At 41.0% G+C, this 57,671-nt stretch carries 50 protein-coding genes (2 of these 50 cut by a window edge); 40 read left to right on the top strand and 10 right to left on the bottom strand.

The window, feature by feature from the left end:
* The 4 genes from recG to I585_RS08440 all read left to right on the top strand — a co-directional run.
* On the top strand, positions 1-1,190 hold the 3' portion of the coding sequence (gene recG, locus I585_RS08455; RefSeq protein WP_010742793.1) for an ATP-dependent DNA helicase RecG. Its footprint begins 844 nt before the window's first position; only the last 1,190 of its 2,034 coding nucleotides appear in the window; its start codon lies beyond the left edge, outside the window; the stop codon is at positions 1,188-1,190.
* A 41-nt stretch (positions 1,191-1,231) separates the two neighbouring features.
* Positions 1,232-2,233, top strand: a complete 1,002-nt coding sequence (gene plsX, locus I585_RS08450) for a phosphate acyltransferase PlsX (protein WP_010742794.1) — start codon at positions 1,232-1,234, stop codon at positions 2,231-2,233.
* A gap of 116 nt (positions 2,234-2,349) precedes the next feature.
* Entirely contained in the window at positions 2,350-2,595 is a 246-nt protein-coding gene (gene acpP / locus I585_RS08445) for an acyl carrier protein (protein ID WP_034708719.1), read from the top strand.
* A gap of 170 nt (positions 2,596-2,765) precedes the next feature.
* Entirely contained in the window at positions 2,766-4,223 is a 1,458-nt protein-coding gene (locus I585_RS08440) for a GH25 family lysozyme (RefSeq protein WP_010742796.1), read from the top strand.
* Positions 4,224-4,260: 37 nt separating this feature from the next.
* Here I585_RS08440 and I585_RS08435 read toward each other — a convergent pair whose 3' ends face one another.
* Positions 4,261-4,764, bottom strand: coding sequence for a cysteine hydrolase family protein (locus tag I585_RS08435; protein WP_010742797.1), 504 nt, complete (start codon positions 4,762-4,764; stop codon positions 4,261-4,263).
* A gap of 167 nt (positions 4,765-4,931) precedes the next feature.
* Between I585_RS08435 and rnc the strand changes: the two genes are divergently transcribed.
* The 5 genes from rnc (at position 4,932) to gshAB (ending at position 14,128) form a co-directional block, all read left to right on the top strand.
* Positions 4,932-5,627 (top strand): ribonuclease III, encoded by a 696-nt coding sequence (gene rnc / locus I585_RS08430; protein WP_010742798.1) that lies wholly within the window; start codon positions 4,932-4,934, stop codon positions 5,625-5,627.
* A gap of 35 nt (positions 5,628-5,662) precedes the next feature.
* Complete coding sequence (smc, locus tag I585_RS08425; RefSeq protein WP_010742799.1) at positions 5,663-9,256, top strand: chromosome segregation protein SMC; 3,594 nt, start codon at positions 5,663-5,665, stop codon at positions 9,254-9,256.
* Positions 9,253-10,068 carry a Cof-type HAD-IIB family hydrolase gene (locus tag I585_RS08420; RefSeq protein WP_010742800.1) on the top strand — a complete coding sequence of 272 codons (816 nt, stop codon included), beginning with the start codon at positions 9,253-9,255 and terminating at the stop codon, positions 10,066-10,068. The genes smc and I585_RS08420 overlap by 4 nt, the downstream gene beginning before the upstream one ends.
* A 23-nt stretch (positions 10,069-10,091) precedes the next feature.
* Positions 10,092-11,465 carry a signal recognition particle-docking protein FtsY gene (ftsY, locus tag I585_RS08415; protein ID WP_010742801.1) on the top strand — a complete coding sequence of 458 codons (1,374 nt, stop codon included), beginning with the start codon at positions 10,092-10,094 and terminating at the stop codon, positions 11,463-11,465.
* Positions 11,466-11,866: 401 nt separating this feature from the next.
* Entirely contained in the window at positions 11,867-14,128 is a 2,262-nt protein-coding gene (gene gshAB / locus I585_RS08405; RefSeq protein ID WP_010742803.1) for a bifunctional glutamate--cysteine ligase GshA/glutathione synthetase GshB, read from the top strand.
* Positions 14,129-14,160: 32 nt separating this feature from the next.
* Here the strand turns inward: gshAB and I585_RS08400 are convergent, their stop codons facing one another.
* Together I585_RS08400 and I585_RS08395 are read right to left on the bottom strand one after the other, a co-directional pair.
* Positions 14,161-14,706, bottom strand: a complete 546-nt coding sequence (locus tag I585_RS08400) for an LOG family protein (RefSeq protein ID WP_010742804.1) — start codon at positions 14,704-14,706, stop codon at positions 14,161-14,163.
* Between the two features lie 116 nt (positions 14,707-14,822).
* Entirely contained in the window at positions 14,823-15,221 is a 399-nt protein-coding gene (locus I585_RS08395) for a hypothetical protein (protein ID WP_010742805.1), read from the bottom strand.
* A 132-nt stretch (positions 15,222-15,353) separates the two neighbouring features.
* Here I585_RS08395 and I585_RS08390 point away from each other — a divergent pair, with 132 nt between their 5' ends.
* The 11 genes from I585_RS08390 (at position 15,354) to I585_RS08340 (ending at position 25,730) form a co-directional block, all read left to right on the top strand.
* Positions 15,354-16,253: a metallophosphoesterase gene (locus tag I585_RS08390; protein ID WP_010742806.1), complete on the top strand. Its 900-nt coding sequence runs from the start codon at positions 15,354-15,356 to the stop codon at positions 16,251-16,253.
* A gap of 16 nt (positions 16,254-16,269) precedes the next feature.
* On the top strand, positions 16,270-17,616 hold the full coding sequence (locus I585_RS08385) for a hypothetical protein (protein ID WP_010742807.1): 1,347 nt from the start codon (positions 16,270-16,272) through the stop codon (positions 17,614-17,616).
* Positions 17,600-18,049 (top strand): YaiI/YqxD family protein, encoded by a 450-nt coding sequence (locus tag I585_RS08380; RefSeq protein ID WP_010742808.1) that lies wholly within the window; start codon positions 17,600-17,602, stop codon positions 18,047-18,049. Before I585_RS08385 ends, I585_RS08380 begins: the two co-directional genes overlap by 17 nt.
* Positions 18,050-18,149: 100 nt before the next feature.
* Complete coding sequence (locus tag I585_RS08375; protein WP_010742809.1) at positions 18,150-19,214, top strand: D-alanine--D-alanine ligase; 1,065 nt, start codon at positions 18,150-18,152, stop codon at positions 19,212-19,214.
* A 307-nt stretch (positions 19,215-19,521) separates the two neighbouring features.
* On the top strand, positions 19,522-20,877 hold the full coding sequence (locus I585_RS08370) for a UDP-N-acetylmuramoyl-tripeptide--D-alanyl-D-alanine ligase (RefSeq protein WP_010742810.1): 1,356 nt from the start codon (positions 19,522-19,524) through the stop codon (positions 20,875-20,877).
* Positions 20,878-21,208: 331 nt separating this feature from the next.
* Entirely contained in the window at positions 21,209-22,768 is a 1,560-nt protein-coding gene (gene cshA / locus I585_RS08365) for a degradosome RNA helicase CshA (RefSeq protein WP_010742811.1), read from the top strand.
* 146 nt (positions 22,769-22,914) lie between these two features.
* A complete protein-coding gene (acpS, locus tag I585_RS08360) occupies positions 22,915-23,265 on the top strand; it encodes a holo-ACP synthase (protein ID WP_010742812.1) in 351 nt (116 codons plus the stop codon).
* 19 nt (positions 23,266-23,284) lie between these two features.
* Complete coding sequence (gene alr / locus I585_RS08355; RefSeq protein ID WP_010742813.1) at positions 23,285-24,412, top strand: alanine racemase; 1,128 nt, start codon at positions 23,285-23,287, stop codon at positions 24,410-24,412.
* A gap of 282 nt (positions 24,413-24,694) precedes the next feature.
* Complete coding sequence (locus I585_RS08350; protein WP_010742814.1) at positions 24,695-25,066, top strand: type II toxin-antitoxin system PemK/MazF family toxin; 372 nt, start codon at positions 24,695-24,697, stop codon at positions 25,064-25,066.
* Positions 25,067-25,222: 156 nt separating this feature from the next.
* Positions 25,223-25,540 (top strand): helix-turn-helix domain-containing protein, encoded by a 318-nt coding sequence (locus tag I585_RS08345; RefSeq protein WP_010742815.1) that lies wholly within the window; start codon positions 25,223-25,225, stop codon positions 25,538-25,540.
* Entirely contained in the window at positions 25,515-25,730 is a 216-nt protein-coding gene (locus I585_RS08340; protein ID WP_034708529.1) for a hypothetical protein, read from the top strand. The genes I585_RS08345 and I585_RS08340 overlap by 26 nt, the downstream gene beginning before the upstream one ends.
* A 27-nt stretch (positions 25,731-25,757) precedes the next feature.
* On the opposite strand, the gene I585_RS08335 is transcribed toward I585_RS08340, so the two are convergent.
* A complete protein-coding gene (locus I585_RS08335) occupies positions 25,758-26,543 on the bottom strand; it encodes a sortase domain-containing protein (RefSeq protein ID WP_244265978.1) in 786 nt (261 codons plus the stop codon).
* A 483-nt stretch (positions 26,544-27,026) separates the two neighbouring features.
* On the opposite strand from I585_RS08335, the gene I585_RS08330 reads away from it, so the two are divergent.
* From I585_RS08330 to I585_RS08275, 12 genes are all read left to right on the top strand, one after another.
* The gene (locus tag I585_RS08330; protein ID WP_010742818.1) at positions 27,027-28,481 is read left to right on the top strand and encodes an AcpB/EbpR/MafR family transcriptional regulator; all 1,455 of its coding nucleotides are present in this window, start codon (positions 27,027-27,029) and stop codon (positions 28,479-28,481) included.
* 123 nt (positions 28,482-28,604) lie between these two features.
* Positions 28,605-30,260 carry a MutS-related protein gene (locus tag I585_RS08325; protein ID WP_010742819.1) on the top strand — a complete coding sequence of 552 codons (1,656 nt, stop codon included), beginning with the start codon at positions 28,605-28,607 and terminating at the stop codon, positions 30,258-30,260.
* Between the two features lie 158 nt (positions 30,261-30,418).
* Positions 30,419-32,158: an ABC transporter ATP-binding protein gene (locus tag I585_RS08320; RefSeq protein WP_034708716.1), complete on the top strand. Its 1,740-nt coding sequence runs from the start codon at positions 30,419-30,421 to the stop codon at positions 32,156-32,158.
* Positions 32,148-34,028 carry an ABC transporter ATP-binding protein gene (locus I585_RS08315; RefSeq protein WP_010742821.1) on the top strand — a complete coding sequence of 627 codons (1,881 nt, stop codon included), beginning with the start codon at positions 32,148-32,150 and terminating at the stop codon, positions 34,026-34,028. Before I585_RS08320 ends, I585_RS08315 begins: the two co-directional genes overlap by 11 nt.
* A 5-nt stretch (positions 34,029-34,033) precedes the next feature.
* On the top strand, positions 34,034-34,594 hold the full coding sequence (locus tag I585_RS08310; protein WP_010742822.1) for a GNAT family N-acetyltransferase: 561 nt from the start codon (positions 34,034-34,036) through the stop codon (positions 34,592-34,594).
* A gap of 2 nt (positions 34,595-34,596) precedes the next feature.
* A complete protein-coding gene (locus I585_RS08305; RefSeq protein ID WP_010742823.1) occupies positions 34,597-35,529 on the top strand; it encodes an NADP-dependent oxidoreductase in 933 nt (310 codons plus the stop codon).
* 1 nt (position 35,530) lies between these two features.
* Positions 35,531-35,851: a hypothetical protein gene (locus tag I585_RS08300; protein WP_010742824.1), complete on the top strand. Its 321-nt coding sequence runs from the start codon at positions 35,531-35,533 to the stop codon at positions 35,849-35,851.
* Positions 35,852-36,005: 154 nt separating this feature from the next.
* Positions 36,006-38,741 (top strand): YhgE/Pip domain-containing protein, encoded by a 2,736-nt coding sequence (locus I585_RS08295; protein ID WP_010742825.1) that lies wholly within the window; start codon positions 36,006-36,008, stop codon positions 38,739-38,741.
* Positions 38,742-39,046: 305 nt separating this feature from the next.
* A complete protein-coding gene (locus I585_RS08290; protein ID WP_010742826.1) occupies positions 39,047-40,870 on the top strand; it encodes an APC family permease in 1,824 nt (607 codons plus the stop codon).
* A 241-nt stretch (positions 40,871-41,111) separates the two neighbouring features.
* Positions 41,112-41,558, top strand: a complete 447-nt coding sequence (locus I585_RS08285) for a MarR family winged helix-turn-helix transcriptional regulator (RefSeq protein WP_010742827.1) — start codon at positions 41,112-41,114, stop codon at positions 41,556-41,558.
* On the top strand, positions 41,558-43,939 hold the full coding sequence (locus I585_RS08280; protein WP_010742828.1) for an ABC transporter ATP-binding protein: 2,382 nt from the start codon (positions 41,558-41,560) through the stop codon (positions 43,937-43,939). The genes I585_RS08285 and I585_RS08280 overlap by 1 nt, the downstream gene beginning before the upstream one ends.
* Positions 43,940-43,953: 14 nt before the next feature.
* Positions 43,954-45,789: an ABC transporter ATP-binding protein gene (locus I585_RS08275; protein ID WP_010742829.1), complete on the top strand. Its 1,836-nt coding sequence runs from the start codon at positions 43,954-43,956 to the stop codon at positions 45,787-45,789.
* A gap of 97 nt (positions 45,790-45,886) precedes the next feature.
* On the opposite strand, the gene I585_RS08270 is transcribed toward I585_RS08275, so the two are convergent.
* Positions 45,887-46,471: a hypothetical protein gene (locus I585_RS08270; protein ID WP_010742830.1), complete on the bottom strand. Its 585-nt coding sequence runs from the start codon at positions 46,469-46,471 to the stop codon at positions 45,887-45,889.
* The gene (locus I585_RS08265; protein WP_010742831.1) at positions 46,461-47,456 is read right to left on the bottom strand and encodes a DUF4947 domain-containing protein; all 996 of its coding nucleotides are present in this window, start codon (positions 47,454-47,456) and stop codon (positions 46,461-46,463) included. The genes I585_RS08270 and I585_RS08265 overlap by 11 nt, the downstream gene beginning before the upstream one ends.
* Positions 47,457-47,774: 318 nt before the next feature.
* On the opposite strand from I585_RS08265, the gene I585_RS08260 reads away from it, so the two are divergent.
* On the top strand, positions 47,775-48,416 hold the full coding sequence (locus I585_RS08260; protein WP_010742832.1) for an L-fuculose-phosphate aldolase: 642 nt from the start codon (positions 47,775-47,777) through the stop codon (positions 48,414-48,416).
* A 32-nt stretch (positions 48,417-48,448) separates the two neighbouring features.
* Positions 48,449-49,489 carry a 2-hydroxyacid dehydrogenase gene (locus tag I585_RS08255; protein WP_010742833.1) on the top strand — a complete coding sequence of 347 codons (1,041 nt, stop codon included), beginning with the start codon at positions 48,449-48,451 and terminating at the stop codon, positions 49,487-49,489.
* 46 nt (positions 49,490-49,535) lie between these two features.
* On the opposite strand, the gene I585_RS08250 is transcribed toward I585_RS08255, so the two are convergent.
* The 3 genes from I585_RS08250 to I585_RS08240 form a co-directional block, all read right to left on the bottom strand.
* Entirely contained in the window at positions 49,536-50,525 is a 990-nt protein-coding gene (locus I585_RS08250; protein WP_010742834.1) for a transketolase family protein, read from the bottom strand.
* Positions 50,526-50,601: 76 nt separating this feature from the next.
* Positions 50,602-51,507, bottom strand: a complete 906-nt coding sequence (locus I585_RS08245; protein ID WP_010742835.1) for a transketolase — start codon at positions 51,505-51,507, stop codon at positions 50,602-50,604.
* A gap of 26 nt (positions 51,508-51,533) precedes the next feature.
* A complete protein-coding gene (locus I585_RS08240; RefSeq protein ID WP_010742836.1) occupies positions 51,534-52,187 on the bottom strand; it encodes an L-ribulose-5-phosphate 4-epimerase in 654 nt (217 codons plus the stop codon).
* Between the two features lie 217 nt (positions 52,188-52,404).
* Here I585_RS08240 and I585_RS08235 point away from each other — a divergent pair, with 217 nt between their 5' ends.
* The 6 genes from I585_RS08235 (at position 52,405) to I585_RS08210 (ending at position 57,593) form a co-directional block, all read left to right on the top strand.
* Positions 52,405-53,808, top strand: a complete 1,404-nt coding sequence (locus I585_RS08235; RefSeq protein ID WP_010742837.1) for a PTS galactitol transporter subunit IIC — start codon at positions 52,405-52,407, stop codon at positions 53,806-53,808.
* A complete protein-coding gene (locus I585_RS08230) occupies positions 53,805-54,845 on the top strand; it encodes a zinc-dependent alcohol dehydrogenase (protein ID WP_010742838.1) in 1,041 nt (346 codons plus the stop codon). Before I585_RS08235 ends, I585_RS08230 begins: the two co-directional genes overlap by 4 nt.
* Before the next feature lie 14 nt (positions 54,846-54,859).
* Positions 54,860-55,324, top strand: coding sequence for a PTS sugar transporter subunit IIA (locus tag I585_RS08225; protein WP_010742839.1), 465 nt, complete (start codon positions 54,860-54,862; stop codon positions 55,322-55,324).
* A gap of 129 nt (positions 55,325-55,453) precedes the next feature.
* Positions 55,454-55,759, top strand: coding sequence for a PTS sugar transporter subunit IIB (locus I585_RS08220; protein ID WP_010742840.1), 306 nt, complete (start codon positions 55,454-55,456; stop codon positions 55,757-55,759).
* Between the two features lie 51 nt (positions 55,760-55,810).
* Entirely contained in the window at positions 55,811-56,623 is an 813-nt protein-coding gene (locus tag I585_RS08215; RefSeq protein ID WP_010742841.1) for a Cof-type HAD-IIB family hydrolase, read from the top strand.
* A 34-nt stretch (positions 56,624-56,657) separates the two neighbouring features.
* Positions 56,658-57,593: a sugar-binding transcriptional regulator gene (locus tag I585_RS08210; protein WP_010742842.1), complete on the top strand. Its 936-nt coding sequence runs from the start codon at positions 56,658-56,660 to the stop codon at positions 57,591-57,593.
* 57 nt (positions 57,594-57,650) lie between these two features.
* Here I585_RS08210 and I585_RS08205 read toward each other — a convergent pair whose 3' ends face one another.
* A protein-coding gene (locus I585_RS08205) for an ABC transporter permease (RefSeq protein WP_010742843.1) crosses the window boundary here: on the bottom strand, positions 57,651-57,671 show its 3' end. It continues 642 nt past the right edge of the window; 21 of the gene's 663 nt are visible here — the last part of the coding sequence; the start codon falls outside the window, past its right edge; its stop codon occupies positions 57,651-57,653.

Genomic DNA, 57,671 nt, shown 5'->3' with positions numbered 1-57,671 from the left:
TTGGGAGCGGTAAGACAGTCGTAGCAGCAATTGCTTTATATGCAACTATGACAGCGGGCTTCCAAGGGGCGTTGATGGTACCGACAGAAATCTTGGCACAGCAGCATTTAGAAAGTTTAAATCAATTGTTTGATCCGTTGGAAATGACAACTGCGTTACTGACGGGTTCTACTAAAACCAAAGAACGGCGAGCGATTTTAGCGGGTCTTCAAAATGGTGAAATTGATGTGGTGATCGGAACGCATGCGTTGATTCAAGATGACGTACAGTTCATTAACCTTGGCTTAGTCATTACGGATGAACAGCATCGGTTTGGTGTGAACCAGCGAAGAGTTTTGCGTGAAAAAGGGCTGCACCCTGATGTCTTGTTTATGACGGCAACCCCGATTCCACGAACGTTAGCGATTACGGCATATGGCGAGATGGATGTTTCTGTTATTGATGAAATGCCAGCAGGACGTATCCCAGTCAAAACCAGTTGGATCAAACCAAAGCAACTGGAACACACGTTAGATTGGGCAAAGCAAGAATTGCAGGCTGGTCATCAGCTTTATGTGATTTGTCCGCTGATTGAAGAGTCCGAAGCATTGGATGTAAAAAATGCAACAGAAATTTATGAGCATTTAAAGGAATATTACGCACCAGCTTATCAGGTCAGTCTTTTGCATGGAAAAATGAAGAATACCGAAAAAGATGCGATTATGGAAGAATTCAAGAATAATCAAAGTCAGGTTTTGGTTTCCACTACGGTTATTGAAGTCGGCGTCAATGTGCCGAATGCCACAGTCATGTTTATTATGGATGCAGATCGTTTTGGATTGGCTCAGCTCCACCAACTGCGCGGCCGAGTTGGTCGTGGTTCTGATGCTTCTTACTGTATTTTGGTTGCTAGTCCCAAAAATGAAATGGGTAAAGAGCGCATGAAAATCATGACCGAGACAACTAATGGTTTTGTTTTGAGTGAAAAAGATTTAGAATTACGAGGACCTGGTGAAGTTTTTGGTTTTCGGCAATCCGGTTTGCCGCAGTTTTTGATTGCTGATCTGGTGAACGATGCAAATGTATTAGAAGTGGCTCGCGACGAAGCCAATCAGATTTGGCAGATAGATAATTGGCGTGAACAGCAGTCCTTTGAACCGTTGGCAGAGACATTAGAACCGACAGAAACTGGGGAAACATATTTCGATTAGGTATGCTATACTGTAGAAAAATTAAGGGAGAGAAGCTTTTCATGAAAATTGCTGTAGATGCAATGGGTGGCGATTTCGCACCAAAAGCCATCGTTGAAGGCGTGATGTTAGCGCAAAAAAATCATCCAGATATCGAGTTTCAATTATACGGAAAAGAAGACGCCATTCGTCAATATATTACAAATGAAAAAAATATTACGATTATTCACACAGATGAAAAAATCAATAGTGATGACGAACCTGTTAAGGCGATCCGTCGTAAAAAAGATGCTTCAATGGTCCTAGCTGCCCAAGCTGTTAAAGAAGGTAGAGCAGATGCGATTTTTTCTGCTGGGAATACTGGAGCGTTATTGGCGGCAGGCTTGTTTGTGGTGGGACGGATCAAAGGAATTGAACGTCCGGGGTTAATGTCAACGTTGCCCGTTTTAAATAGCGATATGGGTTTTGACATGCTAGATTTAGGTGCTAATGCTGAAAATAAAGCAGAACACATTCATCAGTATGCGATTTTGGGTTCTTTCTATGCGAAACATGTTCGAGGGATCAAGTCTCCTCGTGTTGGACTACTGAACAACGGTACGGAAGAAACAAAAGGCAGTGAGTTGACGAAAGAAGCATTCAAATTGCTACAAGCTGAAGAAAGCATCAACTTTATCGGCAATGTAGAGGCACGGGAGCTGTTGAATGGTGTAGCTGATGTTGTCGTGACGGATGGGTTCACCGGAAATGCTGTGTTGAAAACGATCGAAGGGACAGCTATGGGCTTAATGAGTCTATTGAAAGGCAGTATCAATGATGCAGGACTTAAAGGGAAATTAGGTGCGGCAATGTTGAAGGATACTTTGTATGGCCTAAAAGACAAGCTAGATTATTCGGCTCACGGTGGTGCTGTATTATTTGGTCTAAAAGCACCAGTCATTAAAACGCATGGATCAACCGGTCCGGAAGCTGTAGCGAATACCATTGATCAAATCTACCTGATGCTAGAGACGAATGTAGTAGGTCAATTGGTCCAGTTTTTCGAAACACCTAAAGACAAATAAGCACCAGATAAATTCCCGAAAAAGGTAGACAAAGCAGATAAACATCAGTAAAATGAACTGTGACCTTCTGGTAAAACATAGACGAATATTAGTTGATCAGGCGGAGGTGAATGTTGTTGACTCGTGAAGAAGTATTTAGCAAAGTTGCTGAAATAATTTCAAATCACTTTGAAATTGATAAGGACAAAGTAACTCTTGAATTGAGTATCAAAGACGACTTAAATGCAGACTCAATCAGTATTATGGAATTTGTTTTAGAATTGGAAGATGAATTCGGAACAGAAATCTCTGATGAAGATGCTGAAAAAATTGAAACAGTTGGAGCTGCAGTTGATTACATTATGGAAAACAACCAAGCTTAACAACAAGGTGCGCTGACAATAGTCAGTGCATTTTTTTTATCATCTACGGACGAATTTTTCACAATCCTCACGTTTTCTCACAAAAAAAGCTTAAAAATGAACGAAAGTTGCCAGCTCGAAAACACGGGCGTATAGTAAACGCAACTTGAAATGTTTGGAGTAATCATACGATGATTAAGAATAAATTATATTTAAGCAGTCTTTTATTGATGGGTTTGCTTGTTTCTGGAAATGTATCTGCTGAAGAACGCACACCAGAAGCTGGAAATACCATGCAAAATGAGCAGCAAGTTGAAAAACAAGCCCAATCAGATGGGTTAGAACAAACCGCAGTACAACAAAAAGATAATCAAGCACAAGCTGAGATTCAAGATAAGGTTGAACAAGCTAAAGCGGCCGCCAAAGAAAAAAATGCACAAATTGATTCGGCATTAATGGGTGGTGAGAATGAGTCAGGAAGTTATTATCTGCCTGATGGGACAGAACATTCTGATTTAAATAAAACCGATAGCTCGAACGAAACCAATCTTTTTGATTTAGAACTGTATTCTTTACCCACTGTTTCCGCAGCAAATGCCAATCTACCAACAAAGAGTTTTGTCGATATCGCATCTTACAATGGAAACGTGAGCGTTGCTGATTTTCAAAAGATGAAATCTTACGGAGTAAAAGGTGTGGTTGTGAAATTGACAGAAGGTACGTCTTATCAAAATCCTTACGCACCTACCCAGATTGCAAATGCTAAAGCAGCAGGATTAAAAGTTTCAGCATATCATTATAGCTGGTTCACTTCAGATGAGAGCGCACGCGCGGAAGCAAATTATTTCGCGGCATACGCAAATCGGATTGGATTAGCAAAATCAACGGTAATGGTGAATGATATCGAGGCGCCTGGTATCGTCAATCAAGGAAATCATACAAATGATTCTGCTTCATTTGCAGATCAGCTACATCGGTTAGGGTATGGAAATGTGCGACATTATGCTAGTTATGGCTGGCTCAGCAATGGTTTGCTGAATGGAAACACGTTAGGAAATAAAAATATTTGGGTAGCGGCGTATCCCTATAATTTATCTGCTGATAATTACTATACGGCCTATGGAGCTTGGCAATGGTCTTCACTAGTGACCTTTCCAAGTGTTAACGGCACATTTGATGTTTCCGCTGACTATACTGGGATTTTTCAGGCTGATACGTCAGAAGGCTCAAATCCAGGTACGAGTCCTGTTGGAACAGACGCGATGTATCGATTGTATAATCCTAATAGCGGAGAACATTTTTATACACGTGACAACAACGAAAAAAATAATCTGACCCAAGCTGGCTGGCGTTATGAAGGCGTTGCTTGGAATGCACCGCAAAATGGAAATCCGGTCTATCGTATGTACAATCCGAATGCTGGTGATCATCACTATACCTTAAATACCTCAGAACGAGATAGTTTAAAAAAGGCCGGTTGGCGTTATGAGGGAATTTCTTGGTATTCTGGAGGCGGACAGCTTTTATACCGACTCTACAATCCAAATGCAAGAACAGGCACGCACCATTACACGCTGAATACCAATGAACGAGATAATTTAACCCAAGTTGGTTGGCGTTATGAAGGTGTCGCGTGGTACGGAAAATAAAGAATAAAAAAGCTTCGTCCTCTGAGACGAAGTTTTTTTATTGAATCAAATGCAAAAAGCGCTTGTCCCAAATATTCTCATAAAAGACAATCGTGTCAGCTGCTGAAAGAAACCGATTAGCGTAAGTCGTTGAGGCGTTCTTCAGCATGGTCAACTGATACCCTAAACCATGAGCAAATTTTACGGTCGTATCAATACAGTATTGGGTTTGTGCTCCGCAGATTTCCAGCTTATTTATTTGCTGTTGCTGCAATACCTTTTGCAGGTCAGTGTGATAGAAGGAATTAGCATGAGTCTTTTGAATAACAATATCACTGTCTTTGCGAGCAAGTTCATCTACGATTTCCCAAGCTGCTGAATTCGGAATTAAGTCTTCGTCGCAGTGCTGAATGAAAAGAATCGGCTTATCTTGGTCGCGATAAAGCTTTATACGCTGATTGACGAGTGTGATCAAGTCATTGAAATGATCAATTGTTTGTTCACCGAAACAAACCCCTTTTTGCAAATCAATAATCACTAATGCGTCAGAAATTTTTTCCATCGTAATTCCTCCGGTCGTTTTTTCTACTTTAGCATTTTTTTGACGAGGAGAAGAAAAAATTCGATCATTTTTTGAAAATTTCCTACGATCACGACTTCTGATTTAAAAATTGGGGAAAAAACAGTATAATGAAGCGTGATGGAAATCTCAAAAAAAGGAATGAGCCCATGGATACACAGTTGATCAATGAATTGAAAGAAAACTACGGCATCGTCTTTCACGATGTTAACCTATTAGAACAGGCGTTTACCCACTCATCATATGTGAATGAACACCGTAACATGAATATTTCAGATAATGAACGGTTAGAATTTTTAGGGGATGCTGTCTTAGAAATTCAGGTATCGGACTATTTGTATCACCATTATCCAAATTTGCCGGAAGGACGTTTGACACGTCTACGTTCGGCGATCGTACGTGAAGAAAGTTTATCGAAATTTGCGAAAGAGTGTCATTTCGATCTGTATATTATGTTAGGCAAAGGGGAAGAAAATTCTGGTGGACGGGATCGTGCAGCGCTCCTATGTGACCTGTTTGAGGCTTTTCTGGGTGCTTTGTATTTGGATCAAGGCTATGATGTAGCATTAAACTTCATTCAGACTGTGATTTTTCCAAAAATTGAAGCTGGAGTTTTTACTCGGGAGATGGACCACAAGACACGCTTACAAGAAGTGTTGCAAAAGAGCGGCGATGTCACGATTGATTACCGATTGGTTAATGAAGAAGGTCCTGCACACGAACGAATCTTTACGATTGATGTATATGCTGATGATCAAATGATTGGATCAGGACAAGGCAAATCGAAGAAATTGGCTGAACAAGATGCGGCGGAAAAAGCTTTACGCAAAATTGTCGCAAACTAGTCTACATTTCCTAGTGAAATTTTAGGAGGAACATTTTGTATTTAAAACGAATTGAGATTGCTGGCTTTAAATCATTTGCTGATCGAACAAAGATCGAATTTGAGCAAGGCGTAACAGCGGTAATAGGGCCAAACGGCAGTGGGAAAAGTAATATTACTGAAGCGATTCGCTGGGTCCTAGGAGAGCAGTCCGCGAAAAGTTTGCGGGGAGGCAAAATGCCGGACATTATATTTGCCGGCTCGGAGTCTCGAAAACAATTGAATATCGCAGAAGTGACGGTCGTGTTGGACAATACGGATCATTACTTGCCCTTAGCCTTTAGTGAAGTCAGTGTGACGAGACGATATCGTCGAACCGGTGAAAGTGACTTCTTCATTAATAAACAGGCTTGCCGTTTAAGGGATATCCAAGATTTATTTATGGATTCCGGCTTAGGAAAAGAATCTTTCTCAATCATATCACAGGGGAAAGTTGAGGCAATTTTCGCTAGTAAACCAGAAGATCGCCGCGGGATCTTTGAAGAGGCTGCCGGGGTTTTGAAATATAAGCAGCGGAAACGCAAAGCGGAACAGAAACTTTTTGAGACAGAAGATAATCTAAGCCGAGTTCAAGATATCATTTATGAATTAGAAGATCAGCTGACTCCTTTAGCTGCTCAAAGTGAAGCAGCCAAGGAGTTTTTGGCGCTCAAAAAGGAATTGACTGCGACGGATGTCAGCTTGACGGTAGCCAGAATCAAGCATACTCGCGAATCTTGGCAATCTGCTAAAGTTGATTTTGAAGAGTTATCTCAAACGGTCGATGAAAAGGGCCGATTTATCCAGCAAACGGAGTTGCAGCTGGGAGACCTGCGGCAAAAACGCGGTTCATTGGATGAACAGTTAGAAACAGGTCAACAGCAATTATTGCATTTAGCGGAGGCTTTGAAACAAGCCGAAGGACAGAAAGAATTATTAAGCGAACGGTCAAAAAATACTCAAAGGAGCAGTGCTGAGTATCAAGAATCTTTGACTGAGCAACGTAAGAAATTGGCTGAAGCACAAGAAAGCGTGCGCGAGGTCCAAGCGCAACAAACTGCCAAACAGGCGGAAAAGGTCGATTTGGAAGCCAAAATCCAACATTTAATGAGTGAAGCCGAAAAATATAAGAAATCACCGAAAGAATTGTTGGAAGATCTGCGTGGTACATATGTTGAGTTGATGCAAGAGTCAGCCAATGTCAGTAATGAACTAAAATATTTGGAACGCCAATATACGCAAGAAACGGCAAAAAATCAACAGAGCCTTACGCGGTTTGAAGCTTTACATGAACAGTTAAAGGAACTGACAGATCAACAGACCAACGCTCAATCCAAGACCCAGACACTTGAAAGTCAATTAACGGAAGAGCAAGAAAGCTACCGTCAATTGGTTGAAAATAAGAACGCTGCACAGCGGCAGTTGCAAAAAGAGCAGCAATTGATGTATGACTTAATGAGCCAAGTGCAGCAAGCACGTGCCAGACAAAAAAGTTTGCAAGATATTCAAGAAAACTATAGCGGATTTTATCAAGGTGTCCGCAGTGTTTTGCAACATAAAGAGCAATTAAACGGGATCATCGGTGCGGTAGCAGAATTGATTGACGTTCCACAGGAATATGCTCTAGCAATTGAGACTGCGCTCGGAGCGTCGGCTCAACATATCATTGTAGAAAATGAAAAAGATGCCCGTGAAGGAATCACCTTTTTGAAAAAGCAGCGCAGTGGAAGAGGAACTTTTTTACCATTAACGACGATTAAGCCGCGCAGCTTAGGAGCTCATCAATATCAAGCAATCAAAGATGAAAGCGGCTTTTTAGGGATTGCAAGTGACCTGGTGACTTTCTCAGAGAATGTTGCGCCAGTCATGCAAAACCTACTAGGTGCAATCGTAATCGCGCAGGATCTAAACAGTGCGAATCAGCTTGCTCGGCAATTGCGTTATCAAGTACGAGTTGTTTCTTTAGCTGGAGATGTGATGAATGCCGGCGGTTCTATGACCGGCGGTGCTACGAAACAAGGTAATCGCGGGAATCTATTTAATCAAGGACATGAACTGGCTGAATGGACGAAACGCTACGAAGAAATCAATCAGGCACTGCAAGCAAAAGAAAAGTTTGTCCATGACTTGCAAACGAAAGTTGCCGATCAAACTGAGGCCTTGGAAACATTGAGAACTCAAGGTGAACAAACTCGTTTGGCTTATCAAGAAGCACAGAGTAGTGAGGAACGCGTCAACAGTGAGTTGACTCGCTTACAAAAAGAGCAAACGTTATTTTCTTATGAGGCTAAAGAGCTGGACAGCTTTTTAAAGGAGTATCAAGAGCAAAAGGAAACATTAGAATTCCAGCAGGTTGAGTTGAAGACACAACAGGACAACATTAATCGTGAAATTCAACAACTGAATGAAGAAAGTGACCAGTTGGAAGTCAAACGGGCTAATATTAATGCTGAATTGAGCCGCTTGCAGGCGGATTATGCAGTGATAGACGAACGATTATTGTATTTGGATCGGCAGGTATTGAGTCTAGAAAATCAAATCAATGAATTACACAGTCACATCACAAGTTTAGAAAATCAATTGCTGGCGCTTTCCAGCGATTCATCGGTTCACGAAGAATCCGAGGAAAGTTTGAATCAGCGTTTGACGGAATTATCCATCGCTCGAGAACACCTGCAAGAACAGTTGACCGAATGGAAAGAAACACGTCAAAGTCTGCAGCAAAAAGTGGATCATGCAGATGGCGCTTTGACGGAAGCCAATCGCGAACAAAAGCAATTGTTGGCACGTCAATCACAAGCGGATGTTCAAAAAAATCGTTATGAGCTGAAATTAGACAACGCATTGGCTTACTTGCAAGAGGAGTACAGCCTGACCTTTGAAGGTGCAGAGGCTCAAGCAGATCCAGAGATTGATCAGCAAGCGGCTCAAACAGAAGTCGGCCGGTTGAAGAACGCAATTGAAAAATTAGGTCCAGTTAATTTGAACGCCATTGAACAATATCAACAAGTCGAGGAACGCTATGATTTTCTAACAACACAACGGGATGATTTATTATCGGCTAAAGAACAATTGTTTGAAACAATGGGTGAAATGGACGATGAAGTCAAAACACGTTTTTATACGACTTTCCAAGCGATTCGTGAAAAGTTCAATGTTGTTTTTCCAAATATGTTTGGCGGCGGTCGTGCAGAATTGGTTTTGACGGACCCTGATGATTTGTTAAATACGGGTATCGAGATTGAGGCACAGCCGCCAGGTAAAAAATTACAAAGCTTGTCGCTGCTTTCAGGTGGGGAACGAGCACTGACGGCCATCGCACTGTTATTTTCGATTATTCAAGTACGACCTGTACCGTTCTGTGTTTTAGATGAAGTTGAAGCTGCACTAGATGAAGCCAATGTTGCACGTTTTGGACGTTATTTGAGTGCTTTCCAAAACGACACGCAATTTATTGTGGTCACTCACCGTAAAGGCACGATGGAAGCTGCAGATATCCTTTATGGTGTAACGATGCAAGAATCCGGTGTTTCGAAAATTATTTCAGTCCGCCTGGAAGAAGTGAAAGAGGACGGAAAATTTCAAGTGAGGAAAGGGGAATTCCTGAAATGATAAAACTAATTGCAATTGATTTAGATGGAACATTACTAACAGATGCAAAGACGATTTCTGATACAAATAAAACAATATTAGCAAAAGCCAAAGCTCGAGGCGTGAAGATAGTCATCTGTACGGGACGCCCTCTGATCGCGATCAAAGATTATTTAGCAGAACTGAATTTACTTGATGCAGATGATTACTCAATCACTTTCAACGGCGGGCTGATTCAAACGAATACAGGTGAGATCCTAGGTAAGACAGCGATGGAGCTTGCAGATGTCAAACATATTCATGAGCTGTTAAAAGAAATTGATTTGCCGATGGACGTTTTATCTGATGCGCTATGTTTTCAATTTGAAACAGCAGCGGGTCATCCTTCAATCTATTCCACGTTGAACAAGGCATTGACCTATGTTCCCAAAACGATAGATTCTTTGAAAGAAGATACGCTGTACAATAAAGTGGTCGCGGCAGTGAATGCAGATTATTTAGATCAAAAGATTCCTTTGATCCCATCTGAAGAATATGATAAGTTTGAAATTTTTAAAACACGGCCCAATTTATTAGAATTTATGCCAAAAGGTGTGACAAAAGCATTTGGTCTTTCAGTTTTAGGTGAACACCTAGGAATCGAAGCACATGAAATGATGGCGTTGGGAGATGAAGCCAACGATTTATCAATGATTAATTATGCAGGTATGGGTGTAGCGATGGAAAATGCTACGGATGGGATCAAATCTGCCGCTAATTTTGTGACTAGAACGAACCAAGCAGATGGTGTTGCGCATGCCATCCAAAAATTCGTGTTTGATGAATTAAACTAATTGAATTTAAGGGGGGATTTTAAATGGGATTATTTGACCGCATAAAAAAGGCTTTTACTGGGGAACAAGCTGAAGAACCTGAAAAGCAAGAGACTGTTGTTGAAGAGGAAGAATCTTCTGATATCATAGATCCTACGGAAGCTGATAAAACAACAGATAGTGAAGATTCAGCGACTGAAACAGCTGAGAAGAGCGAAGAGACGATTGAAGAGTCGTTTGAACAAACTGCTGAGACAATGGATATTCCGCCACAAGAAGTCTTTACCTCTGAACCTGAAAGCCCTGAATCAAAAACCAGTGAAGAGCTAAATGACTTGACTGAAACTAGTGAAGAAATACCGGATGACCAAGAGCAAGTTATTGAAGAACCGGTAATAACAGAAGTGGAAGAGATTTCGGAAATTAAGCCGGAGTCAGAAAGCACTGAACCAGCAGAAACCGCCCAAACGAAAGCAGAGACGGTTCAAGAGAAATACGATAAAGGGTTAGAAAAAACGCGCAAATCTTTTGGCGATCGAATGAACGAATTGTTTGCACGTTTTCGCCGTGTTGATGAAGACTTTTTTGAAGAATTAGAGGAAACTCTGATTGGCGCGGATGTTGGCTTTGATACGGCGATTAAGTTAACAGATTCTCTCCGGCAAGAAGTCAAGTTGAAAAATGCCAAGAAACCTTCTCAGATTCAAAATGTCATTATTGAAAAACTAGTAGACATTTATGAAGCAGAAGGTGTCGATGAAAATAATAAGATCAACCTGCAAGATGACGGATTGAGCGTGATTTTGTTTGTTGGTGTGAATGGGACAGGTAAAACCACCAGCATCGGAAAATTGGCGAATCAATATAGAAATGAAGGCAAGAAGGTTTTATTAGCCGCCGCCGATACTTTCCGTGCCGGTGCGATCGATCAGCTAGCTGTCTGGGGGAAACGCTCTGGCGTGGAGGTGGTCCGCGGAAATGCTGGGGGAGATCCAGCGGCGGTAGTCTTTGATGCGGTGGATAAAGCGAAAAAAGAGAACTATGACATTTTGTTGATTGATACAGCAGGACGTTTGCAAAACAAAGTTAACTTAATGAATGAGTTGGAGAAAATCAAACGGGTAATTCAGCGGGAATTTCCAACGGCACCTCATGAAGTTCTGCTAGTCGTTGATGCAACGACAGGGCAAAATGCTTTAGTACAGGCGCGTCAATTTAAGGAAACGACTGACGTAACTGGGTTGGTTTTGACTAAATTGGATGGTACGGCCAAAGGCGGTATCGTTTTAGCGATTCGGAATGAACTGCATCTTCCGGTGAAATTAGTCGGATTGGGTGAAGGAATAAACGACTTAGAAGCATTTGAAGCGAATGATTTTGCGGTTGGTCTATTTAAAGGATTATTGAAGGAAGAATAAAATAGAACTGTTGAGATTTTCTCAACAGTTCTTTTGCATATCTTGAAAAAAGGGCGGCACATGCAAACTAACATTATTTTGCCGCGTGTTGAGATCCATTATGCGATGGACCTCGTCGCAATGAAATTGGTGTTGACGATGTGGACGTAACATCACGACTTCTTTAGAATCTGTTTTTTGACATAAATGATCGGTATCATTTATCATCGATTGATTTTCTTTGTGCATATACGAGGCCTCCATTCTTATAAAACAGGTATCTGACAACCGCCTTTGATTAATTGTATTGTTATTATTATTTAATCATATTTTCATCTTGAATACTATCTCTTTTTTCAAGCATTTCCGTTCTGTTTCTGGATATTCTTCTATATAATGTAGCATGGGAGGGCAATGAACAAATGAATACTAAAAAAATGATGGCACAAGAAAAGGTTAAGCCTTTTTTGCTGCAAGCACGTTATGGGATTGAAAAAGAAAGCCAACGGGTAACACTGGAAGGTGAGTTAGTACATACGGATCATCCAGCACCGGTCGGTAATCGAAGTTTCCATCCTTATATCCAAACAGATTTTTCAGAAACACAATTAGAACTGATCACGCCAGTTACTGAATCCGTGGATGAAGTATTGGCTTATTTAGAGGCAATCCACGATGTCGCGCAACGAAGTATGCCGAAAAATGAGATGATGTGGCCTTTTTCTATGCCGCCTGTCTTACCAGAAAAAGAGGAAGACATCCAAATAGCAAAATTGGAGCGTCATGCAGATGTCTTATATCGTCGTTACTTGGCGCGGGAATATGGCAAACGAAAACAAATGGTAAGCGGTATCCATTTCAACTTTGAATATGGTTTGGATCTAGTAAAACAATTGTTTTTAGCACAAACTGAAGAAGCCTCAATGGAGAACTTTAAGACACGTCTATACATGAAAATCGCACGCAACTTTTTACGTTATCGTTGGTTGCTGACCTACTTATTTGGTGCGAGTCCTTTGAGTGAAGCACGCTATTTTGATGAAGAGGATCGACCAAAAGAGCCGGTGAGAAGTATCCGTACCAGTCACTATGGTTATGTGAATAAGCCGGATGTGCAAGTCTCTTACGAAACATTGTCCCGTTATAGTGAAGACTTGGCAGAAAATGTATCTCAGGGTCGATTATCAGAAGAAAAAGAATTTTACGCACCGGTCCGCATGCGGGGCGGGAAAAAAGTCGCAGATCTTTTTCATACAGGGATTCGTTACGTTGAATTACGAAATATTGATTTGAATCCTTTTGATCGTGTGGGTATTGATGCGGACACAATCGAGTTTATTCATTTATTCATGCTTTATTTATTATGGACGGATGAAAAATTACCAGCTGATGAATGGGTAGCTGAAGGAAATCAGATTAGCGATGCAGTCTCACTAGAACACCCAGCAAAAACTACAGCTTATGTAGCTGAAGGACAAGCTATTTTTAGCGAAATGCTGCAAATGGTTGATGAATTGGAACTAGCTGGCGGCGAATTGTTAGAGCGATATCAGGCATGGCTTGATCAACCAGAAAAAACTTTAGCAGCGAGAATACTTGTTCTAGATGAAACCGAAGGACAAGCTGCAGTGGCCACCGAATTGGGCCGTAAGTTTTATGATCAAGCTTGGGCACATCCTTACCAATTAGCAGGTTTCCAAGAAATGGAATTGTCTACACAAAATCTCTTGTTCGATGCGATTCAAAAGGGAATTGAGACAGAAGTGCTGGATCGACAGGATCAATTCGTCAAGCTGGAACATGCCGATCATCAAGAATTAGTAAAAAATGGCAATATGACCAGTAAAGATACGTACATTGCACCATTATTGATGGCAAATAAAACGGTCACTAAAATTGTGTTGGCAAGAGCCGGTTTTCGTGTGCCAGAGGGCGAAACATTTGGTTCGATGGAGGCCGCTAAAAAAGCTTATCCGCGATTTGCTCAAAAGGCTTTTGTTATCAAACCAAAATCGACGAACTATGGTTTAGGAATTACGATCTTTAAAGGTGAGACTTCCATGATCGATTTCAATGCGGGGCTAGCGATCGCTTTTGATGAAGATGCTGAAGTGATTATCGAAGAGTTTATGCCAGGAACTGAATATCGTTTCTTTGTGATCGATCATCAAGTGAAGGCTGTTTTACTGCGAATTCCGGCAAATGTTATCGGTGATGGTAAACGAACAATCGAGGAGTTAGTTGCCGAAAAAAATGCAAATCCTTTACGTGGAACCAATCACCGTTCACCACTGGAAAAAATCCAATTAGGGGATTTGGAACAGTTAATGTTGAAGGAACAAGGACTGCGAATCGATAGTGTACCTGAGAAAGAGCAGCAAGTTTTCTTGCGAGAAAATTCAAATGTATCAACCGGTGGAGATTCAATTGATGTGACTGATGAAATCCACGAAAGCTACAAACAATTGGCGATCGATGCTGTGGAAGTATTAGGTGCTAGCATCAGCGGTATTGATTTGATTATTCCAGACAAAGAAAAACCGTATGAAACACAGGAGGACTATGGAATCATCGAAGCGAACTTCAATCCGATGATGCACATGCATATCTATCCATATGTCGGCAAGAGTCATCGCTTAACAATGGATGTACTGCGCTTTTTGTATCCTGAAATGGACATCTAAAAATAAGACGCCGCTGAATGGTTCAGCGGCGTCTATTTTTTGTAATAATCGTGAATAAATGTATCCATTTCAGATAGAGACTCAGAAAACAAAACTAACTGACGATCTTCTTTTGATAAAAAATCTTGTTCGACCATCTGATCAAAGAATTCTTGTAACAGTTGATAATAGTTTTTGACGTTAAATAAAATACAGGGACTATTATTTTGTCCGACACGCGCCCATGAATAAGCCTCACTTATTTCCTCTAGAGTACCGACTCCGCCAGGTAGAGCAATGCAGACATCCGCGTATTGTATCATGGCTTTTTTGCGTTCATCCAAATCAGCTACGGTGATCATCTTTGTCAGATGCGTGTGGACACGTTCGAGATCGTGTAAAAAATCTGGCATGATCCCAATCACTGTTCCACCTTCGTTCAGAACACTATCAGCGACCACACCCATCAGACCGAGTTTACTTCCGCCGTAGACAAGCTCGTAATTATTTTCGGCAATCCAATGGCCTAAATTTTTTGCGGCAGCTTGATAAGCAGGGTCAGACCCATGGTGGGCACCACAAAAAACAGCGATGCGCATTTGATCACCTCCCAAAAATTGAATGGTTTGTGTATTAGCAGGACTAAAATTTTTATTCGTTTTTATTAAATTGATTTTGTGGAACATGCAGGACGAGTAAAAAGAAGCTGGATTGTCTAATCATTTAATTCGATTGTTTGCTTCGTTTCTTCCACTGTCAGACCGGTTTTTTCTTCCCACCAGGCTTTCATTTCTTTTTCGTAATTGTTTGGAAAGTGATTGACCATATCAATCAATGGATCGCCTTGAATCTGAGTATGAGGAAAGTTCATCGCCAGATTAAATTTTAGTTCTTTCAAAAGGCTGTAGTATTGAAACATCATATAGTACATTTCCTCGTCATTGTTACTAGCCAAAACTAATGCTGCGCGATCAAGCATGAATCCCAAACTTCGCATCATAAATAAAAAGCCGGGTAACTCTTCGGTTTCAATGTCATCAACCTCTTTTAAAATATCAATGTGCAGATCAAGCGCTTGCAATAAATCGGTTTGTAGATTTTGATAAGTGACCATCAAGAACCCCTCCTTCAATAATATCTATAAATTAAGTATAGCACAGACGTGAAATTTCCTTGTAAGACTATCAGCATTTGACTCGCATTATTACGATGAGTTGTGTAAAGTAGACGGGAAGGAGGCGGTGAGATGGGAAAACTAGCTGTGATCACGGATCTGCACGCAGATATTAATCACTTAGGTGAGATAGAATTAACTAAGCTTTTCACATTATTGCGTGAACATGAGGTGACACGTCTGCATTTTGCTGGGGATACTGCAAATAAGATCGATCAGACATTGTCAGTCAATCAATTTTTCCGTCAACGTGGAATACCGACTACTTTTAATTTAGGAAATCACGAAATGGGCAATGTCAAAGGGGAACAGATGATTGAACATTATCCTGACAGCCATTTTCTAAACTTGCGTTATCTGCCATTGAATCAACAAACAGTATTATTAGGATTTAATGGATGGTATGATTATGGTTTTTCTGAATTAGATGACTCGCAGCAAATCCGCTCGATTAAAAACATCTATTGGTTTGATCGAATTATTGAACGTTTTTCGGACGATCAAACGGTGGATCGAGAAATTTTACGACAATTACGCATTGTTTTGGATGATTTGGCACGAAAAAACTATCAAGTTATTCTGGTAACACATTTCGTGCCTAAAGAAGAATTTATTGTTCATCTAAGCGGTAAGTATCAAATTTGGAATAAACTGAATGCTTTTTTAGGTTCACAGGAGCTGGGAAAGCTATTGGATCAGTATCCGAATGTTCAGCAGGTTGTGTTTGGACACACGCATCGACGATTTGAAGATCAAAGGATTCATGACACGATCTATAGTTGTCGGCCCTTAGGCTATTATTATGAATGGGGAATCACGCGAGATTTTGTGTTAGATAATCAACTGGCGGAAAATTTTATTCCGATGAAGATGCGCAGTGTGTTGAATAAGCATCAAGCAGAATTTGCCGCATACAAAGAGGAGCACTTAATCGAAGAGTTTCGCAAAGCATTAACGTTGATCTCTTATTAGTGGAAGGATATTTTTTATGGAAGCAATTAAAAATTTTTTACGACAATTTACTCAGACAACTCCATTCGTATTATCAAATACAATGATTGTCATTCCCTATTTATTATTTATGCATTTGATTGATCCGCGGATGTCCGTAACAGTCTTGCCTTTTGTTCTATTCTATACGTTTAGAGTGACTGGGATTTTCTTGATTCGCGGACTGTATCGTTCGATCGATCAGTATACTTTGTTAATGGTCGCACTTTTAGTCGGAGGAATCGGTTCATTCCTGACGTTAATGGGGACACTAAATTTTACCTTCTATTTGTTTGGCAGTCTGTTTTTAGGGGTGAGTGCGGCTTGGCTGCCTCCGGCCAATACGAGTGTCAATCTTTTTGAAAAATCGAAAGGGTTCCAATCTATGAGCAGCCGTCGCTATTTAGTCGCGCTGATTGTTCTGTTACCATTGTTTTTTGGAACGATGATCGCTTTGCCTTTACAAGCGGTGATTGTACCGAGTATAGTCACACTTTATTTTGTGTGTGCGTATCATACCGTGAAGCATTATCCTCATTATGAAATGGATTTTAAGGAATTAACAAAACATGTCTTTTCTTTTTCTGAGCTAACGTGGTTTATTCTATTTTTTATTGCGCTGTTCTTATTGCGCAGCGGACGTTTATTATTTGATGAATCCATGTTAAACGGGGCGATTATTTTATTCTCAGGTATTTTTATGTTTGCTGTAGTGATTGTGCATCAAGTAAAAGACCGATGGAAGCTGCCGCTCTGGCAAAATGCTCTGACCTTTCTCAATGGAATGCTAGGTAATTTTATTTTTCTTTTTGGCGCGTTTTATGTTGCTGTATACAAAGGAGCAGCATCTCAAGGGCTGTATTTATTTTTACCGTATCTTTTAGGTGTCATTGGTTCTCTAGTTTTGGCTGGAAAAGTTCGGAGATCGTTTAAAAATGATTTGATGGTTCAGCTGATTGGCTTAACAGTGGGATTATTATTGTTGAGTGTGCGCGTTTTGTTCCCATTAGCTATTTTTGTTTTAACGTTTTTTCAGAAAGGGACAAGTTCGTGGTTGAATCGTTTGTATTATCAAACAGAAAGTATTGATAAGCAGCAGCGGATTACGGCAAAATATTCGACTTCCAATAAAGGGAGTATTACGCATCAGTTTATTTTGATGTTCTTAATGCTGATTGCATTACAGATAAAGGATTTGCCTGACAAGGATATTTTTTTGCTGCGCAGCTTGCATACGACAGATATCCTTGCAACAATGGACATAGTAAAATTTGCCTCAATCATCATTTTGCTGGTTAGTATTGGGCTGATTGGAAGGATTGGAAAACATGCGTTTGATCATTGATGGCGATGGTTCGCCAGTAAAAGATACCACGATTGCGGTTGCCGAGAAATATGGGCTGCCGGTAGTCATCGTAACTAGTATCGATCATTATTCAAAAAAAGAATACCCTGATTTTGTGGAATTTATTTATGTTGATCGCGGTGCGGATTCGGCAGATTTCAAAATTGTTTCTGTTATTCAGCCGGATGATTTTTTGATTACGCAAGACTATGGATTGGCTTCTTTGACGTTGGCTAAGGCCGCTCATGTGTTACACCAGTCGGGATTGGAATATACGCAGATGAATATCGATGCTTTATTGACACAACGTTTTATCGGTAGTAAGATGCGACAAGCAAAACAACGCACAAAAGGCCCTAAACCTTTTACAAATGAAGATCGGGAACATTTTAGGAGTGTTCTGGAAAGCTTGATTCAACAGTCATTGCTGTAATCTAAATGATAAGCTTTGTAATACTTGTAAAATTTCTTTTTGGGGATTTTGATTTTTGTGCTAAAATGTTAGGGATCAGAAAGTAATGGAGGATACTCAGTTGAAAATTATTTTACTTTATGGTGGGAAAAGTCCAGAGCATGATGTAGCAATTTTGTCGGCCTTTTCAGTTATTTCTGCGGTTTATTTTGACTACTATCAAGTACAACTTATCTATATTGATAAAACCGGTCAATGGGTCAAAGGCCCCTTGTTAACGGAGGCGCCAGAAACAGATGAAACGTTGCGCTTGACGTGGGACCCAACTGGTCATGAAGTCGAAGGCTTTAGCGGCAAGGTGATTGCACCCGGGGATATCAAAGAAGACAATGCGATCGTTTTCCCAGTCTTGCATGGACCAAACGGTGAAGATGGAACGATTCAAGGCTTCTTAGAGACATTGGATATGCCTTATGTGGGAGCAGGAGTTGTAACGAGTGCCTGTGCGATGGATAAGATCATGACGAAATATATCTTACAAGCCGCCGGAATTCCACAAGTTCCTTATGTGCCCGTTTTGAAAAACCAATGGAAAGAAAATCCTAAGCAAATCTTTGATAAATGTGAGGGTACTTTATTGTATCCAATGTTTATTAAACCAGCTAACATGGGTTCAAGTGTTGGTATTTCACGAGCAGAAAATCGTGAGGAATTACAAAATGCGTTACAAGAAGCTTATCGTTATGATTCTCGTGCTTTAGTCGAACAAGGAATTGATGCTCGTGAGATTGAAGTTGCTGTTTTAGGAAACGATGATGTGCGTACAACGTTACCTGGTGAAGTCGTGAAAGAAGTTGCTTTTTACGATTACAATGCGAAATACATTGATAATACGATTCAAATGGCAATTCCCGCTGAAATTCCTGAAGAGGTAATGCAAAAAGCACGGGATTATGCGAAATTAGCCTACACAATGTTAGGCGGATCAGGACTTAGCCGTTGCGACTTTTTCTTAACGAATAAGAATGAGTTATTTTTGAATGAATTGAATACGATGCCGGGATTTACTGAATTCAGTATGTATCCATTGTTATGGGAGAATATGGGCTTGAAGTACGGTGATTTGATCGAAGAATTGATCCAATTAGGTACGAAACGTTATGAACAACAAGCCGCCTTTGAATAATTAGGCAACTGTTTAATCACAAACAGGACTTGAGACAGGATTCCGTTTGGATGATGTTTCAAGTTCCTTTTAAATGTGTGGAGATATAAATTTTTTCAAAGCAGTATTTGTATTAGAAGTATTATTGTCCGACTCACCAAACTGGCTTCTTTTAAGAAGTAGTCCATCAAGTGTTAGTAGACTTGGCTAAAGCATAGTTGCTTCCTGTATAGGGATTTAATTAATGCTTTAAAAAAAGTTTATTGCCGCACCGGCCAGTTTGCGAAGTCTTTCTTGTAGTCAGAAACAAAAATTTGGGAGGAACACCATGAATTTTACAACGACAATCATCAGCAGGGCCGTTCAAGGTGAAGTATTGACGGAAAATGAGGTGACCGTTACTGGTGTCGAATTCGATTCACGAAAAATCAAGGCTGGCGATTTGTTTGTTCCATTGCAGGGAACAAATGATGGCCATGAGTTTGTAGCAAAAGCAATTGAAAATGGCGCGACCGCGACATTATGGAGTCAAGAGGCAGAAAAAGCGCCTGAGGGAATCGCCGTGGTTCTGGTGAAGGATACATTATTAGCTTTTCAAGCGTTAGCAAGCTATTATCTGCTAGAAGAAAATCCAGATGTTATTGCGATTACAGGCTCAAATGGTAAAACGACAACAAAGGATATGACTGAATCCGTCCTTAGCCAAAAGTTTCGGACCTATAAAACCCAAGGCAACTATAACAATGATATCGGTCTGCCTTATACAATTTTACATATGCCAGAAGGAACAGAAAAGTTGATTCTGGAAATGGGCATGGATCATGCTGGTGAAATCAGTATTTTATCTGAATTGGCTGAACCCGATGTTGCGGCAATTACGATTGTTGGCGAAGCCCATATTGAAAACTTAGGATCACGGGAAAAAATTGCGGATGCAAAGATGGAGATAACAACCGGGCTTGCGACTAATGGCTTGTTGGTTATCCCTGCGGATGAGCCGTTATTGGAAGAACGGACACATTCATTGTCGCAAACGGTAGAAACGGTTGGGATTCAAAAGGGAGAGTTATCTGCTACGATCCTAAATGAGGATAAAGGTGCAACCGTCTTTTCTGTTGATGATAATGGCTATCAAATTCCATTACCTGGCAGTTACAATGTCCAAAATGCCTTGATTGCTATGGCGATTGGCCGTTGGTTTGGTTTAGAGAATGATGAAATTTTCCAAGGCCTGGCTTACGTACAGGTGACACAAAATCGAACGCAGTGGTTAAAAGCCAGTAATGGTGCAGATATCTTGAGCGATGTTTACAATGCCAATCCGACAGCGATGGGCTTAGTACTAGATACCTTTGCGAAGTTACCGACAGAAGGACGGCGATTGGCTGTTTTGGCAGATATGTTGGAGTTAGGGGCAGATTCATTTTCGCTGCATACTAGTATGGTAGAGCATATCAATGATCAAGACTTTCATGAGATTTTTCTATACGGTGATGAAATGAAAGGTTTGAAAGTTGCTTTAGCGGATCGCTATCCGACATTAGCAGTTCATTATTTTAGTAAAAATGATAAGCAGAAAATGGTGGATACAATCAAAAACAGTTTACATGCAGATGACAGTATTGTTTTAAAAGGCAGCAACGGTATGGGCTTGACCGAAGTTGTTGAAGCATTGCAGTCGTAGTGAAAACTTGCAGAAAATGAAATCATGTGCTAAAATAAGCCATTGCCGAGAAATGAAGTAATGATTGAATGCGTCATCCAATAAATTAAAGATTCGCTAACGAGAGTTTCGTTGGCTTACCAATTATTTTTGAGAAGCGGTTGGGACATTTTTCAGTTGAACAATGTCTCAGCCACTTTTTGTGAGAGATGATCCTTCCGCCTGACTTCGCGGAGCGGTTTTTCGGTAGTATCGCCAAGGACGGCAACTATAGGGACAGTTGCAGACTAAACGCAGATACCAAACCATACGCTCTAAATGATAAGGTCAACAGACATTAGGAGGATATCATTTGAAATTCAAAGAACTAAATTTATCACCAGAACTATTGATTGCGGTAGAACGCGCGGGTTTTGAAGAAGCAACACCGATCCAAGCACAAACGATTCCATTAGCTTTAGAAGGAAAAGACGTGATTGGACAAGCACAAACAGGGACTGGTAAAACAGCCGCTTTTGGGTTGCCGATGTTAAACAAGATCGACTCAACGAAAAGTATTTTACAAGGATTAGTTATTGCGCCAACGCGTGAATTAGCAATCCAAACACAAGAAGAACTATTTCGCTTAGGCCGCGATAAAAAAATTCGCGTGCAAGCTGTTTATGGCGGAGCAGATATTGGCCGTCAAATTCGTGGATTGAAAGATCGTCCGCATATCGTTGTAGGAACACCTGGCCGGATGCTGGATCATATCAATCGCCACACCTTAAAATTAGAAACCGTTGAAACGCTTGTCTTAGATGAAGCAGATGAAATGCTAAATATGGGCTTCTTAGAAGATATTGAAAAAATCATCAGTAAAGTCCCTGAACAACGCCAAACATTATTGTTTTCAGCAACAATGCCTGATGCAATTAAAAAAATCGGCGTTAAGTTCATGAAAGCACCAGAACACGTGAAAATCAAAGCCAAAGAAATGACGGCTGATTTGATTGATCAATATTATGTTCGTGCAAAAGATTATGAAAAATTTGATGTTATGACTCGTTTGTTTGATGTTCAAACACCAGATTTAGCAATCGTTTTTGGTCGTACCAAACGTCGTGTTGATGAATTAGCACGTGGATTAGAAGCTCGCGGTTACAAAGCTGAAGGTATCCATGGTGATTTATCACAACAAAAACGGATGAGTGTATTACGTTCATTCAAACGTGGGGATCTTGATATCTTAGTTGCGACAGATGTAGCTGCCCGCGGGTTAGATATTTCAGGAGTAACTCATGTTTATAACTATGATATTCCACAAGATCCAGAAAGCTATGTTCACCGTATCGGTCGTACAGGGCGTGCTGGTAAAGGCGGTATGTCAGTAACTTTCGTTACACCAAACGAAATGGGCTATTTACATGTGATCGAGAACTTGACGAAAAAACGCATGAATCCAATGCGTCCACCAACCGAAAAAGAAGCCTTCAAAGGCCAATTAGGTGCGGCAATGGAACAAATCCAAAGCCAAATGGAAGAAAATTCGGATAGTTTAGAAAAATACAGTGAGTCAGCGCAAGAACTACTGGCAGCTTACTCTCCAGAAGAATTAGTCGCATTGTTATTGAAAACAACGGCTAAAGATCCTGCAGACTCTGTACCGGTAAAAATCACACCAGAACGCCCATTGCCTTCAAATAAAAAAGGCGGCTTCAATCGTGGCGGCGGTGGCGGCAAACGCGGTGGCGGTAATAACCGTGGCGGCGGACGCGGTAAAGATAATTACCGTAAAGATCGCGATCGTAACAGCAGCAGCAATAAAAACAAAAATTACGGTGGAAACAAACAACGCAGCAACAATAAAAATACAAACCGCAGCAACGATAAAAAACGCGGCTTTGTAATCCGTACGAACTCAAACGATTAATTTTTAATCACTTTCAAAGCCATCAATCTTTTTGATTGATGGCTTTTTGCTTGATATGAATGATTTCACACGGATTCTTAAAAAAAGTCATAGCATTTAACTAAGTCTTTGGTAAAATAAAGATGTTACTTGAAAGGGTTGAGAACATGATCAAAGGAATCGGAATCGATGCGACAGAGCTTGAAAGGGTCGCGAAGATCATTGAAAGGCGGCCGCATTTCGTAGAACGAATATTAACTCCGGCTGAGCAGACCCTTTTTACTAGCCATTCTTCGCATCGTCAGGTAGAATTTCTAGCAGGACGGTATGCATGTAAAGAAGCTTTTTCTAAAGCTTGGGGGACCGGTATCGGAAAAGTAAGTTTTCAGGATTTAGAAATTTTAAGAGATGATAATGGTGCACCCGCCTTTACAAAATCACCTCATCAGGGCAAGGTCTTTGTCAGCTTGACCCACACAGAGGAACTAGCAATCGCGCAAGTATTGCTAGAGGAATAGAAAGAAGGACACTGAGTTTATGGTTGTAACGTATCATCGACCTACAAGAGCTATCATACATAGGAAAGCATTGAGAGAGAACATTAAAAATGAGATTGACCGTTTGCCAGAGGGGTTTGAATTATTCGCTGTAGTCAAAGCAGACGGGTACGGACATGGTGCGATAGCTACCGCACAAATGGCTTTATCTGTTGGGGCTACTGGTTTTTGTGTAGCAACATTAGACGAGGCAATCGAGTTAAGAGAAGCAGGTATCACGGAACCAATATTAGTGTTGAGTGTCGTTTTTCCAAGTTATTTGTCACTAGTTGTTGATTATGATTTATCGATCACCGTGGCAACAAAGGAATGGCTGATTGAGTCACAAGAAGTATTAAAAGACTTAGAGGAAACGACTGCTCCGATCAAAATCCATATTAAAGCAGACACCGGTATGGGACGGATTGGTTTTCTAACACCAGAAGAAGTGAAGGAAGCGGCAGAAATCATAGAGGCGTCACCCAATATGATTTGGGAAGGTCTATTTACTCATTTTGCTACAGCAGATGAAAAAGATACTTCTTATTGGCACAAACAAGCGGAACGTTTTAATGAGGTGATTGCAGCATTGGATCACTTACCTCGTTACGTGCACTCAAGTAATAGTGCGACCGCTTTGTGGCACGACCAAGAAATGCCGGGTAATATGATTCGTTACGGTGTCGGGATGTATGGTTTGAATCCGTCGGGTCATGAACTGCCTGAAACCTATCCATTGAAACCAGCGATGGAATTAGTATCCGAGTTGATTCAAGTCAAAGAATTAGCCTCAGGTGAAGGTGTAGGGTATGGAAAAACTTACGATACACCCAAAAAAGAATGGATTGGTACTATTCCGATTGGGTATGCGGATGGTTGGCTGCGAAAGATGCAAGGCTTTTCATTATTAGTTGATGGTGAATTCTGCGAAATTGTCGGCCGTGTTTGCATGGATCAATTAATGATCCGCTTGCCGCGAGATTTTAAAGTTGGAACGAAAGTCACGCTGATCGGTAAAAACAATGGTCAAGAGATTACGATGCAAGATGTGGCAGATCATTTAGGAACGATTCATTATGAAGTATGCTGTATGCTTTCCGAACGTGTTCCAAGGATTTATCAAGAGTAAGTGCAATCAAGAAATATTTTTATTTTTTGAACAAGGTAATAAGAGTTTAGAGGAATGATATACAGTAAGAACAACGGGGGCATTTTTCGTTTGAAAAATGGCTACATAAAAAGGAGTAAGGATGTCAGTTCCTCTTTTTGCAGTATGCTCCGGTGAGACAAGACACGTATGGTAGTAATAGGAATAAGGTAATAAGAGTTTAGAGGAATGATATACGGCAAGAACATCGGGGGCATTTTTCGTTTGAAAAATGACTACATTAAAAGGAGTAAGGAGAATACTATGGTTAAGCGTGGTGATATCTATTTTGCAGATTTATCGCCAGTTATTGGTTCTGAACAGGGAGGAATCCGTCCGGTATTGGTGATCCAAAATAATTTGGGTAATCATTTTAGCCCAACGATCATCATTGCAGCAATCACGGCAAAAATGGCGAAGCCCAAATTACCAACACATATTGGAATCAAATCAAATGGTACCGGAATCGAACGGGATTCAGTGATTTTATTAGAGCAGATTCGCACAATCGATAAATCTCGTTTGAAAGAAAAGGTCTGTCACTTAGATCGTTGTCTGATGGCCGAGGTTGATGCTGCTTTACGTATCAGCGTTGGCATCGAAACGATGTCTGCAATCACACCGAATCTTACATAAAGCTGAATTTATTTATTGTTATACCAAGGATGCAACGATTCGTTGCGTCCTTTTTTCATGTGTTCAACGAATTGTCTACCAATGTTTTGTAGTAAACCGGCCATTTCCCATTGTATAATATATTTGTAGAAAGACTGATGAGATGAGGGGAAAACAGTGGTTGAGATTGGCGAGCAGCTCAGATATTTTCGACAAAGGAAAAAGATGAGTCAAAAACAAATTGCAGAACTTTTACATGTTACACCTCAAACTGTTTCTAAGTGGGAATTGAATAAAAGTACACCGGATTATGATCAGTTGATCATTCTTAGCCGAATTTATAGCAAAAGTGTGGATGCTTTGTTAGGACTAGGTAAACCTAGTCTGTGGGACTATCTAGCCGATTCGCAAAATATTAGAGATAAAGTCGCGTTCTTAGGGATGCGTATTTCAGAAAGTGGGGAGGATCATGGAGAGGATTCACAAGATCAATAAATTATTGCTGATTACCTATAATTTAGGTGGATTATGCTTGATGATGATTGGCGGGATGGTTGGTGTACCAGGACCTTCAGGTTATGTCCCAACGGGTATCAAAATTGTCACTGCACTTGTTTTTGGAACGATGCTCATTGCTCATGTTGTCCGTTACGTTTTAGAAAAAAGATTGAAAAAAACAGGCTGATGTGTTTAACGTGTCAGCCTGTTTTTATTATGCTTGTGCGTAAACGATTAGATTAACTGAATCACCAATACAAGTTTGTAAGGTAATTCGTTCGCCGCCGCCAGCAGAAGTGATCTGATCCCAATTATCTTGACCGGAGGCGATGTTTACACCGCTATCGTCGACTTGGACCAAACCGTTTACGATATAAGTTGTTGGATTGCCTGCACTGTCAGTGACCGTAATAGCATCGCTGGGATTGAGAGACAACACGGGTGAAAAGATCCCGGGATTATGTCCGATAAAATGAGTGTTTTGATTGTCGGTGCCGGATTGAATCGGATTGCCGCCCCAGGTCGCTGCGAGGGAGCCGCCATTGATGATGCCTTGTCCGCTGCCTTGCCCACCGTTTTGGTAAGGTAAGGAATGACCGAGAAAAATGATTTGATTTGGTTGAGTGGCGGGTTGCGGAGCAGGCGCTTCAGCTGCGGGTTTAGCGGCCTCTGGAGGTACTTGCGGAGTCTCTTGTGCAACCTGAGCGGGCTCCTGCTGCGGCGTTGTTTCCACGGTACCTTCTGCTGCGGCGGGTGGATTTTCTACTGGAGGAATCGGATTTGCCGGAGGTGGTGTCACTGAATTATTGGTTGATTTTACTGCAGTCTCTTTTGAAGTTGAAGAGGCAGGTGTTTTATTTTCAGTTTTTTCTTTTTCACGAGGCTTCTTTTCTTTCACAATGATAAGAACTGTTCGTATGACGGAATCCTTCTTTTTTTTCGCAGTTAAGGTTAAAGCGTATCGTCCTGGTTGATCAGCATGGACGTCCGTGTATTTCATTTGAACTGGTTGGAATTTATCATCAACTGCTTTGTAGTACTGTTCTGGACTGAATGAATCAGTAGTTGTAATGGTAAGAGTGTCTTCACCGTGGATGGTAACGAGGTTCTCTTGTTGCGCTTTTTTTTCAGTTTGTGTCTGGGCGCCAGAGATAGAAGAAAAAATAATGGGTCCAAAGAATAATAGTAGACATACAATAACAACAAAAAAAATGAATGACTTTCTTCTTGATGATTTCAAGGAAAACACCCCTTTTTCTACTTTGATTAAATGATAAAACATGAGTAGAAAATTGAAAATAAAAATAACGTAATTGTTAAAGCGGATTGTTATTTGTGAATTTTAGTTAAATAAATATCAATATTTTTCCGCTTTTATAGAGTTATTTTATGATATACTGACCAAAGAATGTTATAATCTAAAAAAATAAAAATGATTAACTAGATTGAAGATTAGTGACGAATGGGTTAGGAGGGTACTTTTGTGCGGAGATTACTTAAAAATACAACACAACGACGTTTAGCCATCATTGGTGTTTTACGGGACTTAATCGGGTGGCAAAATCCAGAAATGGTTGCCGATCTATTAGATTGCTCGGTGAAGACGATCCTATCTGATGTTGAGGCGATCAATGATTATTGGGGTGAACACGTTGGAGTAGAGTTTTCTCGTACGAATGGCTTGCGGCTGAATAATGCACTCCATAATAGAACGCGCCAATTGGCCCGAAATTTGATGGAGGAATCTGAGGCATTTATTTTTTTGGAGCGGATTTTTTTTCAGCCGAATGAAGATATGGACTATTGGATCAATGAACTGTTCATCAGCGAGGCGACTTTTTATCGGATGATTAAGCAAATTGATAAGGTTTTGGAAGAAAAAGGGCTAGTATTGGAGCGAAGGCCCTTTCGTATCACTGCTAAAAAGGAACGTTGGGTGCGTGTCTTTTATGTACAATTGTTTCTAGAGAAATATGGTTTGAATGAATGGCCTTTCGACTTAGAGCGTGGCCGGATAATTGATTTTATCAAACATGCCAATGATTCTTTCGAGATTTCCTATAATGATCGTGAAATTTTGGAGAGCGGCTATTTGCTGACTGTTATTATCGTACGTACCTCGCAGGGATTTGTTCTGTCGGACGACGAAAAATTGGATTTAAATCCAGCGCTGATAGAAAAGATTTTAACTTTACGTCCAGCGGCTGACCGAACAGTTCAGGATTCAAAATATGTCGTGACGGAGTATTGGTATTATGAGGTTGCTAACAGCTTATTTTGCACGTGTTTTATTACTCGCTTTGAACCAAGTTGTCAAATGATCTTGGGATATTTAGATAATTTTCTTGGCGAACTGGAGAGTATTTTTGACCTGTCATTGGTAGAAGAACAACGAAAAAATATTTTACAGAAATTGCTACGAATCCATGCGTCTTACCAAGTTTATCCATATGCACCATCGATCCTATTTGATTCAGCGGCGTATTTTTCCCGCAACGCGAAATCACACTATCCATACTTCACTAAGTCTGTTCATCAATTGCTGTTACGCATAGAGCGAACAACTGGTGATCCGTGGTTCAGCTCTTTTTACTTTTCCGTTCTTACGGTCTTATTCAAAGAATGGGAAGGGCTGCCTCATTCATTGGATGTTCATTCAACAAAGGTGAAAATATTGGTAGTGAGTGATTCCGGGAAAAGTCACGCAGAAATGCTCGCAGAACTGATCCAAAGTCGATTCCATTTTCGAGTAGTGACTGGGATATACGGAGGTTCAGCATTGGAATTTGAATGCGATGAGAGTTTTAAGGAATATGATTTGGTTATCGCAAATTATCCAATCAAAAATTATTCTTTTGGTAATTTGAAAATCGTCGATGATTTTTTAACAGAGAGCGACCTTTCATCAATCGGTTCATTTGTAAAAGATATTCGTTAGAAGACTTTTTACGGTCTTCTTTTTTTTGATCTTGGTTTCAATTACTTAATTATTTCGTTACACTGTTAATAGCAATTTTTAATCGGTTAGTAAAAGAATAATTAGTAGGACTAGGAGAAGAGAATGAGCCCAAGAGTTTTAGTAATCGGAATAATTTTGATAGCGTTCGCTTTTTTCATTGCTGCAGATATTTTTTCTAAGATTAAATTACGACAATTTGTTCGAAGCCAGTGGGGAAAAATTCCGCATCAGACTCGCCTCGATAAAGAGGAAAGCCTGAAAGCGGCTTGGCAGATTGAAAAACAATTTCATGATTGGGATAGTGAGGTTGATGATTTAACTTGGTACGATTTAGATATGCAAGCCATTTTTGAGTTGATCAATGGTACGTATTCCAGTATTGGCTCTGAAGCGTTGTATCAGCGTTTGCGAAACTATAATTTTGATCACGCGGCGGATCTGGAAGAATTGATTCAGTTTTATCAGGAAAATCCTGAGGTTAGAGAAAAAATCCAATATCATTTTGCCGGTTTGGGGAAAAGAGACAATAATTTTACCAAGCAGTATATCGCGAATGGTAAGAAAGAAAAATTAGGAAATTTGTGGCTGTTTGTTTTATTAGGAACATTGCCGCTCATTAGTTTGGTGATTAGTTTGATCATCGGTCCGTCAGGGATCTTGCTGATGCTTGGTTCGATTCTATTCAATGTCATTTTCTATATGACAAAGAAAGTGAAATTGGAGACTGAGCTGGAGAGTATGCGCTATTTGGTTCAATCAGTATCACTTGCTAATAATTTGAGTAAGATAGCTACTCCGCGGCAAGCCGAAATCATCCAAAATGTCGTTCCATTGAAATCAATCGCGAAGTGGGGTTTTTCTTTCCGGGTGAAAAGTACTAGTGAGGCGGATATTATTTTCGAATATCTCAATCTGGCGTTTATGATTCCTTTTATCGCCTATAATTTTGTGATCACTCGATTGAGCAATTACAGCCAAGAAGCGATCAATTTGTGGAAAGTATTGGGTGAAATGGAGGTTGCTGCGGCGATCTTAAATTTTAGAACCTATTTTCCTGTAAGCTGTCAGCCGTTTTTTTCAACTGGGGGAATTCAGGCCGAAGCTATTTATCATCCACTGGTTGAATATTCTGTAGTTAATCCTGTTGATTGGCAGCAGAATACGCTTGTAACTGGTTCGAATGCTTCGGGAAAATCTACTTATGTTAAAAGTATTGCGATCAGTGCGATTCTGTCTCAGACAATCAACACAGCGATTGCAGAAGAATTTACGATGCAGCCAGGGCACGTCCTGACGTCAATGGCGGTTGAGGATGATATTTTTGCTGGCGACAGTTATTTTGTGGCTGAGATCAAGTCAATTAAACGGCTATTGGATCAAGTGGAGCAAGGGGAACGCTGCTATTGTTTTATCGATGAGATATTAAAGGGAACGAATACGATTGAACGGATTGCGGCTTCGTCTAGTGTAGTGACTTGGTTAGCGAAATATCCGAGTCTCAGTTTTGTAGCGACTCATGATATTGAATTGACTGAGATATTGAAAAACCAATGCGAAAATGTTCATTTTGAAGAGATGGTGACAGAGGAGCAGGGAATCACTTTTGATTATCTGTTAAAACAGGGTCCGGCAGTTACTCGGAATGCGATTGCTTTATTAAAAGTGATGGATTATCCGGAGAAACTAGTGGAGCAGGCTCAGAATGAAGCGCGTCATTTTGATGAACGGCGTACATGGTCAATCATAAATAGCCAGTAGACAGATTTAGCAAAATTTTCCTATTTTTACTGTGAATAAAGAATTGTCCTGAATTCAGGGCAATTCCTTTTTTATGAAAAAAGGGTGAATTTATTAGAAGTTTTGAGCAAAACTCTCTATACTATAGGGAGCTATTGTTAATGAAAGGACGTGACTATATGTTAAAAAAATTACTGGCGAATGTCGGTGAATATAAGAAGCAGAGCTTGCAAACTCCTCTATTTACGATGGGAGAAGTTTTGATGGACGTGATTATGCCGCTAATCATGGCGGGTTTAATTGACAACGGGATCGAAAAAAGTGATACGAATACGATCTTGCGCTATGGCGGACTGCTCTTTTTGTGTGCCCTGTTTGCGCTGGGGATGGGGACGTTAGGGGGGCGAACAGCTGCGATCGCTTCGGCAGGTTTTGCTAAAAATCTACGTCATAATCTGTTTGAACGGATTCAAAGTTTTTCTTTTTCGAATATTGATCGATTTTCAAGTTCAAGTTTGATCACTCGTTTAACGACGGATGTAACGAACGTACAAAATGCTTATCAAATGACGATTCGAATTTTAGTGCGTTCCCCCTTGATTCTGATTTTTTCTTTAGTAATGACCTTTCATATTAATCGGGAGTTATCGATGATCTATTTAGTGATTGTACCGATTATGATCGTAGGACTTGGTCTGATTATTCGCTTTGCTCATCCTTTGTTTGAAAAAGTTTTTCGGACGTACGATCGGTTGAACAATGTTGTGCACGAAAATCTTCAAGGTATCCGTGTCGTAAAATCTTATGTTCGGGAAGATTATGAAGAAGAAAAATTCAGTCGTGTATCTAAAATGGTCTTTGACAATTTTACTAAAGCACAGCGGATCGTTGCCTTCAATATGCCCCTTTTGCAAATTGCGGTCTATACCTGTATGTTGCTGCTTTCGTGGTTGGGTGCCGAATTGATCGTAAATAAAGGCAGTTTGACGACGGGTGAATTGGTCAGTATGTTCAATTACACGATGCAAATTTTAATGAGCTTGATGATGATGTCTATGACCTTTGTTCAATTGATGATCGCGCGAACATCTGCTGAACGGATCACGGAAGTACTTAATGAAGAAAGTGATCTGAAAAATGGGGACGCGCCATTAACGGAAGTGCCAGATGGCTCAGTCGAATTTCAAAATGTTTGTTTCAGTTACAAAGACGACATGGATAAATTGGTTCTAGAAAACATTGATCTAAAGATTACTTCTGGTGAGGTAATCGGGATTGTCGGCGGAACTGGAAGCTCAAAATCTAGTCTGGTCCAATTAATTCCTCGACTTTATGATGTCACTCACGGAGAGATTAAAGTTGGCGGACATGATGTACGCAGCTATGATCTGGAAACGTTAAGGGATCAAGTCGGAATGGTTTTGCAAAATAATGTCTTATTCAGCGGCACCATCAAGGACAACTTACGGTGGGGTGATGATAAAGCAACGGAAGAGGAAGTCGTTCATGCAGCGACGATCGCGCAAGCAGATTCCTTCATTCAAGAGTTTCCTAATAAATACGACACGATGATTTCCGAAGGTGGGAATAATGTTTCTGGTGGACAGAAACAACGTTTAACGATTGCTCGTGCGCTATTGAAAAAGCCAAAAATTTTGATTTTGGATGATTCCACTAGTGCAGTAGATACGAAAACGGATCGGGCCATTCGTGAAGGGTTAACGGAGGAAATTCCAGGTACGACAACCTTTATCATCTCTCAGCGAATCAGCTCTATTCAGGACGCTGACCGGATTATTGTGTTAGATGACGGGAAAATCAATGGTATCGGAACTCACGATGACCTTTTGGCAACTAATGTGATTTATCAAGAAGTCTTTGATTCACAACAGAAAGGATTTGGTGATCATGATGAATAAAAGACCTGCAACCAAATCCAGTCCAATAAAAACGATCAAGCGCTTGTTAAAAATTATGGCCAAGGAACACAAGGTTCAATTGATAATTGTCTTTTTCATGATCCTGCTTAGTGCTTTTGCCAATATACGAGGATCATTGTTCTTACAAGTTGTGATCGATGATTATGTCACACCGCTGATCGGACAAAGCAATCCAAATTTTACGGGATTGCTGAAGGCGATTTTGACGATGGCGATGATTTATGTTGTTGGGATTATTGGGACACTTTCATATAACTTAATCATGGTGAAGGTTTCAGAGGGAACGCAGAAGAAAATTCGCGATCAGATGTTTGAGCATTTAGAAACCTTGCCTTTAGGGTATTTTGATTCGAATGCTGACGGGGATATCATGAGTCACTTTACGAATGATACCGACACACTACGTCAAATGATTTCGCAAAGTATCCCAAACTTGATGATGGCATTTGTAACCTTTGTTTCTGTATTCATCGCAATGTTCTCTTTAAGCATTCCTTTGACGTGTTTTGTGATTGTCTCCGTTTCATTGATGTTTGTGATGCTGCGCTTTATAACGAATCGCAGCGGCAGATATTTTGGCGAGCAGCAGCGTTCCTTAGGGAAGGTCAATGGATATATTGAAGAAATGATGCACGGCCAAAAAGTGGTGAAGATCTTCAATCACGAAAAAGCCGCAATGAAAGAATTTGACGTGATCAATGACCAGCTGCAAGAAAGTGCGACGAAGGCCAATGCTACGGCGAACACGTTGATGCCGATCATGATGAATTTGTTGAATATTCAATACGTTCTAGTGGCAATTATCGGAGGGTTATTCGCTGTTTACGGCGTTTCCGCGTTGACAGTCGGAATGATTGCTTCATTCCTGCAATTGAGTCGATCATTGAATGGTCCAATCAGTCAAATTTCTCAGCAAATCAATTTTGTTATCATGGCCTTAGCCGGTGCCGACCGAATTTTCCAATTATTAGATGAAGAATCGGAGGTTGACGAAGGTTATGTGACGCTGGTGAATGTGAAAGAAGTTAACGGTGAATTAATTGAGACCAATGAACGGACTGGGATTTGGGCATGGAAACATCCCCACGAAGATGGGACGACTTCTTATGTTCGATTAACCGGCGATGTCCGGTTTGAAGACGTTAATTTTGGCTACAACGATGATCAGCTGGTATTGCATGATATCAATCTATATGCGGAGCCGGGTCAAAAAGTTGCCTTTGTCGGCGCAACAGGTGCTGGTAAGACGACCATCACTAATCTGATCAATCGCTTTTATGATATTCAAGAAGGAAAAATCCGTTATGACGGAGTCAATGTAAAGAAAATCAAAAAGAATTCTTTACGCTCTTCTTTGGGAATTGTTTTACAAGATACACATTTATTTACCGGGACGGTTAAAGAGAATATTCGTTACGGGAACTTAAGTGCAACGGATGAAGAAGTTTATCAAGCTGCGAAATTGTCGAATGCGGACACCTTTATCCGGCATTTACCAGATAAATACGATACTGTGATTACTGGCGATGGGGAAGGCCTGTCTCAAGGGCAGCGGCAGTTGCTGGCAATCGCCCGTGCGGCGATCGCTGATCCACCGGTGATGATCTTGGACGAAGCGACTTCCAGTATTGATACTCGAACAGAAGGAATTGTCCAATCGGGAATGGATCGCCTGATGGAAGGTCGAACTGTTTTTGTTATCGCCCATCGGTTATCGACGATTCAAAATTCCGATGTCATCATGGTGATGGATCACGGTCGAATCATCGAGCGCGGTGATCATGAGAGCTTATTGACTGAGCATGGAATGTATTATCAATTGTATACAGGAAAAGTTGAATTGGATTAGCAACTATGGAAAAGGCGTGTCTTGCTTATGTGAGACATGCCTTTTTGTTGGAACAAGTGACGGATAATCGCTACAATGAAAGAAAGGTTCGGAGAGGAAGCGAGGCTATGGAGAGTGAAATTTCACGATTGGTGTTGTCAGAATTATCTGATGTTAAGGAATTGATCAAAAAAGTGTTCACGACTTTTGAGGCACCGGATTATTCTGAGGACGGCATTACGCATTTTATGACCTATTTGGATGAAGAGCTTGAAAAAGAAGTTCGTGCAAATCAAGTGCAGCTTTGGTGCGGAAAAGTTAATCAAAAGATTGTAGGCGTATTAGCCGTCCGCTTGCCTGAACACATTGCACTGCTTTTTGTAGACGAAGCTTATCATCGACAAGGAATCGCGAAGCAGATGTATCAGACAATGCTTTTAGAACTGAAACCGAAAAAGCTGACTGTCAATTCTTCTCCGTACGCTGTACCTGCTTATGAAAAGTTAGGCTTCCGACTTCAAGGCCAAGAAGAAACAGTCTCTGGAATTCGTTTCCAACCAATGATAGCCATTAGAGAGGATGTATGAGGATGAAACGTTTTGCGATAAAAGATTATGGAACAGCGAAAGATGTGTTGATCGAAATTGAGGCGGAACCTCGTCCAGTCGATGATACCCATGTTCGAGTAGCGTTAGCGGCCTTTGCAATTAATCCTTACGATGTTGCCTTACGCCAAGGAGCGATGCGTGATTTTCGTACGCTAAAGTTTCCTTATGTATTAGGAAATGATGGTGCAGGCGTTGTGACGGAAGTCGGCAGTGATGTGACGCATGTAAAAGTTGGCGATGAAGTAATCGTTCACGCAGTAGGCGGAACGTACGGCGAAGAAGTAGTTGTCCCTGGAAAGAAACTCGTGAAGAAACCAAAATCAATGTCATGGGAAGTAGCGGCTGGAGCAGTGACCCCTTGGTTGACAACTTACAATCTAGTGACTCATTTAGTAGGAGATAAGATCGGTGAGACGGTTATGATCCAAGGTGCTTCGGGAGCTGTCGGCTCGCTGCTAGTTCAATTCTTAAAGGTTCAAGGAAAAACGGTTTTGGCTTCGGCATCTAAACGGAACGAAGCGTTGGTTCGTCAAATCGGAGCGGATCAATTCGCTGCTTACGATGAAGAAGACACGGGAGCGATCTTTGCTGATCAAGCGGATACCGTGATCGACGCGACAAAAGGCGGACGTGCTGGTGAAGCCGGTATGCAGATTATGAAAACTGGTGGAAATTTCGTCGCATTGAATGATTTGCCTAGTGAACAAAAGAAAACGGGAAATTATTTATCTTTCGGTCCTTCAAAAGATTATTCCGATGTTGAAGCATTGACGGCGTTGACAGATTTAGCAGACAAAATTCAGTTAACCGTTGCCGAAGTGCTGCCATTTACTTTAGAGAGTGTGGTTGCGGGTCACGAGACATTGGAGGGGCACCCGTTAGCCGGAAAAATCATCATTAAAAAGGCGGAATAACATGGACCAACAAAAATGGTTATTAGTAAAAGCAAACTACGAAGGAACAGAAGATTTAGCTGACGGCTATTATCGCGTGCGGCCAAGTGAGGATGGGTATCAAATGGCCTATCTAGCGGCAGGACCATGCGGCGATAAAATACCTCATCCAGAGGTAACGCTGCGGCAAGAAGGTAATCGAGTCCAGCCGATTCGTTTACGAGACTTGGAAGTAACCCCCATCTTAAATTTATCAGAAGAAAAAGGTGATTTAGATCAAATCGAGGAGCTGACGGACCAACTCTTAGATCGGTTTATAAAGATAAAGAACCTTAGTCTTTAAGCATTTCTTTAGTATTTCATGGGTGAAAAGGGATACAATTGTGACAAATCGTTAGGAATGTCAAAAAAGGTGATTTCAGACGCCCACTAGAATTGAAATTAGCCGAAATTCCGTGCTACAGTAGTTCAGCGAGAAAAAATAGTAGGTGAAATCAATGAAAGTTTTTCAATCTCTTAAACATACATGGAGTCTTTTCAAATTAGATTGGCGACGAGTTTTTAAAAATCCGATCGCCATTTTTCTGATGGCTGCATTGGTCATCATTCCATCCCTTTATGCATGGTTCAACATCAAAGCATTATGGGACCCTTATTCAAACACTGGTGAGTTGCCGATTGCGGTCTACAGTGCTGATGCCGGAGCGAAGTTTCAAGATAAAGACGTTGAGATCGGTAAGGAAGTCGTTAAGAATCTTCACGAGAATAAACAGTTGGGCTGGCGGTTTGTCGACTCAAAGGAACAAGTTGTTGAAGGTGTGAAGTCGGGGAAATATTACGCGGGTATCTATTTACCAAAAGAATTCTCTAAGGACTTATTGAGTTTTACTTCCGGGGAGATTCAAAAGCCGAAGATCGAGTATTACTTGAACCAAAAAATCAATGCCATTGCGCCTAAAATTACCGATAAGGGGGCTGGCTCGATCCAGCAAGAGATCAGTCAAGAATTTATCAAGACGGCAAGCTCGACGCTGTTGAAGGTCTTTAACGAGATCGGCTACGATATTGATGCCAACTTGCTTAGCATTAACAAAGTCAAAAACTTGATTTTGACGACCAATGATAATTTAGGCGAGATTGATAAATACACGCAAGAAGTCGTACAAGTTCAAGGTAAATTGCCTGAGCTGAAAGAAAAATTGGCAAAGGCCAATGAGATACAAACTTATTTGCCGCAAGTTGATGAAATGGGTCAAAAATTGATTACCTTGAATCAAAAGATGCCTGAGATCAAAAGACAGGCTAGTGTCATTTTGACCTTGCAACAAAAAATCCCTGAGATTCAGCAGGCCGGCAATCAGCTTGCACAAGTAGATAATGATTTTTCGGAGATCGAAAAAACGATGAACGACGGAATCAATGAAGCCAAACAAGGGTTGAACATTATCCGTCAAGTCCAAACGATTCTGCCAGATATTCAAAAGCTAGGAAATCAAGCGGACGATCTGGCGAACACTACGAAGGACGGCGCTGAAAAGTTGAAGACTGCCGTACCAAGTATTTCAAGCAGTGTTCAGGTGACGCTGGAATCGATCGGTCAAGTGGCCTCAACCACACAGTCGATTACTGGAGATCTATCTGCTTTATTAGATAAGGAAGAACTAACACCAGATGAAAAGGCACATATCGCTTCAATCATCAGTGATTTCCAAAGTAATTTAGCAGATCAACAAACAGCCATCGATAAACTTAATCAATTTTTGACTGATTTAAAGAAAACAGCTGACGATAATGGCAACACGGAGGCAAGTCAAAACTTAAGTACGATCATTGGTCAATTGGGAGATCTGAAAAATTCTTTAGGTGATCTAAGTAATCGTTTTGGACATCTAAATGATTTAGTTCAAAGCGGGAATACTGCGGAAGCAAAAGCCTACTTGAATGAAATTAACGCTGCCGCGGGAAATATAGCTAATTTTGTCAATGGCATCAATGCTAAACAAATCGGCCAAACGGTCAGTACGATCCTTGATAAATTAATCAATACGATTACGACTGCCCAAGGGGTCTTGAATCAAGCGCAGCAAATCGATTTTGCTTCATTATTGAATTCGACAGAAGGAACCGTCAGCAATGCGATTACCTTCTTGGAGAAATATCAAAAACAAATGCCGGCGATCAGACAAGAAGTTCATGACGCCAATGTTTTATTAAATGGCCACATGAATGAGATCGTCAATGGTATCAACACGGGTGTGGATCTTTATAACAATGAATTGCCCGTTGTTGAACAAAAATTGACTCTGGCTGCTAACTTTATGCAAAATGACTGGCCGGGTGTTAAAAAGGATTTAACTGGCGGTCTAAAAGTAGTTAATGATAAAATGCCGGAAGTTGAGAGTGCCTTAAATCTGGCAACTGACTTGATTAAAAACGACTGGCCATCATTACGCAGCGGGATCCAAAAAGCCGCGAATGCTATCGGCAAGGGTGAAGAAACGATTGATTTCGGTCAGGTCTTGAAGCTGCTGAAATTGGATGCGCAGAAGGAAAGTGATTTCTTTACGAATCCGGTGGATCTACAGACCAATACGATGTATCCGATCGCGAATAACGGTTCGGCTAGTACACCATTCTACACAGCGTTGTGTCTCTGGGTTGGTGCGGTATTATTCTCAAGTGTCACAACAACCGAGTTCGCCCTTGATAAAAAGGATCGTGGCAAATACACGAAGCGTGAACAATTCGGTGCCCGAATGTTGACCTATTTGGTAGTGAGTGTCGGTCAGGCCTTGATCGTAACGCTAGGAAATATGTTCTTATTAGGTGTCTATGTGAAGAATCCGGTATACAGTGTGCTCTTTGCAGTCTTGGTTGCTCTGGCCTTCATGATGATCGTTTACGTGCTCGTCGCGCTCTTTGGAACGGTCGGAAAAGGAATCGCGATTATCATTCTCGTACTTTCGATATCAGGCGGGGGCGGGAATTATCCGATCCAAGTTTCAGGCAAGTTCTTCCAAGCGGTCAATCCTTGGCTGCCGTTTACTCACGCAGTTAATCTATTACGTGAGAGCGCGGGGGGGATCTATTGGCCAAATGCGACTCAAGATATCATTATCATGATTGTTCTTTTCATCGTATTTGGTATTTTAGGGACATGGGCTTATCCTGTGCTGCAACCACATTTGACGAAACTGACAAAAGTCGCTCACGAAAGCAAGATTTTCCATTAATTTTGAATAGTTGAGCACTGATGGCTTTGACTAACTCGTTTTAAGAAATTTTATTTTCATAAAATGAGCTTAGGCATTGCGTAAAAGTTGTTTACTTTCTCTGTTTTAGCGGGTTAGTTAAATAGGGAATTGAACAGCATTCAGCTGATAAAATAAGACAGGCAAGGCAACAGCGTATTACTGTTGTTTTGCCTGTTTTCATGTTTTACTTAGGTTATGAAAAGTCGTTGAAAAAAACATTGACATTTGGTTTGAGTGCGAGTAATATTTCGCTTGTTTGCATTTTATTTAAAGGAGTGAGTCTAGTGAATTATCTTAAACGCTTGCTGGTTGGCCGGCCTTTAAAGTCGTCTGAAAATGACGATCAAAACTTGTCGCGTTTCGCGGCTCTGGCGCTGCTTTCCTCAGATGCGTTATCTTCTGTGGCTTATGGGACAGAACAGATCGTTGTCGTTCTAGTCACCTTATCAGCTGCGGCGATTTGGTATTCATTACCGATTGCGATAGTCGTTTTAGTTTTATTAGCATCATTGATTCTGTCTTATCGTCAAATTATTCATGCCTATCCTCATGGCGGCGGCGCCTATGTCGTTAGTAGTGAGAATCTAGGCAAAAATGCTGGTTTGATTGCCGGCGGCTCGCTTCTGGTCGATTACATGCTGACTGTGGCGGTATCTGTATCCGCTGGTGCTGAAGCGATTGCTTCTGCGATCCCGGCCTTGTATAATCATCGCGTCCTGATTTCCGTTATTATTGTTCTATTATTGATGTTGATGAATTTACGCGGTTTGCGGGAGAGTGCGGGACTTCTGATGGTTCCGGTCTACAGCTTTATTGCTGTGATTACCATTTTGATCGTTGTTGGTCTCGTGAAAATAGTGACGGGGATGGAACCACTGCATTCCACAGCTCAAGTTGGAACAGTAGTACCCGGCGTCACTATGGCGCTTCTATTACGGGCCTTTTCTTCTGGCTCATCTTCATTAACAGGTGTAGAAGCTATTAGTAATGCGGTTCCCTTCTTTAAGAAACCGCGGGCAAAAAATGCAGCAGGCACCTTAGCCATGATGGGGTTGATTTTAGGCTTCTTCTTCACAGGAATTACATTTTTAAACTTTTGGCTGGGAATTGTACCAACGACTGAAGTAACGGTCTTATCACAAGTTGGGGAAGCCGTCTTTGGTAAAGGGATTATGTACTATGTATTGCAATTCGTGACGGCGTTGATTTTAGCGGTAGCCGCAAATACTGGGTTTTCTGCCTTTCCAGTGTTGGCCTACAATTTGGCAAAAGATAAATTTTTGCCGCACCGTTACCAAGATCGTGGAGATCGGTTAGGTTACTCTAACGGGATCATCACATTGGCGTTAGGTTCGATCGTATTACTTTTGATCTTCCAAGGTTCCACTGAACGTTTGATTCCATTGTACTCAGTGGGGGTGTTCATTCCATTTACTTTGTCGCAAACTGGGATGGTTTTGAAATGGCGCAAAGAAGGGCATCATTGGATCAGAAAATCTATTGCGAATATCATTGGCGCGTTGATCTCGTTTGCCATTGTCGTGATTCTATTTGTTTACCGATTGCCGGATATTTGGCCGTTCTTCATCATTATGCCGATTTTGATTTATGCGTTCTACAAGGTTCATGAACACTATAAGAATGTTGCGGAACAACTGCGCTTGGTAGATGATGTAGAGTTACATGATTATGACGGAAACACAGTTATCGTTTTAGTTGGTAATGTGACCCAAGTAAATATTGGTGCGATTAACTATGCACGTTCAATCGGGGACTATGTGATCGCGATGCATGTTTCTTTAGAAGAAAACGAAGAAAAAGAACGGGAGATTCGTCATGAGTTCCGGGAGAAATTCCCAGACGTACGTTTTTCAGTCGTTCGTTCGCCGTATCGTTCGATCGTAAATCCAGTCAGCCGTTATGTAGACCGCATCAGTAAAAATGCGAAACAACATAATTACACGACGACTGTTTTGATTCCAGAGTTTGTACCAAACAGAACGTGGAAACGTTCCTTGCATAACCAAACAGCTTTACGCTTACGTTTCCGTTTGTCGTATCGTGACGATATCATTATTAGTACTTACAATTATCATTTGAAGAAATAGCAACAAGTATTTCTTTGGATTAGAGAATGTGCCTGTTATTTTGGCACATTCTTTTTTTTAGTTTGATCCGCTACTTTTTAAAAAAAAGTCAAAGTATCATAATTTAAAACGTATTCATCCTTTTTTTGAGTAAAAAGGGTTGATTTTCCTTTTTATTAGAGGTAATATCAAACAGCATTAATTACTAACACTATTAGGTATTAATGAGAGAGAAATTATTTTTAAGAAAAGGAGAAGTCTTATGACATTCGCAGAAGAAGCAGAACGCGAGCTTATGCAGCTGCTGGTTCAAAACCGCCACGGTGCGTTCAGTAAGATCGAAAAGAGCAGCAAAGGTGCTAATATCGTCATTAAGGTGCTTGATCGATTAGGTGAGCCGACCAATCCAAAACAGTTGGCTGAGACGTTGAATTTATCCACCGCTCGGATCGCAGCTGTGTTGGGAAACTTAGAAAAACGCGGACTAATTAGTCGAACGATGGATCCCGATGATCGTCGACGAATTAATGTTAGTTTAACCGACAGCGGAAGAAAAGCAGCGAAAGCTGAGAAGCAAGAGATGCGCAATAAAATCATTCGAGTGTTTGAACTTATGGGTGAAGATGACACCAAAAAATACCTCGAATTAACTGTTAAGTTTGTCGACTACTCTAAAAAATTATCTATGGAAGGGGAAAGTGATCAATAGTGAAGATTTTTAAATATCTTGGTAAATACTGGTATGCGATTCTCGCCGTATTTTTACTTCTAATCGTGCAAGCGTCTAGCGACCTGAGCTTGCCAAGTTTAACATCGGATATCGTCGATGTTGGTATCCAACAAGGAGGACTTGAACAGTCGACTCCGGACAAAATTAGAAAATCAACGCTTCAAGGGATTGAGATTTTCATGACCGATAAAGAGAAGCAGACAATCAAAGATAATTATAAAGAAGCAACTCAAACCGTTGATGGTAAAAAAGTTGATATTTATAAATTAGACCTTCAAAAAGGCATGACAAAAGAGAAATTAGCAAAAATCTTTAATCTGCCAATGATGATGATTGCTTCCACTCGCTCAAAGGACTCAAGCAATTCAAAAGAAGCGAAAGAAGTGATCAATGATTACACAGCGATTTCCAAAGAAGCTGCTCAGGCACAAGCCTTAGGAAAAGAAGCGAAGGCGCTAGGTGAACAAGCCCAGGCGGCAGGACAAGAAGCCGCAACTGCAACGGATGGTGCGACTGCAGCGGCTAAAGGCGCAGAAGCACAAGAACTAGCTGCTCAAGCCCAAGCAAAAGGTGCGGAAGCTCAAAAACTGGGTGAGTCGATCAAAGCGAAGAACGATGCGATCCCAGCCAAAGTTGAAGCCGCTCGTAAAGCAACGAAAGAAAGCTTAGGCGACTTAGGCTCAGATTCATTGAAGACTGTAGGAATTCAATTGACTCTGGCGGAATACAAAGCCTTGAATGTGAATACGAAGCAAATTCAAACGGATTATATGATCAAGACGGGAACTAAAATGATCGGGTTGACACTTTTATCAGCAGTGGCAGCGATCATCGTTGGTTTGATTGCTTCATTAGTGGCAGCGACCGTTGGTAAAAACCTTCGTGTAGGACAATACGAACGGACATTAGCCTTTTCAAATAATGAAATGGAAAAATTCTCTCCGGCTTCGTTAATTACACGGAATACAAATGATATTCAACAGATCCAAATGGGGATCGTTATGATCATGCGAATGGTTCTGTACGCTCCGATCTTAGGTATCGGCGGGGTTTATCGGGTCTACAAGACAGGAACCGGTATGGGTTGGATCGTCGGTGTGGCGGTAGCAGCCGTTTTAGTTCTAGTCTTAACGTTATTACTAACGACAATGCCTAAATTTAAAGCTCTGCAAAACTTAGTCGATCGGGTGAACTTAGTTTCTCGTGAAATTGTTACAGGACTACCCGTTATCCGTGCGTTTTCTCGTGAAAAATACGAAGAAGAACGTTTCGATGTAGCCAATACGAATTTAATGAAGACACAAATGTTTGTTAACCGTGCGATGTCATTGATGATGCCGATCATGATGCTTTTGATGAACGGTATTTCAGTCTTGATCGTGTGGGTCGGCGGACACAATATGAACAACGGCCAATTGCAAGTCGGTGATATGATGGCGTTCATCACGTACACGATGCAGATCGTTATGGCCTTCATGATGTTGTCGATGGTATCGATTATTTTACCTCGATCAAATGTGGCTGCTGGTCGTGTGGATGAAGTGCTTAGTACCGAACCAACGATTAAAGATCCGGAACAACCAAAAGATGACCATGACTTCAAGGGTATAGTGAAATTTGAAGGTGTGCAATTCCGTTATGGAGACGCTGATGCGGATGTGCTGCATCATATCAATTTCACGGCTAAGCCAGGTCAGACGACGGCGTTAATCGGTTCGACGGGTTCAGGGAAGTCAACGATCGTGAATTTGATTCCTCGTCTCTTTGATGTGACTGGTGGACGTATCACGATTGATGGCGTCGATATTCGTGAAATGAGCCTGCATAAATTACACGAAATTATGGGATTCGTACCACAAAAAGGGGTACTATTTTCAGGAGATATCGCCTCGAATATTAAATTTGGCGATGCCAGCATCTCTGATGAACAAATGAAAAAAGCCGCTGAAATCGCGCAAGCGGAAGAATTTATCAATGCCAATGACAAAGGATTTGACCGTGAGATTTCTCAAGGCGGAACGAATGTTTCCGGCGGGCAAAAACAACGTCTGTCCATCGCTCGTGCATTAGCGAAAGATCCTAAGATTTTAATCTTCGATGATTCCTTCTCTGCGCTTGATAACAAGACGGATGTTACATTGCGAAAAGCTTTGGCAGAAAATGTCAAAGACGTAACGCAAATCATCGTGGCACAAAAAATCTCTACGATCCTGCATGCGGATAACATTATCGTCTTAGATGAAGGACGCGTCGTAGCGCAAGGTCGTCACGAAGATTTGATGGAATCATCAACTGTCTATCAAGAAATTGCCCAGTCACAATTAAGCAATGCTGAATTAGGCATAGAAGAAGCGGATTAGGAGGAGCGAAAAGAATGGCAGAAGAACAAAAACAAAATCGCCCTCGTGGTGGCGGACCTGGACGAGTGGGCGCACCAGTAGAAAAAGCTAAGGATTTCAAAGGAACACTTAAAAAATTAGTTTCGTATCTAGGTGCCTACAAAATCGCGGTATTCTTTGTAATGGTCTTTGCGATTGCTTCAACGATCTTCAATATTTGGGGACCAAAGATCTTATCAAAGGCGATTACCGAATTATTTAATGGATTAATCAAAAAGTATCAAGGAACCGGCGGGATCGATTTTGATAAAATCGGCGGCATCCTGCTCTTCATGTTAGGACTGTATGTGGTTGCTTCCTTATTTGGGATCATTCAAGGTTGGATCATGTCGACGATCTCGCAAAAGATCACTTATCGGATGCGTAAAGAGATCTCTGAAAAAATCGATCGCATGCCAATGAATTATTTTGAGAGCCGTACAACAGGGGAAGTTCTATCACGTATCACTAACGATGTGGATACGTTAGGACAATCACTGAACCAAAGTTTGACACAATTAATCACGTCGACATTCACCATCATCGGAGTTATCGTGATGATGCTGTCGATCTCAGTGAAGATGACTGGTATCGCGATCTTGATCGTACCAATCTCATTCTTATTGATTATGATCGTTGTGAAAAATTCGCAAAAATACTTCAAGACACAACAAGAATATCTTGGTGTAATCAACGGGAAAGTCGAAGAAACAATCGGCGGTTATACTATCGTCCGTTTGTTCAATGACGAAGAGAACTCGTTGAAAGAATTTAAAGAACAAAACGATGTATTATTCAAATCTGCTTGGAAATCACAGTTCCTTTCAGGCTTGATGCAGCCAATTATGAACTTTGTCGGAAACTTAGGGTATGTCGGCGTTGCGATTTTTGGTGGGATCATGGCCTACAATGGCACGATTACTGTTGGGGATATCCAAGCCTTCATCCAATATGTTCGTAACTTGACACAACCAATTGCGCAGCTTGCGCAAGTATCAAATATGCTGCAATCAATGGCGGCAGCAGCTGAACGGGTCTTTGAATTCTTAGCTGAAGACGAAGAAGATCAATTAGCTGAAAATCCTGTCCAAATCGATAAAGCTAAAGGTATGGTTGATTTCGACCATGTTCAATTCGGCTATACACCAGATAAGATTGTCATCCAAGATTTTACTTCTCATGTTGATCCTGGTCAGACAGTTGCGATTGTTGGACCAACTGGTGCAGGTAAAACGACAATGGTGAAATTGTTGATGCGTTTCTATGATGTTAATTCTGGTGCAATCAAAATTGACGGTCATAACATTAAGGATTTCAACCGTGCCGATCTACGTAAAAATATCGGGATGGTCTTGCAAGACACTTGGCTGTTCAAAGGTACGATTATGGATAACCTACGCTATGGCCGTTTGGATGCTACGGATGAAGAAGTATACGCTGCAGCGAAAGCCGCACACGTGGATCACTTTATCAAGACATTGCCTGGTGGTTACGATATGGAATTGAACGAAGAATCATCCAATATCTCTCAAGGTCAAAAACAATTGCTGACGATCGCTCGTGCGATTTTAGCGGATAAACCGATCTTGATTTTGGATGAAGCGACTTCATCTGTGGATACACGGACAGAAGGGTTGATTCAAGAAGCTATGAACAACCTGATGAAAGGCCGTACCTCATTCGTTATCGCTCACCGTCTGTCAACGATCAAAGACGCAGATAAGATTCTTTATATGCAAGGCGGAGACATCAAAGAACAAGGCAGCCACGAAGAATTACTGGCTCAAAATGGTCTTTATGCTTCCTTATATAACTCGCAATTTGAAGAATAGAGTAAATGAAATGGACCAAGCCCCGATAAAGGAGGCTTGGTCCATTTTTTTGCGGTTTATTTGCGAAAATTGGATTTTATATATCAGCCAATGATCATTAATGGTTTTTATCAGTGATCATCATCGTTTTCTTTTCATAAGTGATGCTGATCGAATTTCCGGCATAATCCCCGTCTTTGTTCTTATTCCAAGTGGCCATGGACCTTGGCGGCATACCATAGTTTTCTTTTTCCCAGCTGGTAACCGTATCGGGTTTACCCACTAATTTTTCCAATTCTTCGTAACTTGATCCACCCTCAAAAGAGTATTTTTCACTATCGGCATCATACTTTTCCGTTGCAACTTTTATACTGTCATAGATTTCTTGGGTCCATTCACCTGGATAATCTTTTGTTGCTGAATTATTTGTCCCCGGTTTGATTGGTTCATAAGAAGTCGTATTCGCATTGTTACTTTTGAACGACAGGTAGCTTAATGGCCCTATAATAAAAAGAATTGCGATAACTAAACTAATCATGACCCGCTTTCTTTTCTTTGACGGCGCAGGTTGACCACTGCTCTTATTTGTTTGAGTCTCTTTTTGCGGGTTCAAATAAAGTGTGCCGCAATAATCGCATTTCCAGCCATTTTCGACTTGCTGAAATTTAGTGCTGCCGCAATTCATACATTCTTTATTTTTCATGATAAAGTCCATCCGATCCATAGTTTTCGGGGAAGTCGTCTGGGAATTTGCCCAGTCCGGCGCGCGGATACTTTTCTGGCAATCGAGTAAAGGAGACGTATTTCACTATCGGCGTTACATAGCCAACGCGATCTTCTTTAAAATAGACATTTGGTTTCCCCTGTTTTTCGTAAACGAATTCCTTCGTATAAGCAGCGTATCTATTATCGATGTTTAACGCGATAAAAGCTCTAACTTCTCTCCAAGTCATTTTTCCTTGCTGCCATTGCTCCCTCAGAACTTTCGTTTCATAGGAAACAGCATCGCCTTTTTCTTCTGATTTGATTGCGAGGTTTTCTCCGATCTGTTCAGTATCAGTAATGATCTCATCCGGCTGTCCCCAAATCCGTAAAATATCTGCACTAGAGTATTGATCAAATTCTGGGCCATAGGCCGCTAAGAATCCTGCCTCGCGATAATAGGTTGTTACGGCAAATTCGGAATTCGGATTTTCGATGATCATATCCGCTTTTGGGGTGGTTTTTGGACGCTTCTTTTTTAACGAATCGTGCTCTTTTTGCGCATTCGCAATCCGCCTCTCAAACGCTTCGCGGTCCTCGCCGCCATATTCTTTAGCGGAAACCTTAGCCAGCTTGATCTCCTCTTGATTCAAAGTGAGTTCCGCAATTCGTACATTGCGTTCTGGATTTTTTAATTGACTGACAGAATAAGCAGAGTTTGAATTGCCCGCTTTAGTAGTGATGGATGGACTTGTTTTTGTCGCTATCTTTTCGTTTGAATGCAATATAAAAAAACTACTGGCAAAAACAAGTATAAAAATACTAGCCAGTGCAATAATGATCACATTTTTTTTAGTCGATCGTGGCTCTTTTATTTCTGGAACGCTATCCGTTTCATATACGGCATGGCAATAATCACACTCGTAACCTTCAGCGGTTTTGGTAAAATGATTCCCGCCGCAATACTTACAAACTAACCCCTTCATTTTATCTCCCTAAGTTCATTCTTCATTTTAAAAAAGTAATTAGATCTTCCAGTTGTGTCTGGATTGTTTTTGATCCTATCAGAACAACAACTTTCAGTAAATGATACCACGGAGTATTCGATTGGGAAAAGCAGAGAATAGAAATTTTAGACGAAATAAGTATTTTAGATAAATTAAAATCAAATTCAATGTAATGATAATAATTTCTGAACTAAGAACTTATGATCTCGATTGACGAATATACATAAGCATGATAGTCTTTTTTGTAGAGAAATATTTCTTATTAAAGAACATAATTTCAGAAAGGGGTTATTTGAAATGATGGATAAGGAAAAAGCGTTGCTGGTTGAGTATGGTAAGAAGTTAATCTCGACAGGGCTGACGGCGGGAACTGGAGGAAATATTAGTATCTATGATCCGGAAAAGCAATTGATGGCAATTACACCGAGTGGGATCGATTATTTTGAGATGACTGAGGAGGATGTCGTATTACTGAATCTTGCGGGGGAAATCATTGAAGGAAAGCGTAAACCATCCAGTGAGTGGCAAATGCATTTGATCAATTATCAAAAACGCGGAAATGAGATTCGTGCAGTAGTCCATGCCCATTCGACATTTAGTTCGATCCTTGCCACCTGTCGGAAAGATCTGCCAGCGACCAATTATATGATAGCGATTGCAGGCGGTAATGATGTTCGTTGCTCAAAATATGCAACGTTTGGTACAGAGGAGTTGGCAGAGTATGCCTTTGAAGCGATGATTGATCGCTATGCCTGCTTTCTAGCAAATCATGGGCTGCTGACATGCGGACCGACATTAAAAGAGGCTTTTTCAGTGGCGAGTGAAATTGAACGCTTGGCAGGACTCCACGTGGGAGCTTCGCTTTTAGGCGATCCGGTGATATTAGCTGAGGCGGATATGGCTAAGGTGCACAAACGTTTTCCAAGTTATGGACAATAAGTTGATTTGAGAAATAGTGAGGGAGTGGAAAAATGAGTAAGGTAATTGTGGTTGGGGATGCTTTTGTCTCAGTCAATACTTTAAGGGAATCTGTCGTATCGATGGGCATTCCAGAACCCGTAGAAATTATTTCATTGGAGTGGTATGCGGATGACTCGCCAGAAGAATTTCAACGAAAATTGAAAGTGATTGAACAAAATGGGCCTGAAGCAGTAGCTATTCCTGAAGGGATCATGGAGGAATTAGGCGATGCAGAGTACTTGTTTGTGCATCTCGCGCCGATTTCGCGTAAGATGCTGGAAAGCGTGAAAAATTTAAAGCTGATTGGTACTTGTCGCGGCGGGGTCGAACATATTGATATAAACTCAGCACAGAAAAAGGGAATTCCAGTCATTCATGTCATTCGGAACGCCGAACCGGTTGCGGATTATACTATCGGTTTAATCTATACGGTCACTAGAAACATCGCCCTTTCTCACGCGGCAGTCATGCAGGGGGAGTGGCCTAAAAATTTCCCGAATGATGCGTATCGGACCACTCTTTCTGATCAGACTGTCGGGTTAGTTGGATTAGGTCATATTGGTAAGATGGTTGCCCAGCGACTTAATAATTTAGGGATAAAGGTGATTGCTTACGATCCATTTATTGATGAGAAGCAGGTGATAAAATCAGGACTTAAATTAACTTTTGTTTCTATAGATGAGTTATTTGCGAAGGCGGATATTGTTTCACTGCATATGCGGGTAACGCCAGAGACGGAAAATCTAGTGGATGAGAAATTATTGGCGCTGATGAAGCCTAGTGCCTATCTGATTAACACTGCTCGGCCAGGGATTCTTGCTAAAGCGGCGTTTGTTGAAGCGTTAAGGAAAAGGAAGATTGCTGGAGCGGCAATTGATGTTGTGTGGGAGGAACCGATGCAGTTAGATGATCCGTTATTGAAGTTAGATAATTTGGTGATTACGTCTCATCTTGCCGGCGATACTGTAGATGCCATTCCGAACTCGCCCTTTTTACTGGCTAAAACAATCGCAGAATATCTGGAAACTGGAGAGAGCGAATTTCTTATTTAAAAAAAGCGTTCCTGAGAATTTTTATTTCTCAGGAACGCTTTTTGAGTTATACGCGATCGTAATCTTCTAAACGAATCTCTTCTAATTCTTCTTCTTTGAAACCAAGATCTTTATCCAAGATTTTTTCGACTGCTCTGATCAAAGAGGCTGCATCCAAACCGTATTTCTTCAATAGGTAAGGTTTTGACGCACCGTGAGTCCATTCGTCATTGATCCCAACCTTGATCAATTGTTTATGCAGTTGATTTTCTAGCATTACTTCACCCACAGCAGTCCCTAAGCCGCCGATGGTCACATGATTTTCCATGGTAACGACTCCGTGCTTCACTTTTTCGATTGATTCAGCTATCAAAGGGTCAGTGAATGGTTTTAACGTAGTGACATGAACGTGCTGTACAGAGATTCCTTGCTTTTCAAGCCATTGTGTTGCTCGCATCGCTTCTTCTGTACAAATACTGCTGGAGAATAAAGCGACATCGTCGCCTTCAGAAATTACGCGTCCTTTGTTAAACTCTGTCGGTTTATCGGGGGAGAAGAGTCTTGGCATTTGACCGCGAAGCATTCTAACGTAAATTGGTCCATTAACTTCTTTACAAATGTTCAAAGCAGATTCAACATCTGTCGCGTCGCCACAATCGAAAATCGTCATATTTGGAATCGTTCGCAAGATTCCTACATCTTCGATCGATTGGTGTGTCACACCGCCGGGCGTCGTAATTCCAGGTACGAAGCCCAATAACGAAACAGGCAGGTTAGGATAGGCGATCGACATTTCTAATTGATCTAATGGTCTGCGATAAAGGAAGACCGCGAAAGTGTGCAGAAATGGACGGAAGCCTTCGCGAGCCAGCCCGGCAGCCCAGCTTAGCATATTCTGTTCAGCGATCCCCATGGATAAGTATTTTTCGGGAAAGACTTTGGGAAATTCTTTTACCTCGCAAGAAGTGCCTAGATCGGCGGATAAGACCAAAACATCTTCGTTTTCCTGTGCAAATTTGATCATATTTTTTGAATGAACATCCGATTCAATTTTCATAATAAAACTCCTTCCTCATAATTAGGTATGAATGTTTCAAAGAAAAAATCATACAATTAACGTACATGCATCTTTTTTACATTTCGTTGTAGAACTTAGTATATTTATCGAATTCTTCGCCTTGCTTTAAACGAACAAAATGCAGGTTTGGTCTTCTTTCGTTCAAATAAGGGATTCCTTGTGTTGGGTCGGTGTAGCAAAGGATGACTAACGGCTTATTCTTTTCGCCTTGTTTGGCTGCTTCTTCGATGGCTTGGATATCATGACCGTTCACAGAGACAACTGTTGCGCCAAATGCAGTGAAGCGATCGGCTAATGGTTCGATATTCATCACCTTTTTGGTTTCGCCTTCAACTTGTTGTCCGTTGATATCAACAAGTAAAACCAAATTGTCTAATTGGTAGAAAGCGGCGGCTTGGAGTGCTTCCCATAATTGTCCTTCCTCCATTTCACCATCAGACATCATAACGAATACGCGGCCATCCTCGCCACGAAGTTTTCGTGCATGGGCGGTTCCGCCAGCGACACTAATTGCTTGGTCAAGTGTTCCGGCAGCGTTTTCAAAACCGGGAGTATGATTTGCGCCAATCATTTCCATGGAGTACCCATCACGATTGAACATTTTTAAAGCTTCTTCATCTAAGCGATCCGCTTCAATCAAGGCAGCATATACAGGGGCTGCATAGTGTGCCGGAGAAATGAAGAAACGATCGAAGGGGGCTTTTAAGGATCCATGATATTCCGCACCTTGAATGTAATCCATATTATCCTTCGAAGGGGTTCCCGGAAATTTCTCAGGTAGGCGTGGGGCTTTACTCTCACTTAAGTTTAGGACACGCAAGTAAAGAGTAGCGAAAAGTTCCGCTGAAGAACAGGCTTGAGACAAGTAGCAGCCATTTCTTTCAAGGGTTAATTTTAGTACGTGTTTACGGATATTTTTTGCAGCTTTTTCTACGTCAGCAATCGTATAATTGTTTGCCATGGTAAAACTCCTTTCAAATTTAGCAATTATTTTTGACCATAATTATTTTGATAAAAATCAAATACCTCATCTGTGTATGATGTATCTAACGGTTGGATACCAGCATTCAGCATTCTAGCAAAATAAACACTTTGAGCCGTTTCTTCAAGAATGACCGCATTTTTCAACGAATTCGTTGCAGACTTTCCAACAGTGAAGACGCCGTGATTTCGCAATAAAATGGCTGGGCAGCTGGTTTCTCTGTAACAACGGACGATCTCAGCCCCGATCGCTTTTTCTCCAACGGCGGCCACCTTTGAGAGCGGGATTTCTCTGCCGAAAACGGCGGCAGAAGTCGTCGTATATATAGGAAGCGGTTCTCCGGCAATCGAAAAGGCGGTGGCATAAGGAGAGTGGGTGTGAGTGATTCCTAGAACTTCTGGACAATGATTGTATACATATAGATGGGATTCCGTATCGACTGAAGGAGTCAACTCTCCTTCAATGATATTTCCAGCTAAATCTACGACGATCATATTGTCCGGAGTCAAGTCATCAAAATGAATACCGCTGGGTTTGATGACCACATATTCTGTTTCGGGATCTTTTGCACTGACATTTCCGCTCGTCCACAAAACCAATCCATTTTTAGGAAGCGCTTTATTGTCTTTGCAAACAGTCTCTTTTAGTTGTTCAAGCATAATTCTACCTCCAATATCATTTTTTACATTATTTCATCATAAAGAACAATTGTCAATATGTTTTATGGCTGTTGTGTTTCTTTTGTAATTGAATTTGGCTATTTTTATAGGTGTAATCGTTTTCAATAAAAGTATTGACATAAGCAAAAACCCATGCGATACTTTTCATAAGTTCTTGATAGTGAAATAAAGTTCATGAGAAAAAGGAGGAATTATTGTGGAGTTGTTACAAAATATCTTGAGTTCATTTGGTGCCGCCGTCGTTGTGCCAGTGATGTTGTTCATCGTGGCCTTGTTTTTGAAGGTCAAACCGAAAAAGGCGTTTCAGTCTGCTTTGAATGCGGGGATCGGATTGACTGGATTCAATTTGATCGTCAATTCGTTTGTTCCAATCGTTACACCAGTTATCAATAACATGGTTGAGCAGACAGGAGTGAAGCTGCCAGTTTTTGATACAGGTTGGCAAGCAACTTCAGTTATTGCCTACTCTACTCAAGTAGGGGTCATCTTTTTAGTAGTAGGTTTGGCTTTGCAAGTGGCATTATTCTTATTAAAATGGACCGATGTATTTATGCCAAGTGATATGTGGAATAACTATTCTTTCATGGTTTGGGGTTCGATGATCTACTTGATTACCAGTAATATGGCCTTAGCAATGGCGTGCATGATTGTTCAGAACTTGTATGTCATGCTGTTTGGAGAAGTGATCGCAAAACGCTGGGCGAATTATTACAATCTACCTGGGACGACCTTAACGGCACCACACCATGTCTGCTCGGTACCTTATGCGATTGTAATGAATTGGATCTTAGATAAGTTAGGTGCTGGAAAAATCAATTGGGATCCGGCAACATTGAAAAAGAAACTCGGATTCTTAGGTGAACCTATTACTTTAGGACTATTTCTTGGTTTGTTGATTGGGATCATGGGGAACTTGAATACATTAAATACGTTGGATGGCTGGGGCAGTGTGCTGACAATGGGACTTGCGGTATCCGCTGTTATGGCGATTTTCCCGCGGGTTGCGAGTATCTTTGCTTCGGCATTTACTAGTCTGACAAATGCGAGTAAAAAGACGGCAAAAGGCAGTGATAAGAATCGTGAATGGATGTTGTCAGTGAATGATGCGGTTGGCTATGGTGAGCCGGCTACATTGATGACAGGTCTGATCTTGATTCCAATCATGGTGCTATTGGCAATGATTTTACCGGGTAACGAAACATTGCCGCTAGTTGATTTAATTGCTTTGCCTTATATGGTCGAAATGATTATTTGTATTTCAAAAGGTAATATCTTTAAAGGTGTGATCTCGGGAGTTATTTGGTTCACAATCGGCCTATATGTTTGTACTTTAACAGCTCCGTACTTTACTGAAGTTGCTGCTCAGGTTGGGGTGAATATTCCGGAAGGTGCGATGATGATTACGAGCTTCGGGATTCTATACAACCCAGTAATGGCGTTGATCTTCCTAGCGTTCTTATCCGGCAATTATCTGTTGATGGGAATCGTGGTTGTTCTCTACCTAGCGATGTATGTATTATTCAAGAAAAATAAACAAGCTGTTTGGAACTTCTTGGAAGGCGAAAAAAAGGATGCTCCAAAAGAAAAGGTGGTTGCATGAAGGCGTTAGTCAAAACAGAACCTGGCTATAACAAAATGAAATTGTTAGAGATTGAAAAACCTGTTCCAAGAGATCAGGAGGTTTTGATTAAAGTAATTTATACTGGGATCTGCGGAACAGATATTCACGGATTTAAAGGCGAATATGACCGATTGAAGACTCCTTTGGTACTGGGTCATGAGTTTTCTGGAGTGGTTGAGGCTATTGGAGAGAATGTCACGAAAGTACAAAAAGGGGCGTTGGTCACCAGTGAAACGACATTCGCGACTTGCGGAGAATGTGAACCTTGTCAAAATAAGGAATACAACCTTTGCTTGAATCGTAAAGGTTTAGGCAGTCAAGTGAATGGCAGCTTTGCTGAATATGTATTAACTCGTGAAGAAAGTGTTCATGTTCTGGATGATAAGATCAGTTTATTAGCTGCTTCGATTACGGAACCGATTGCCTGCGGTGTTCACGCTAGTATGGAAAAAGTTCAGGTGGAAAAAAATGACGTGGCAGTTATTGTAGGACCTGGTCCGATTGGGTTATGCTTAAGTCAAGTATTGAAAAGTGTCGGAGCAAAAGTAATCGTCATTGGAATTACTCAAGATGCTGATCGATTGGAGACAGCACGCGAGTTAGGAGCCGATCGAATAATTGATTCGCTGAAGGAAGATGCCGCCGGAATTATCAAAGAGTTTACTAATGGGAAAGGCGCGGATTATTGTTTTGAGTGTTCCGGCGCAGCACCAGCGATCAAAGGTGTTTTTGATTATTTGAAGCAAAAGGGCACATTGGTACAGATGGGTGTCTTTGCAAAAAATCTGAATGAATTAGACATGAACTCGATTGTGCAAAGAGAAATGAACGTCATTGGTTCAAGGTCGCAAAAGCCTTCTACCTGGCATTTGACTTTGGATCTGATGAAAAAAGGCCAGATCGATGCTGAACGCTTGATCACTAAGATCTATCCATTAGAGCAATGGGAAGAGGCCATCGAACAGGTGATGGCTGGCAATGAAATAAAGGTTGTTCTGCAGCCGAACAAACAATAAAGTGAGGGGTAGCGATGGAAGAGAAAAATCTTGTTGAAAAAAATTGTATCTTGCTTGATCAAGATCTTCATTCATTTGAAGAAGTCATTCAATTGATCGGTGCTGAATTTGAAAAAGCGCAGATCGTAAAACCATCTTATGTGGATGCGGTGATTGCCAGAGAAAAAGTCTTTCCAACTGGTTTAGCAGCGGATGGTCATAATATCGCGATTCCTCATACGGACCCGGAACATGTTTTGCGCCCGGGGATGGGTGTCGTTGTAACGAAAGAACCAATAGAAGTTTCTATGATGGGAAGTCCGGAGATTAAATTGCAAAGCAATATCTTCTTCCCGTTAGCGATGGAACATCCGAAGAAGCAATTGGCGCTTTTACGTCAATTGATGAGTGTTTTTAAAACTAAAGAAGATTTGGATGCGATCTGCCAAGCTAAAAGTCCGGAAGAAGTTTTAGCCGTAACCAGTAAAATTAAATTTTAAAAAGCAACAATTGATGAAAGCGTTATACTATAATGAATAAAAGAACTTATGGATGCTCGCGATTTTTTTAGGCACTAAAAAAATTGTGAGTGCAAGGATAAATGGTACTTAAAAATAGGAGGTTTAGAGATGACAGAAATTAAAGTTTTATCTGTATGCGGTTCAGGGACGGTAAGTTCGGCTATGGTTGGTGAACGAATTGTAGAATTACTGGAGGAACATGGGTACGAAGTAGAAATCCAAGAAGTAAATCCTGGTATGGTCAAAGGTGCGGTCTCTAATGGTGATATTGATATTATCGCTTTTACCAGCCCAATTGATCCTGCGGATGCGGAAGGAATTCCTCAAATTAATTCGGTTGGATTATTAACCGGACTTGATGAAGAAACATTTTTAGACGCTGCCTTAAAAGCGTTAAAAGAGATGGGAAAATAATAACTGAAAGGCTGGATAGCTTGTCCAGTCTTTTTTTGAAAGGAAATTCTGATGATTTTAGTGGCTTTAGATCTTGACGGAACGGCGCTGAATTCTAGTGGAAGGTTGACCCGTAATGTAGCTGAAGCGATCCGCCAAAGAGCAGAAAGCAAAAACTATACATTCGCTTTTTGTTCAGGACGTCCAATGTCGGGGGTAAGTCCACACGCTCAAGCGGTTGGGATAGCCGATGGTTATCATGTTGTTGCTAATGGTGCATTAGTGCAAAATGCGGGCGGTGAGAAACTAGTAGAAGAGCTGCTTGATTTTTCGGAGTATCAAGAATTAACCGCCTTCTGCCAAGAGGTAGGTCTGACTTGCATAGCGGTAAATGAACAAGGAGCGTGGACTTCGTTTCCTACGATAAATCTTGGAACCTTAGAATTTTGTTTTTTGACAAACAATCAGCTGACGGTTTGTCCAATCGAAAAAAATGCACAGAATGAAAAATATTCAAAATTGCTTATTTGTGATAACCCAGATATAATAAAACAGAATAAAAGTCAGATAGAACAACGTTTTTCGCAACAATATTCGTGTGTTCAAGGATACCCGACCATGCTTGAATTTTCTAAGAAAAATGTGAGCAAGGGGAATTCTTTGGCTGAGTTGGCTCGTTATTATGGCCTATCAGCGAATGAGGTATTTGTAGTTGGGGATAATGGGAACGACCTCTCATCTTTTGAATTATTTTCCCAATCCATCGCAATGGGAAATGCAACGAGTGAATTAAAACGGGCGGCTAGGTGGCACTGCCCGACCAATGATGAAGACGGCGTAGTGAAAGCGTTAGAAATTATTGATGACTTTATTACAGGCTTATAGGATGTCAGTCCAGTATTTGAACTAGGAGGAAAAAATGGCGAATGATATTTCTAAATTATTAAAAGTAGCAGAACTGTACTATTTAGATAGGATGAACCAAAACGATATTGCGAAAATAATTGGGGTATCACGTCCATCCATTTCCAGAATGCTGGAGGAAGCAAGAGAAAAACAAATTGTTAAAATCTCTATTGAAGCACCTTTTGAGCGCAACAATACATTGATGATGCAACTAAAAGAAAAGTTTGATTTGCTAGAGGTCATCGTTGTCAAAGGGTTAGGCGAATATGATTATGATTTAGACAATGTGGGGAAAGCTTCGGCAGATTATATCAGCAGTGCATTATCTGATGATAAAATACTAGGGATCTCATGGGGCGCGACCGTTGAAAAAATGGTAAAAAACTTTCCAGCACATGATTTAAAAAATGTTCATGTTGTTCAACTGACGGGAAGTTTAGGTCCAAATCGTACGGTGATGGACGGCAATGAATTGGTTTTTCGTTTAGCCCAAAAATTAAATGGTCGACATGAATTTTTCAATGCACCAGCATTCGTTAATTCACGGAAGTTGCAAGAAGAGCTGCTGGCTCAACCGCAAATCGATTTGAATATTTCGCTAGGGCGAAAAATCGATGTCGCATTTAGCGGAGTCGGCAACATCGAGACGACACGAAATACGCTAGTTTCTTCGGGAATCTTAGATAATCGTGATCTGAATGATCTAGTGGCTGAAGGAGCCGTGGGAACGATGATTGGCCGGGCCTTTGATATTGAAGGAAAAGAAATTCAATACCGTAATCAGTTCCCGATTTCCAGCGGATTAGATTCGCTGCGCTTAGCACCGATCAGTATCGGCGCTGTGTGTTCGAAAAAACGGGCAACGGCAACTTTGGGTGCAATCAATGGGAAATTAATCAATGTCTTGATCTGTGACGAAGAAGTTGGCTACGAATTGTTGAATAGTTAGACGAATAGAAAAAGCGACGCCGCTCGAAGAAAAATTCTTCAAGCGGCGTCGCTTTTTTTACTTACTTGTTTTAGTTGC

Source organism: Enterococcus malodoratus ATCC 43197 (assembly GCF_000407185.1).
Lineage (GTDB): Bacteria > Bacillota > Bacilli > Lactobacillales > Enterococcaceae > Enterococcus_A > Enterococcus_A malodoratus.
This window is presented reverse-complemented; position numbering and strand designations above follow the sequence as displayed.

Excerpts from the sequence above, each read along its gene's own strand:
- I585_RS08340 (WP_034708529.1), top strand. The coding sequence starts at position 25,515 with ATGGAGAGGATTCACAAGATCAATAAATTATTGCTGATTACCTATAAT.
- I585_RS08440 (WP_010742796.1), top strand. The coding sequence starts at position 2,766 with ATGATTAAGAATAAATTATATTTAAGCAGTCTTTTATTGATGGGTTTG.
- I585_RS08435 (WP_010742797.1), bottom strand. The coding sequence starts at position 4,764 with ATGGAAAAAATTTCTGACGCATTAGTGATTATTGATTTGCAAAAAGGG.
- I585_RS08225 (WP_010742839.1), top strand. The coding sequence starts at position 54,860 with ATGGAAGAGAAAAATCTTGTTGAAAAAAATTGTATCTTGCTTGATCAA.
- I585_RS08270 (WP_010742830.1), bottom strand. The coding sequence starts at position 46,471 with ATGAAAAATAAAGAATGTATGAATTGCGGCAGCACTAAATTTCAGCAA.
- I585_RS08315 (WP_010742821.1), top strand. The coding sequence starts at position 32,148 with ATGATGAATAAAAGACCTGCAACCAAATCCAGTCCAATAAAAACGATC.
- I585_RS08310 (WP_010742822.1), top strand. The coding sequence starts at position 34,034 with ATGGAAAAGGCGTGTCTTGCTTATGTGAGACATGCCTTTTTGTTGGAA.
- acpS (WP_010742812.1), top strand. The coding sequence starts at position 22,915 with ATGATCAAAGGAATCGGAATCGATGCGACAGAGCTTGAAAGGGTCGCG.
- gshAB (WP_010742803.1), top strand. The coding sequence starts at position 11,867 with ATGAATACTAAAAAAATGATGGCACAAGAAAAGGTTAAGCCTTTTTTG.
- plsX (WP_010742794.1), top strand. The coding sequence starts at position 1,232 with ATGAAAATTGCTGTAGATGCAATGGGTGGCGATTTCGCACCAAAAGCC.
- I585_RS08300 (WP_010742824.1), top strand. The coding sequence starts at position 35,531 with ATGGACCAACAAAAATGGTTATTAGTAAAAGCAAACTACGAAGGAACA.
- I585_RS08350 (WP_010742814.1), top strand. The coding sequence starts at position 24,695 with ATGGTTAAGCGTGGTGATATCTATTTTGCAGATTTATCGCCAGTTATT.
- I585_RS08245 (WP_010742835.1), bottom strand. The coding sequence starts at position 51,507 with ATGGCAAACAATTATACGATTGCTGACGTAGAAAAAGCTGCAAAAAAT.
- I585_RS08325 (WP_010742819.1), top strand. The coding sequence starts at position 28,605 with ATGAGCCCAAGAGTTTTAGTAATCGGAATAATTTTGATAGCGTTCGCT.
- I585_RS08265 (WP_010742831.1), bottom strand. The coding sequence starts at position 47,456 with ATGAAGGGGTTAGTTTGTAAGTATTGCGGCGGGAATCATTTTACCAAA.
- I585_RS08285 (WP_010742827.1), top strand. The coding sequence starts at position 41,112 with ATGACATTCGCAGAAGAAGCAGAACGCGAGCTTATGCAGCTGCTGGTT.
- I585_RS08390 (WP_010742806.1), top strand. The coding sequence starts at position 15,354 with ATGGGAAAACTAGCTGTGATCACGGATCTGCACGCAGATATTAATCAC.
- I585_RS08320 (WP_034708716.1), top strand. The coding sequence starts at position 30,419 with ATGTTAAAAAAATTACTGGCGAATGTCGGTGAATATAAGAAGCAGAGC.
- I585_RS08395 (WP_010742805.1), bottom strand. The coding sequence starts at position 15,221 with ATGGTCACTTATCAAAATCTACAAACCGATTTATTGCAAGCGCTTGAT.
- I585_RS08420 (WP_010742800.1), top strand. The coding sequence starts at position 9,253 with ATGATAAAACTAATTGCAATTGATTTAGATGGAACATTACTAACAGAT.
- I585_RS08255 (WP_010742833.1), top strand. The coding sequence starts at position 48,449 with ATGAGTAAGGTAATTGTGGTTGGGGATGCTTTTGTCTCAGTCAATACT.
- I585_RS08385 (WP_010742807.1), top strand. The coding sequence starts at position 16,270 with ATGGAAGCAATTAAAAATTTTTTACGACAATTTACTCAGACAACTCCA.
- I585_RS08210 (WP_010742842.1), top strand. The coding sequence starts at position 56,658 with ATGGCGAATGATATTTCTAAATTATTAAAAGTAGCAGAACTGTACTAT.
- I585_RS08380 (WP_010742808.1), top strand. The coding sequence starts at position 17,600 with ATGCGTTTGATCATTGATGGCGATGGTTCGCCAGTAAAAGATACCACG.
- I585_RS08335 (WP_244265978.1), bottom strand. The coding sequence starts at position 26,543 with ATGAAATACACGGACGTCCATGCTGATCAACCAGGACGATACGCTTTA.
- I585_RS08260 (WP_010742832.1), top strand. The coding sequence starts at position 47,775 with ATGATGGATAAGGAAAAAGCGTTGCTGGTTGAGTATGGTAAGAAGTTA.
- I585_RS08370 (WP_010742810.1), top strand. The coding sequence starts at position 19,522 with ATGAATTTTACAACGACAATCATCAGCAGGGCCGTTCAAGGTGAAGTA.
- ftsY (WP_010742801.1), top strand. The coding sequence starts at position 10,092 with ATGGGATTATTTGACCGCATAAAAAAGGCTTTTACTGGGGAACAAGCT.
- I585_RS08215 (WP_010742841.1), top strand. The coding sequence starts at position 55,811 with ATGATTTTAGTGGCTTTAGATCTTGACGGAACGGCGCTGAATTCTAGT.
- I585_RS08230 (WP_010742838.1), top strand. The coding sequence starts at position 53,805 with ATGAAGGCGTTAGTCAAAACAGAACCTGGCTATAACAAAATGAAATTG.
- alr (WP_010742813.1), top strand. The coding sequence starts at position 23,285 with ATGGTTGTAACGTATCATCGACCTACAAGAGCTATCATACATAGGAAA.
- I585_RS08400 (WP_010742804.1), bottom strand. The coding sequence starts at position 14,706 with ATGCGCATCGCTGTTTTTTGTGGTGCCCACCATGGGTCTGACCCTGCT.
- I585_RS08305 (WP_010742823.1), top strand. The coding sequence starts at position 34,597 with ATGAAACGTTTTGCGATAAAAGATTATGGAACAGCGAAAGATGTGTTG.
- I585_RS08220 (WP_010742840.1), top strand. The coding sequence starts at position 55,454 with ATGACAGAAATTAAAGTTTTATCTGTATGCGGTTCAGGGACGGTAAGT.
- I585_RS08295 (WP_010742825.1), top strand. The coding sequence starts at position 36,006 with ATGAAAGTTTTTCAATCTCTTAAACATACATGGAGTCTTTTCAAATTA.
- I585_RS08275 (WP_010742829.1), top strand. The coding sequence starts at position 43,954 with ATGGCAGAAGAACAAAAACAAAATCGCCCTCGTGGTGGCGGACCTGGA.
- I585_RS08240 (WP_010742836.1), bottom strand. The coding sequence starts at position 52,187 with ATGCTTGAACAACTAAAAGAGACTGTTTGCAAAGACAATAAAGCGCTT.
- rnc (WP_010742798.1), top strand. The coding sequence starts at position 4,932 with ATGGATACACAGTTGATCAATGAATTGAAAGAAAACTACGGCATCGTC.
- I585_RS08250 (WP_010742834.1), bottom strand. The coding sequence starts at position 50,525 with ATGAAAATTGAATCGGATGTTCATTCAAAAAATATGATCAAATTTGCA.